Annotated in this window: 47 protein-coding genes and 1 pseudogene (1 of these 48 only partly in view); 19 read left to right on the forward strand and 29 right to left on the reverse strand. The window is 71.8% G+C overall.

Going from position 1 to position 56,396, the window contains the following annotated elements:
• Window positions 1-167 precede the first annotated feature (167 nt).
• Window positions 168-1,430 (reverse strand): putative Na+/H+ antiporter, encoded by a 1,263-nt coding sequence (locus tag AC1MLT_RS05730; protein ID WP_481034302.1) that lies wholly within the window; start codon window positions 1,428-1,430, stop codon window positions 168-170.
• Window positions 1,431-1,626: 196 nt separating this feature from the next.
• On the opposite strand from AC1MLT_RS05730, the gene AC1MLT_RS05735 reads away from it, so the two are divergent.
• Window positions 1,627-2,910 carry an ATP-binding protein gene (locus AC1MLT_RS05735; protein WP_481034303.1) on the forward strand — a complete coding sequence of 428 codons (1,284 nt, stop codon included), beginning with the start codon at window positions 1,627-1,629 and terminating at the stop codon, window positions 2,908-2,910.
• Complete coding sequence (locus tag AC1MLT_RS05740; RefSeq protein WP_481034304.1) at window positions 2,901-4,082, forward strand: response regulator; 1,182 nt, start codon at window positions 2,901-2,903, stop codon at window positions 4,080-4,082. Before AC1MLT_RS05735 ends, AC1MLT_RS05740 begins: the two co-directional genes overlap by 10 nt.
• 33 nt (window positions 4,083-4,115) lie before the next feature.
• On the opposite strand, the gene AC1MLT_RS05745 is transcribed toward AC1MLT_RS05740, so the two are convergent.
• The 17 genes from AC1MLT_RS05745 to atzF form a co-directional block, all read right to left on the reverse strand.
• The gene (locus AC1MLT_RS05745) at window positions 4,116-5,207 is read right to left on the reverse strand and encodes an acyltransferase family protein (RefSeq protein ID WP_481034305.1); all 1,092 of its coding nucleotides are present in this window, start codon (window positions 5,205-5,207) and stop codon (window positions 4,116-4,118) included.
• Between the two features lie 224 nt (window positions 5,208-5,431).
• Complete coding sequence (locus AC1MLT_RS05750; RefSeq protein WP_481034306.1) at window positions 5,432-6,547, reverse strand: potassium channel family protein; 1,116 nt, start codon at window positions 6,545-6,547, stop codon at window positions 5,432-5,434.
• 6 nt (window positions 6,548-6,553) lie between these two features.
• On the reverse strand, window positions 6,554-7,279 hold the full coding sequence (locus tag AC1MLT_RS05755) for a GntR family transcriptional regulator (protein WP_481034308.1): 726 nt from the start codon (window positions 7,277-7,279) through the stop codon (window positions 6,554-6,556).
• Window positions 7,280-7,289: 10 nt separating this feature from the next.
• Window positions 7,290-7,955, reverse strand: a complete 666-nt coding sequence (locus AC1MLT_RS05760) for a cysteine hydrolase family protein (protein ID WP_481034310.1) — start codon at window positions 7,953-7,955, stop codon at window positions 7,290-7,292.
• A 117-nt stretch (window positions 7,956-8,072) separates the two neighbouring features.
• Entirely contained in the window at window positions 8,073-9,662 is a 1,590-nt protein-coding gene (locus AC1MLT_RS05765) for an ABC transporter ATP-binding protein (protein ID WP_481034312.1), read from the reverse strand.
• Between the two features lie 16 nt (window positions 9,663-9,678).
• On the reverse strand, window positions 9,679-10,362 hold the full coding sequence (gene biuH, locus AC1MLT_RS05770) for a biuret amidohydrolase (protein WP_481034314.1): 684 nt from the start codon (window positions 10,360-10,362) through the stop codon (window positions 9,679-9,681).
• Entirely contained in the window at window positions 10,359-11,444 is a 1,086-nt protein-coding gene (locus tag AC1MLT_RS05775) for a formamidase (RefSeq protein WP_481034316.1), read from the reverse strand. The genes biuH and AC1MLT_RS05775 overlap by 4 nt, the downstream gene beginning before the upstream one ends.
• Before the next feature lie 13 nt (window positions 11,445-11,457).
• Window positions 11,458-12,378, reverse strand: a complete 921-nt coding sequence (locus tag AC1MLT_RS05780; RefSeq protein WP_481034318.1) for an ABC transporter permease — start codon at window positions 12,376-12,378, stop codon at window positions 11,458-11,460.
• Window positions 12,375-13,436, reverse strand: coding sequence for an ABC transporter permease (locus AC1MLT_RS05785; protein ID WP_481034320.1), 1,062 nt, complete (start codon window positions 13,434-13,436; stop codon window positions 12,375-12,377). Before AC1MLT_RS05785 ends, AC1MLT_RS05780 begins: the two co-directional genes overlap by 4 nt.
• An 11-nt stretch (window positions 13,437-13,447) precedes the next feature.
• Complete coding sequence (locus AC1MLT_RS05790; protein ID WP_481034322.1) at window positions 13,448-14,557, reverse strand: BMP family ABC transporter substrate-binding protein; 1,110 nt, start codon at window positions 14,555-14,557, stop codon at window positions 13,448-13,450.
• Between the two features lie 106 nt (window positions 14,558-14,663).
• Window positions 14,664-15,056: an oxalurate catabolism protein HpxZ gene (gene hpxZ / locus AC1MLT_RS05795; protein ID WP_481034323.1), complete on the reverse strand. Its 393-nt coding sequence runs from the start codon at window positions 15,054-15,056 to the stop codon at window positions 14,664-14,666.
• Between the two features lie 54 nt (window positions 15,057-15,110).
• On the reverse strand, window positions 15,111-16,547 hold the full coding sequence (locus tag AC1MLT_RS05800; RefSeq protein ID WP_481034325.1) for an AtzE family amidohydrolase: 1,437 nt from the start codon (window positions 16,545-16,547) through the stop codon (window positions 15,111-15,113).
• Window positions 16,544-16,786 carry a DUF4089 domain-containing protein gene (locus tag AC1MLT_RS05805; RefSeq protein WP_481034326.1) on the reverse strand — a complete coding sequence of 81 codons (243 nt, stop codon included), beginning with the start codon at window positions 16,784-16,786 and terminating at the stop codon, window positions 16,544-16,546. The genes AC1MLT_RS05800 and AC1MLT_RS05805 overlap by 4 nt, the downstream gene beginning before the upstream one ends.
• Window positions 16,783-17,604, reverse strand: coding sequence for an ABC transporter ATP-binding protein (locus AC1MLT_RS05810; RefSeq protein ID WP_481034327.1), 822 nt, complete (start codon window positions 17,602-17,604; stop codon window positions 16,783-16,785). Before AC1MLT_RS05810 ends, AC1MLT_RS05805 begins: the two co-directional genes overlap by 4 nt.
• Window positions 17,601-18,431 carry an ABC transporter permease gene (locus AC1MLT_RS05815; protein ID WP_481034329.1) on the reverse strand — a complete coding sequence of 277 codons (831 nt, stop codon included), beginning with the start codon at window positions 18,429-18,431 and terminating at the stop codon, window positions 17,601-17,603. The genes AC1MLT_RS05810 and AC1MLT_RS05815 overlap by 4 nt, the downstream gene beginning before the upstream one ends.
• Window positions 18,432-18,564: 133 nt before the next feature.
• A complete protein-coding gene (locus tag AC1MLT_RS05820) occupies window positions 18,565-19,596 on the reverse strand; it encodes an ABC transporter substrate-binding protein (RefSeq protein ID WP_481034330.1) in 1,032 nt (343 codons plus the stop codon).
• 80 nt (window positions 19,597-19,676) lie between these two features.
• On the reverse strand, window positions 19,677-21,410 hold the full coding sequence (atzF, locus tag AC1MLT_RS05825; RefSeq protein WP_481034332.1) for an allophanate hydrolase: 1,734 nt from the start codon (window positions 21,408-21,410) through the stop codon (window positions 19,677-19,679).
• A gap of 121 nt (window positions 21,411-21,531) precedes the next feature.
• On the opposite strand from atzF, the gene AC1MLT_RS05830 reads away from it, so the two are divergent.
• The 4 genes from AC1MLT_RS05830 to AC1MLT_RS05845 all read left to right on the forward strand — a co-directional run bounded on the left by AC1MLT_RS05830 (window position 21,532) and on the right by AC1MLT_RS05845 (window position 26,017).
• Entirely contained in the window at window positions 21,532-22,008 is a 477-nt protein-coding gene (locus tag AC1MLT_RS05830) for a GFA family protein (protein WP_481034334.1), read from the forward strand.
• A 198-nt stretch (window positions 22,009-22,206) separates the two neighbouring features.
• Window positions 22,207-23,079, forward strand: coding sequence for a glucose 1-dehydrogenase (locus tag AC1MLT_RS05835; protein WP_481034335.1), 873 nt, complete (start codon window positions 22,207-22,209; stop codon window positions 23,077-23,079).
• 17 nt (window positions 23,080-23,096) lie between these two features.
• Window positions 23,097-24,473 carry an alpha/beta fold hydrolase gene (locus AC1MLT_RS05840; RefSeq protein WP_481034336.1) on the forward strand — a complete coding sequence of 459 codons (1,377 nt, stop codon included), beginning with the start codon at window positions 23,097-23,099 and terminating at the stop codon, window positions 24,471-24,473.
• A complete protein-coding gene (locus tag AC1MLT_RS05845; protein ID WP_481034337.1) occupies window positions 24,470-26,017 on the forward strand; it encodes a GMC family oxidoreductase in 1,548 nt (515 codons plus the stop codon). Before AC1MLT_RS05840 ends, AC1MLT_RS05845 begins: the two co-directional genes overlap by 4 nt.
• Before the next feature lie 61 nt (window positions 26,018-26,078).
• Here AC1MLT_RS05845 and AC1MLT_RS05850 read toward each other — a convergent pair whose 3' ends face one another.
• Entirely contained in the window at window positions 26,079-26,906 is an 828-nt protein-coding gene (locus tag AC1MLT_RS05850; protein ID WP_481034338.1) for a transporter substrate-binding domain-containing protein, read from the reverse strand.
• 121 nt (window positions 26,907-27,027) lie between these two features.
• On the opposite strand from AC1MLT_RS05850, the gene AC1MLT_RS05855 reads away from it, so the two are divergent.
• From AC1MLT_RS05855 to AC1MLT_RS05865, 3 genes are all read left to right on the forward strand, one after another.
• The gene (locus AC1MLT_RS05855) at window positions 27,028-28,002 is read left to right on the forward strand and encodes a LysR substrate-binding domain-containing protein (RefSeq protein ID WP_481034339.1); all 975 of its coding nucleotides are present in this window, start codon (window positions 27,028-27,030) and stop codon (window positions 28,000-28,002) included.
• A gap of 96 nt (window positions 28,003-28,098) precedes the next feature.
• On the forward strand, window positions 28,099-28,671 hold the full coding sequence (locus AC1MLT_RS05860; RefSeq protein WP_481034341.1) for a carboxymuconolactone decarboxylase family protein: 573 nt from the start codon (window positions 28,099-28,101) through the stop codon (window positions 28,669-28,671).
• Window positions 28,668-29,522 carry an amidohydrolase family protein gene (locus tag AC1MLT_RS05865; protein ID WP_481034343.1) on the forward strand — a complete coding sequence of 285 codons (855 nt, stop codon included), beginning with the start codon at window positions 28,668-28,670 and terminating at the stop codon, window positions 29,520-29,522. Before AC1MLT_RS05860 ends, AC1MLT_RS05865 begins: the two co-directional genes overlap by 4 nt.
• Window positions 29,523-29,543: 21 nt before the next feature.
• Here AC1MLT_RS05865 and AC1MLT_RS05870 read toward each other — a convergent pair whose 3' ends face one another.
• On the reverse strand, window positions 29,544-30,329 hold the full coding sequence (locus tag AC1MLT_RS05870) for an IclR family transcriptional regulator (protein WP_481034344.1): 786 nt from the start codon (window positions 30,327-30,329) through the stop codon (window positions 29,544-29,546).
• Window positions 30,330-30,537: 208 nt separating this feature from the next.
• On the opposite strand from AC1MLT_RS05870, the gene AC1MLT_RS05875 reads away from it, so the two are divergent.
• Genes AC1MLT_RS05875 through AC1MLT_RS05890 form a run of 4 tightly spaced genes read left to right on the forward strand, consistent with a single transcriptional unit; the run spans window position 30,538 to window position 34,434 of the window.
• Complete coding sequence (locus AC1MLT_RS05875; RefSeq protein ID WP_481034345.1) at window positions 30,538-31,500, forward strand: MBL fold metallo-hydrolase; 963 nt, start codon at window positions 30,538-30,540, stop codon at window positions 31,498-31,500.
• Between the two features lie 17 nt (window positions 31,501-31,517).
• Window positions 31,518-33,206 carry an FAD-dependent oxidoreductase gene (locus AC1MLT_RS05880; RefSeq protein ID WP_481034346.1) on the forward strand — a complete coding sequence of 563 codons (1,689 nt, stop codon included), beginning with the start codon at window positions 31,518-31,520 and terminating at the stop codon, window positions 33,204-33,206.
• Window positions 33,207-33,216: 10 nt separating this feature from the next.
• The gene (locus tag AC1MLT_RS05885; protein ID WP_481034348.1) at window positions 33,217-33,423 is read left to right on the forward strand and encodes a DUF2783 domain-containing protein; all 207 of its coding nucleotides are present in this window, start codon (window positions 33,217-33,219) and stop codon (window positions 33,421-33,423) included.
• A 45-nt stretch (window positions 33,424-33,468) separates the two neighbouring features.
• The gene (locus AC1MLT_RS05890) at window positions 33,469-34,434 is read left to right on the forward strand and encodes a Bug family tripartite tricarboxylate transporter substrate binding protein (RefSeq protein ID WP_481034350.1); all 966 of its coding nucleotides are present in this window, start codon (window positions 33,469-33,471) and stop codon (window positions 34,432-34,434) included.
• An 85-nt stretch (window positions 34,435-34,519) separates the two neighbouring features.
• Here the strand turns inward: AC1MLT_RS05890 and AC1MLT_RS05895 are convergent, their stop codons facing one another.
• The 3 genes from AC1MLT_RS05895 to AC1MLT_RS05905 form a co-directional block, all read right to left on the reverse strand.
• Window positions 34,520-35,131: a peptidase associated/transthyretin-like domain-containing protein gene (locus AC1MLT_RS05895; RefSeq protein WP_481034351.1), complete on the reverse strand. Its 612-nt coding sequence runs from the start codon at window positions 35,129-35,131 to the stop codon at window positions 34,520-34,522.
• A 20-nt stretch (window positions 35,132-35,151) separates the two neighbouring features.
• Window positions 35,152-35,844 (reverse strand): protocatechuate 3,4-dioxygenase subunit beta, encoded by a 693-nt coding sequence (pcaH, locus tag AC1MLT_RS05900; protein WP_481034352.1) that lies wholly within the window; start codon window positions 35,842-35,844, stop codon window positions 35,152-35,154.
• 128 nt (window positions 35,845-35,972) lie between these two features.
• Entirely contained in the window at window positions 35,973-37,202 is a 1,230-nt protein-coding gene (locus AC1MLT_RS05905; RefSeq protein WP_481034354.1) for an acyl-CoA dehydrogenase family protein, read from the reverse strand.
• A 162-nt stretch (window positions 37,203-37,364) separates the two neighbouring features.
• On the opposite strand from AC1MLT_RS05905, the gene AC1MLT_RS05910 reads away from it, so the two are divergent.
• The 4 genes from AC1MLT_RS05910 (at window position 37,365) to AC1MLT_RS05925 (ending at window position 41,219) form a co-directional block, all read left to right on the forward strand.
• Entirely contained in the window at window positions 37,365-37,790 is a 426-nt protein-coding gene (locus tag AC1MLT_RS05910; RefSeq protein WP_481034355.1) for a DUF2845 domain-containing protein, read from the forward strand.
• A 107-nt stretch (window positions 37,791-37,897) separates the two neighbouring features.
• Window positions 37,898-39,091 (forward strand): serine hydrolase, encoded by a 1,194-nt coding sequence (locus AC1MLT_RS05915; protein ID WP_481034356.1) that lies wholly within the window; start codon window positions 37,898-37,900, stop codon window positions 39,089-39,091.
• Entirely contained in the window at window positions 39,030-40,091 is a 1,062-nt protein-coding gene (locus tag AC1MLT_RS05920) for a serine hydrolase (protein WP_481034357.1), read from the forward strand. Before AC1MLT_RS05915 ends, AC1MLT_RS05920 begins: the two co-directional genes overlap by 62 nt.
• A gap of 132 nt (window positions 40,092-40,223) precedes the next feature.
• Window positions 40,224-41,219, forward strand: a complete 996-nt coding sequence (locus tag AC1MLT_RS05925) for a formylglycine-generating enzyme family protein (protein ID WP_481034914.1) — start codon at window positions 40,224-40,226, stop codon at window positions 41,217-41,219.
• Window positions 41,220-41,253: 34 nt separating this feature from the next.
• Here AC1MLT_RS05925 and AC1MLT_RS05930 read toward each other — a convergent pair whose 3' ends face one another.
• Complete coding sequence (locus tag AC1MLT_RS05930) at window positions 41,254-42,003, reverse strand: helix-turn-helix transcriptional regulator (protein WP_481034358.1); 750 nt, start codon at window positions 42,001-42,003, stop codon at window positions 41,254-41,256.
• Window positions 42,004-42,188: 185 nt separating this feature from the next.
• On the opposite strand from AC1MLT_RS05930, the gene AC1MLT_RS05935 reads away from it, so the two are divergent.
• Window positions 42,189-42,833, forward strand: coding sequence for a response regulator (locus tag AC1MLT_RS05935; protein WP_481034360.1), 645 nt, complete (start codon window positions 42,189-42,191; stop codon window positions 42,831-42,833).
• Between the two features lie 595 nt (window positions 42,834-43,428).
• A pseudogene (locus tag AC1MLT_RS05940) lies at window positions 43,429-44,517 on the forward strand (ATP-binding response regulator); the annotation flags it as partial.
• A gap of 16 nt (window positions 44,518-44,533) precedes the next feature.
• Here AC1MLT_RS05940 and AC1MLT_RS05945 read toward each other — a convergent pair.
• The 5 genes from AC1MLT_RS05945 to AC1MLT_RS05965 form a co-directional block, all read right to left on the reverse strand.
• Complete coding sequence (locus AC1MLT_RS05945; RefSeq protein WP_481034362.1) at window positions 44,534-46,417, reverse strand: alkaline phosphatase D family protein; 1,884 nt, start codon at window positions 46,415-46,417, stop codon at window positions 44,534-44,536.
• 20 nt (window positions 46,418-46,437) lie between these two features.
• Complete coding sequence (locus tag AC1MLT_RS05950; protein ID WP_481034363.1) at window positions 46,438-50,670, reverse strand: alpha/beta fold hydrolase; 4,233 nt, start codon at window positions 50,668-50,670, stop codon at window positions 46,438-46,440.
• A 120-nt stretch (window positions 50,671-50,790) separates the two neighbouring features.
• Window positions 50,791-51,738 (reverse strand): hypothetical protein, encoded by a 948-nt coding sequence (locus AC1MLT_RS05955; protein ID WP_481034364.1) that lies wholly within the window; start codon window positions 51,736-51,738, stop codon window positions 50,791-50,793.
• Between the two features lie 60 nt (window positions 51,739-51,798).
• Complete coding sequence (locus tag AC1MLT_RS05960; protein WP_481034366.1) at window positions 51,799-55,194, reverse strand: error-prone DNA polymerase; 3,396 nt, start codon at window positions 55,192-55,194, stop codon at window positions 51,799-51,801.
• Window positions 55,187-56,396, reverse strand: partial view of a Y-family DNA polymerase gene (locus AC1MLT_RS05965; RefSeq protein ID WP_481034368.1) — the 3' portion only. Its footprint extends 242 nt past the window's final position; 1,210 of the gene's 1,452 nt are visible here — the last part of the coding sequence; its start codon lies beyond the right edge, outside the window; its stop codon occupies window positions 55,187-55,189. Before AC1MLT_RS05965 ends, AC1MLT_RS05960 begins: the two co-directional genes overlap by 8 nt.

Raw genomic sequence — 56,396 nt, forward strand, 5'->3', positions numbered from 1 at the left:
GTCGCGACAATGGCTTGCGAGATAATCCCAAAGTGGTATTGACGTCCTGAACGCGCTTTGCGCACGCCGTCTTAAGCACTACTCACAGTGGCCATTCACAGCGAGCGACCGTTCACGGCCACCCTTCCGGAACCCCGGCATCGCACGCCGCGGTTCACCCGCTTCCGCTAGAGCAACAGGAAGGCGGCCGCCGCGACGAGCGTCGGTCCCAGGGCCCCCAGCAGCAGCCCGCCGGCGCCGATCGTCTCGTCGGCGAAACCGCGCTTGAGCAGCGCCACGCCGGCCGGATTGGGCGCGTTGGCGATCACGGTCAGTCCGCCCCCGGCCACGGCGCCCGCCACCAGCATGTACTTGGAGGCATCGGGGATGCCGACGATCAGCGAGCCGAGATAGGTCAATGCCGCGTTGTCCGTGATGGCGGTGAGACCGAGCGCACCGACGAACAGCGCCAGGGGCGCCAGCGCCGAGACGATCGGCTGCAGCCACCACTGCTGCATGCCGCCCAGCACGACCAGGCCTGCGAGGAAGAAGCCGACCAGCAGGGCCTCCTTCAGGATCAGCGGACTCTGATGACGTTCATAGGCCTGCGTGAAGCCGAGGAACATCAGGAACAGGCCGAGGAACACCACCGGATGATGGGCGAACAGCACCACGCCCGCGAGCAGGCCGAGATGCACCACGACCACCGACAGCGGCACGCGGGCCTCCTCGGGCAGCTCGTCGTTGCCCACGGGCGCGGGCCGCAGGTGCGTGCGCAGGACATAGGTGGCGACGGTGGCGTTCACCAGCACCGCGATGGCCGCCTTCCAGCCGAAATTGGCGAGCATGAAGGCGCTGTCCCATTGCCAGGTGGTCGCCACCATCAGCACCGGCGGCGCGGCATACGAGGTCAATGTTCCGCCGATCGAGACGTTGACGAACAGCACGCCCAGCGCCAGGTACTTGACGCGCTCGGGCACCTGCGGGCGGAAGATCTGCGAGGCCAGCATGAGGGCGGCGATGGTCATGGCGGCGGGCTCGGTGATCAGCGAGCCCAGCAGCGGCACCGCCGCCAGGCCGAGCCAGGCGGTGGCCAGCGGCGTGCGGACCGGCATCCAGCGCGCCACGGCGTTGACCAGCGACATCACGGTGCGCAGCACGGGGCGCGAGGCCGCGATCACCATCACCACGAAGACGAACAGCGGCTCGGTGTAGTTGCGCGACTCGGCATAGTCGAGCGCCGCGCCGCCGCCGGAGACCAGCGCCATGACGAGCACCAGCACGATGGCCCAGAAGCCGAACACGACCTCGACCTCGCCGAGCAGGTGGAACAGGCCGGCATGGCGCGGATGACGATGGGAGAGGCGTTCGAACTGCTTGGCGCCGAAGGTGTGCAGCAGGGCGATCGCGAAGAGAGCGGCGGCGATCCACTGGATCGGGGTGTCTGACATGGGATTCCTAGGTCGTGACGAAGCCGCGCGGCGGCCCGACCTGCGCGAATCCTGATGCACCCGACATGACGTGCACCACCCGGCACGCAGTGTACCGGCCCGCCGCGGCGCGAACCGCATCGGCCGCCGGGCCACCGACGTCGCCGGCGTGGACATCGGCACCTCCCCATAATCGCTTCCTTTGCCCGGCGGGACCATGCAGCGATTGAGCGAGGAACTGGGGAAACTCTCGAAGGCCGAGATCGAGACGCTCTTCAAGCAGATCCTGGACGCCGTGCCCGACATGGTGCTGCTGAAGGCGCCGGGCTCGCGCCTGGTCTGGGCCAATGCCGCCTTCCGCGCCGCCTATGGCATGTCGAAGGAGCATTTCCAGCACGTCGTCGACAGCCCCTACTACCGCGCCGAATACACCCGCCAGTACGTCGAGGCCGATGCCAGCGTCTTCAACGAGCACCAGACGATCGTCATCCCCAGCGAACCGCTGACGCGCGCCGATGGCGAGGTGCTGCGGGTGCACACGACCAAGTCGCCGATCTACGACGAACAGGGCCGGGCCGTGCTGCTGGTGGCGGTCTGCCACGACCTGGCCGAGCGCCATCGGCTGGAGGCGCAGCTGCGGCTGGCCGACCGCATGGCGTCGGTCGGCACGCTGGCCGCCGGCATCGCGCACGAGATCAACACGCCGATCCAGTTCGTCAACGACAGCGTGCATTTCCTGCGGCAGGCCGCCGACGACCTGCTCGACTGCCTGGGTCATGTCGAGACCCTGCGCCACCGTCTGGGCGACGCCACGGCGGCGCCCGGCCTGGACGCCGCCGCGAGCGCGCTCGTGGAGAGCGCCGACACCATCGACCTGGCCGATCTCGCCGAGCACATCCCCAAGGCCTTCGCGCGCTGCCAGGACGGCCTCGACCGCGTCAGCGCGATCGTGAAGGCGATGCGGGTGTTCGCGCATCCGGGCAACGACGTCATGGCGCCCTCCGACCTCAACCAGGCGATCCAGAGCACCCTGACGATCGCGCGCAACGAATACCGCTTCGTCGCCGACCTGGCCACCGCGTTCGGCGAGCTGCCGCCGGTCCACTGCCTCATCGGCGACATCAACCAGGTGGTGCTCAACCTGATCGTCAACTCCGCCCATTCGATCGCCCAGAGGAACGCTGGCAGCGAGCGCCGGGGCCTGATCGACATCCGCACCCGCTGCGACGCGACGCATGCCTTCGTCACCATCGCCGACGACGGCATCGGCATCGCGCCGGAGATCGCCCCGCGCGTCTTCGAGATGTTCTTCACCACCAAGGAGGTCGGCAAGGGCACCGGCCAGGGCCTGGCGATGGCGTGGTCGGTGATCACGGAGAAGCATGGCGGCGCGATCGGCTTCGAGAACAACGCGCGCGGCGGCGCGACCTTCACGATCCGGCTGCCCATCGCCGGCAGATGCGCGCCCTGCGCGCCCGACGGGACCCGCCCATGCCCCTGAACCCACCACCCAAGCCGCACATCCTGTGCGTCGACGACGAACCCCAGGTCCTGGAGTCGCTCAAGCTCAACCTGCGCCGCGCGCACACCGTCTCGACCGCCACCGGCGGTGCCGAGGCCCTGGCCCTGCTCGACCAGGCGAGCGACATCGCCGTGATCGTCTCCGACATGCGGATGCCTGGGATGAACGGCGCCGCCTTCCTGGCCCAGGCGCGCCACAAGGCGCCCGATGCCGTTCGCATGCTGCTGACCGGCCAGTCCGACCTCGACGCCGCGATCACGGCCGTGAACGACGGCCAGGTCTTCCGCTTCCTGAGCAAGCCCTGCGCGCCGGCGCAGCTGCTCGACGCGGTCGCCGCCGCCGTGACGCAGCACCGGCTGCTCACCTCCGAGCGGGTGCTGCTGCAGCAGACGCTGCACGGCAGCATCCAGGCGCTGACGGAGATGCTGGCGATGGTCAATCCGATCGCCTTCGGCCGCTCGGTGCGGATCCGCAAGCTGGCCAGCGAGCTGGCCACGCGGCTCCAGTTGGGCGAGCGCTGGCAGCTGGAGGTGGCGGCGATGCTGTCGCAGATCGGCCACGTCACCCTGCCCGCCCAGGTGGCCGAGAAGGCCTACTACGGCCTGCCGCTGTCGGCCGACGAGGACCGCCTGATCCAGGGCCTGCCGGCCCTGGTGGAGAAGCTGCTGGCCCACATCCCGCGACTCGAGACGGTGCTGGCCATCCTGCGCAATCATCCCCTGGGCCACGATGGCGTGCCCGACACGCGAGGCCTCGGCGCCGCGGAAGCGCTGGTCGCCCGCCAGGGCGCGGGCGTGCTGCGGGTCGCCATCGACTGCGACATCCTGGAGTCGGCCGACAACGGCACGGCGTTCGATGCCGTCCTGCGCACGCTGCGCGGGCGCACCGGCACCTATGCGCCGCACGTGCTCGACGCCCTGGAGGCCCTGCGCGGCACCAAGGCCACGGCCGACATCCAGAAGCTGGCGCTGCGCGAGCTGAGCGTGGGCATGGTGTTCGCCGAGGACGTCAAGACGCCGGGCGGCGTGCTGCTGGTCGCGCGGGGCTACCAGATCACGGAACGCGTGCTCGACCGCATCCGCGAGTTCTCCCCGGCCGGTGGCTCGCAGGTCCGCTGGGCCGTCTTCCGGGCCGGCCCCGGAGCGGATTGAACCGGCGCCGGGTCCGCCGGTCGCGACCCGCGCTCAGGCGTTGACCTTGGCCAGCGTGGCTGCTTCGCCCGCGCAACGCCGCGTCAGCCAGCGCCGGACCGGTTCGTCGATCCTGCGCAGGGCGATCCACGCCAGCCACAGGCACCCGGCCATGGCGACGCCGATGGCGAGGCCGTACTGCCAGGCCGGCGCGTCCAGGCGCCGCAGGCTTCCCATGACCATCCGCACGACCGGATAGTGCAGCATGTACAGCGGATAGGAGATCGCACCCAGCCAGATCGCCAGGGGGCGCAGGCGAACCGTCGGCGCGACCGACGCGGCCAGCAGCAGCAGCCCCGGCAGCAGGACCAGCACCGCGCCGACCTCGTAGAACCAGATGAACGGCTGCGGCACCGGCAGACTCAGGACGACGACCAGCAGCCCGGCGAGGCCGGCGCAGCGCGCGCCGGAGGCCGACTGCCGCCGCGGTCGGCGCGCTCGCAGCCGATGGAGCAGGATGCCGAGACTGAACGGATAGGCCACGCGGATCATGCCGGCGGCCAGGAGCGCGCCGATGCCGCCATCCATGACCCCGGGACCCGCCACGCCATGCGCCACGATGGCGGCCCCCGTCGCCACCACCACCACCATGAGCAGCCGGTCGCCCAGGCGCAGCAGCCATGGAAGCGCCAGCAGGGCGATGGATTCGAACAACAGCGACCATTGCGGGACATTGATCGGCCACGCGTCGGCCTGGGCGCCCAGGAGGAAAGGCGATGGCAGCAGCAGCAGATTGGTCAGCATGGCATAGAGCAGGTTCATGACCTCCTGGCGCTCGCTGCCTCCCAGGATCAGCTTGATCAGCAGGCTCGCCGTGCCGATGGCCAGACCGAGCACCAGCATCGGATAGAGCCGGATGGCGCGACCCAGGTAGAAGCGCCGCAACATCGGACGACCGCTCGCCAGCATGCCGCCATAGGCGTGCGTCAGGACGAATCCGCTCAGGCAGAAGAAGAAGTCGACCGCCAGATGCGCATGGGGGACGATGCCCGCCTCCCAGCCCAGCGGCGAGAGGAAATGCATCAGCATGACGACGATGGCCGCCACGCCCCGCAATCCATCCAGGAATTCATAGCGACGATCCATGTCCGACGTCCGATGCCGATGAGAGTGTGTGAATGCCCGTGGTCATGCGGATCGGCACAGGAAGGTCATCGATCCGGACGTCGGCGCCGCCGCCTGGATCCCAGGATTCGCAGGGCCTCCAGCGTAGTCAGGCCGCATGCGGACGGCCTTCGTTCCAGTCCTAAAGCGAAGCCAAATTGATTCAACTTGTTCCGCCCTCGGGGCGGACGCCGCGGCCCCGGCCCTCAGTCCTGGGGCTCGTCCTCGCCGGTCAGGCGCGCCATGACGTCGCCCGGCCCGCGCGCCACGGGCGCGCCACGCCATGCCGGCAGGGGCAGCAGCAGGTAGGTCGCCAGTCCGCGCAGGTGCGGACGGTAGGTGCGCCGCAACCGGGCCAGGCGCCCCACCGTGGCGGCGTCGGCCCGCCAGCCCGGCGCGATCCCGTCCAGCACCGTCTCCAGCGGCTTCACGTCGTCCTCCTCCAATGCCTGCGTGGCCGCCTCCGGGGTGGCGGGCGCGGCCACTTCCAGCGATCCGGCCACCACGCGCAAGGCCCGGCGGGCGGCGCCGAAGGTCGCCGCGGCCTGGGGCGGGCCGCCGCGTTCGTCGCCGGCGATCAGCAGCGCGCAGACATCCATCAGCACGGCCAGCGCCGCCAGCCAGGAATGGCCCTCGTGCTGCGAGCGATAGAACGCCAGCATCGGATAGGCCGCGTGGCTCTCGACCAGGTCGGCGGCCCAGAGCTCCCAGTCGCGCAGCCATTGCGCCAGCGCGTCGGCATCGTCCACCAGCGCATGCCACGCCAGCAGGTCGGCCACGGTGGGCGGCGTGCCGGCGCGCGCGGCCAGCTCCACCAGCTGGTAGTCGCGGCGCGAGAAATGCTGGTAGAGCACCGGCAGGTAGGAGATCGTCAGTGCGATGAAGCCGAAGCCGGTGCCGGCCTCGACGACGACCAGCAGGCGCCCCGCCGCGTGGTGCGGCACGACATCGCCATAGCCGAGCGTGAAGAAGGCGTCCCCGCTCACGCCCATGGCCTGGGTCAGCGTCATCGCGGGATCACCGCCCAGCAGCGCCTGCAGGGCCCAGTGCAGCAGGCCGAAGCCGAACATCAGCAGGATCGCCCAGGCGCTGAAGAGCGCGACCATCGACAGCGGCCCGAAGACGCCGGCGAAATCCTCGCGCCGCCGCCCCGGCCGCAGCCGGCGCGCGATCCAGGACCAGGCGGCCCAGGCGGCCTCGAAGAACATGCGGTTGATGCGCCAGCGACGCCGCACCGGGCGCGGCAGCAGCACCACCTCGAAGGCATCGAGCAGGGTCAGCGTGACGAGCACCAGCCCGACGAGCGTGGCCAGGTAGGGCATGCCCGCTCAGGCGCCCTGGCCGCCGCGTCGTGCCATGTGCATCTGGTGCAGGGTGATCTTGCGCACCTCGGCCTGGCTGGTCTCGATGTGCGCGCGCAGCAGCATGGCCGCCTGGTCGCCGCGATGGGCGCGCACGGCGCGCAGGATCTTGGCATGCTCGTCGTAGGTGGCCTCGATGCGCGGCTGCTGCGTGAAGTCGAGCCGGCGGATGATGCGGATGCGCTCGGTGACCTCGCGGTGCACGCGCGCCATCTCGGCATTGCCGGCGGCGGCGACCAGCGCGCAGTGGAAGGCCTCGTCCCATTGCGCCACCCGCGCGGCATCGGCGCTGCGCCGCGCGATGGGCACCAGCCAGATCGCGGCCAGGCCGTCGAGCGCGGCATGGTCGATGCGGCGGTCGGTCTCGCACAGGCGGTGCACGGCGGTGGTCTCGAGCACCATGCGCAGGTCGTAGAACTGCTCGAACTGGTCGAAGTCGAACGGCAGCACGCGCCAGCCGCTGCGGAACAGCACCTCGACGAAGCCCTCCTGCTGCAGCTTGAACAGGGCCTGGCGCACCGGCGTGCGCGACACGCCCAATCGTTCGCTGAGCTCGTTCTCGGTGAAGCGGTCGCCCGGCACCAGCTTGAACTCGGCGATGTCGCGCTTGAGCTGCGCATGCACCTCGTCGGCGCGCGTGCGGAACACGGCGGTCTCGACCGGGGCGGGGGAAAGGGGGGCGAGCGCGGACACGGCAGCGATGTTAGCCCCGCAGGGCCGTCATCAACGCCGCGCCGGTGGCGGTCCAGCCGACGATCGCGCCCTGGGCCCGGACCATCTCCAGCGTCGCCGCCTTGAAGGCGGGGAAATAGCTCTCGGTGCAGTCCTCCAGCAGCAGCCCCTCGTAGCCCCGGTCGTTGGCCTCGCGCATGCTGGTCTGCACGCAGACCTCGGTGGTCACGCCGCCGAACAGCAGGTGCGTGATGCCGCGTTCCCGCAATCGCTGGTCCAGGCCGGTGGCGTGGAACATGCCCTTGCCCGGCTTGTCGACCACCAGCTCGCCTTCGATGGGCGCCAGGGCGTCGATGATCGCGCTGCCGGGTTCGCCGCGCACCAGGATGCGGCCCATCGGCCCGACGTCGCCGATGCGCAGGCTCGGCCGCCCGCGCGCGCGCTTGGCCGGCGGGCAGTCCGAGAGATCGGGCAGGTGCGCCTCGCGCGTGTGCACCACCCAGCCGCCCGCGGCGCGCCAGGCCTCCAGCACGGCCCGCGTCGCCGGCACGATCGCCTGCAGCAGCGACACGTCGTTGCCCAGCGATTCCCCGAACCCCCCCGGCTCGACGAAGTCGCGCTGCATGTCGATCAGCACCAGCGCCGTGCGCGCCAGCTCGAACTCATAGGGAAACGGCAAGGCGTCGTCGATGCGCATGGGAGAGCTTTCAGAAATCGAGGTAGGACGCGCGAGGCGAGGCGCAGGTCGGTTCCACGGCCGCCGCCCTCACCCCCACCCTCTCCCGGAGGGAGAGGGAGCCAGACAGGCGCGCCATCAATGGCCACCGCCCATATGGGCGCCCAGGACGTGGCGCTCGGCCGTGGCGGCGGGCGTCTCGAACACCACCCGCCCCTCGCTCATCACCACGATCCGATCGGACAGCGCCAGCAGTTCGTCCAGGTCCTCGCTGACCAGCAGCACGGCCCCGCCCTGCTCGCGCACCTGCACCAGGCGCGCGTGGATCTCGGCCACGGCGGCGAAGTCGAGGCCGAACACCGGATTGGCGGCGATCAGCACGTCGATGTCGCCAGCCAGCTCGCGCGCCAGCACGGCGCGCTGCACGTTGCCGCCCGACAGGCTGCGGATCGGCGCGCCCTCGCCCTGCGTCTTGATGCCGTAGTCGGCGATCCAGGCCCGCGCGCGGCTGCGCCAGGCCGGGAAGTTCAGCAGCCCGCCACGCGCCAGGGGCGCCTGGTCGAAGTCGCGCAGGGCCATGTTCTCGGCCACGCTGAGATCGCCGACGCAGGCGTTGCGCAGGGGCTCCTCGGGCAGGCTGCGCACCTTCAGCTCGCGGTTCTCGCGCCGGCTGGCCGCATAGGGACGACCACGCACCGTCACGCGACCCGACAGGCGCGGGCGCTGGCCGACCAGCGCCTCGACCAGCTCGCGCTGGCCGTTGCCCGAGACGCCGGCCACGCCCAGGATCTCGCCGGCGCGCACCGCGAGGCTCAGGTCGTGCACCGCCAATGTGCCTCGGTCGCCCATCGCCTGCAGGCGGTCGATCGCCAGCGCGACCGGCGCATCGGCGGAGGTCGGCCGGCGGGCCGGCGCGACGGCATCGGGCGTCTCCGGCGCCATGTCGCCATCCGCCCCCTGGCCCATCATCGCCGCGGCCAGCTGCGCCGGAGCGGTCGCGGCGACGCGCCCGTGATGCACCGCGCGGCCGCGCCGCAGCACCGTCACGCCGTCGGCATAGGCCATCACCTCGCGGAACTTGTGCGTGATGATGAGCACGGTGCACAAGCCGCCGCGCGCGATGTCGCGCACGTGGCCGAGCACCTCGTCGGCCTCCTGCGGCGTCAGCACCGAGGTCGGCTCGTCCAGGATCAGCAGGCGCGGGCGCAGGTAGAGCTGCTTGAGCAGTTCCAGCTTCTGCTTCTCGCCGGCCGCCAGCGAGGCCGGCGTGACATCGAGGTCGAGCCGGAACGGCGTGGTCGACAGGAAGGCCTCGAGCTCGGCGCGCTGGGCCCGCCAGTCGATCACCGCCGGCGTGCGGCCGCCGGCCAGCAGCAGGTTCTCGGCCACCGTCATGCCCGGCGCCAGCGTGAAATGCTGGTAGACCATGCCGATGCCCAGGGCGCGGGCGACGATCGGGTTGGCGATGTCCTGCTCGCGGCCGTCGATCAGGATGCTGCCCTCCTCGGCGCGCTGGAAGCCGGCGACGCACTTCACCAGCGTGCTCTTGCCGGCGCCGTTCTCGCCCAGCAGCGCATGCACCGAGCCGGGCTCGACCCGCATCGTCACGTCGTCCATGGCGGTGAAGGCGCCGAAGCGCTTGGTCAGCCGGTAGGTGTCGAGCGCGAGCGCGCCGGTGCCGGCGGGCAAGGCGCCGATGGGGGTGGCGGTGCTGGCGGCGGTGTTCATGGCGGCTCCGGATGGATCACAGCGCGTCGAGCAGCGCGGCCGACTCGGCATGCGCGCCGAAGACGCCGCCCTGCATGGTGATCATCTTCAATGCCGCCAGGTGGTTGCCGTGGTCGGTGGCGGCGGTGCAATCGGACAGCAGCAGGCATTCGAAGCCGCGGTCGTTGGCGTCGCGCATGGTGGTGTGCACGCAGACATCGGTGGTGATGCCGGCGAGGACCAGGTTCGTGATGCCGCGCGTGCGCAGCACCAGTTCGAGGTCGGTGGCGTAGAACGAGCCCTTGCCGGGCTTGTCGATCACCACCTCGCCCGGCAGCGGCGCCAGGGCCGGGATGATCTCCCAGCCCGGCTCGCCGCGCACCAGGATGCGCCCGCAGGGCCCGTCGTCGCCGATGCCCACGCCGCCGGCGCCGATGCGGCGCGAACGCCAGCGCTTGTTGGCCGGCAGGTCGGCCAGGTCGGGGCGGTGGCCCTCGCGCGTGTGGATCACGTGATAGCCCCGCTCGCGCATGCGCGCCATGACGCGGGCGATCGGCGCGATCGGCGCCTGCACCAGCGACAGGTCGTAGCCCATCACGTCGACATAGCCGCCGACGCCGCAGAAGTCGGTCTGCATGTCGATGACGACCAGGGCGGTGTTGTCCGGGCGCAGGTCGCCGTCGTAGGGCCAGGCGTAGGGCCGGGCGTCGACGGTGGTCATGACCGCAGCGCCCGGCGATGGGCCGAGTCGGGCGCCTCCGGCACGTCGGGCACGCTGCGCGGCACCTGCGGCACCAGCGGGTGGGTGCCGGCGCCGCCATAGGCGCGCAGCGGCGCCGCGAAGCCGCACGAGGTGCCGTCCACCACCTTCACCTGGTCGCTCCAGGGCAGCCGGTACTGGCCGGCGGCCATGTCGCGCATGTAGGTGTAGGGGAAGTCCTGCGCCCCGCCCTTCACCGCCACGTAGCCGCGGTGGTAGAGCTGGTAGATGTTGTTCTCCACGCCCCAGCCGGTGCGGGCCTCGCGCACCAGGTCGGGCCGCAGCTCGCAGGTGATGATCTCGTCGACGCGGCCGCCGCCCTCGACCATCACGGTGCCGTCGAAGTTGCAGAACATGCCCTCGCCCATCGAGTCGAAGCTGCCGTCGCTGCCGCACATGCACACGCTGGCGGTGTAGGCCAGGTTGCAGAAGGCGTTGGCCTGGTTGGTGATGCGCCAGGCGTGGCGGATGGGCGCCGTGTAGCCGGCGGTGCGCAGGATGATCTCGGCGCCCTTGTAGGCGGCCTCGCGGGCCATCTCGGGCAGCATGCCGTCGTGGCAGATGAGGAGCGCGAGCCTGCTGCCGTTGGGGCCGTCGCACACCGGCACGCCCAGGTTGCCCGGCTCCCAGGGCTCCACCGGCACCCACGGATGCATCTTGCGGTAGTAGAGCCGGATGGCGCCGGTGTCGTCGATGATCAGTCCGCTGTTGTACGGATTGCCACCGGGATTGGCCTCCATGAGGGAGAAGCAGCCCCAGATCAGGTTGTCGATGCAGGCCTGGCGGAAGGCCGCGACCTCCGGGCCGTCGAGCGTGCACATGATCTCCGGCGCGGTGTCCATCGACAGGCCGTGCAGCGAATACTCCGGGAACACCACCAGGTCCATGGTGCCCTGGTTGCGCCGCGCCTTGGCCACCAGCTCGACGATGCGCCGCGTCTGCGCGGCCAGGTCGTCGGGGGTGCGCACCACCGGCAGCTGCAGCTGCACCAGGCCGACGACGACGCCGTGCGCCGATTTGTTCAAACCACCCAATCCGCTCATGGAAGATGTCCTTCTATCGATTCGAGGAGAGTTCACCCGGGCTGCCGGTCGCGACGCTGCCCGGCCGGCAGGTGAACATCAGGATCACCAGCGTGAGCACGTAGGGCACCGTGTTGAACAGGTGATAGCCCCAGCCCACGCCGATGGATTGCAGCGCGGGGCCGATCGCCCCCGCGCCGCCGAAGAGGAAGGCCGCGCCGACGCAGCGCAGCGGACTCCAGCGCGCGAAGATCACCAGCGCCACCGCGATCAGGCCCTGGCCGCTGGAGATGCCCTCGTTCCAGCTGCCCGGGTAGAACAAGGTCAGCGACGCGCCGCCGAGCCCGGCGATGAAGCCGCCGGCCGTCGTCGCCGCGATGCGGATGCCGGAGACCGAATAGCCCAGGGCCCGCGTGGCATGGGCCGAATCGCCCGCCAGCCGCACCAGCAGCCCGGCGCGGGTGCGCGCGAAGGCCCAGGCCATGAACACCGCCAGCACGAGCCCGATGGGCACCAGCGCGTTGAGCTGCAGGGCCGAGCGCACCACCGGGTCGTCGCTCCAGAAGCCCAGCGGCACCGCCGGCAGCTGCGGCGCCTGCGGCTGGATCAGCGGCTTGCCCAGGTAGAACGCCAGGCCGGTGCCGAACAGCATCAGCGCGATGCCGGTGGCGACGTCGTTGACGCGCTCGAGCGAGCACAGCAGGCCGTGCAGCAGCGCCAGGGCGGCGCCGGCGCCGGCGCCGATCAGCACGCCCAGCCAGGCCGAGTCGGTCAGGTAGGCGCCGCCGAAGGCCGCCATCGCCGACAGCACCAGCACGCCCTCCAGCCCCAGGTTGATGCGGCCGGACTTCTCCGTCAGGCACTCGCCCAGGCTCACGAACAGGAACGGCGCGCCCACGCGCAACGCGCCGCCGACGATGCCGGCGACCAGCGCGACCCACTGGTCGGCGCTCATGGCCGGGCCTCCCCGATGCGGGCGCGGGTGCCGAAGAGGCGGCGCCAGTCGATCAGGCGCAGGCCCTCGCTGGCCAGGATCAGCACGAAGGCGATGCCCTGGAGCACCAGCACCGAGGCGTCGGGCAGGCCCAGGCGCCGCTGCAGCAGGCTGCCGGCGGCGCCGAAGCCGCCGAACAGGATCGCCACCGGCACGATCGCCAGCGGGTTGTGGCGGGCGATGAACGACACCAGGATGCCGGCATAGCCATAGCCGGCGATCAGCGAGGCATTGGCGTTGGTGTGCACCGCCGCCACCTCGACCGCGCCGGCCACGCCGGCGCAGGCGCCCCCCACCCCGCAGGCCGCCAGGATCAGCCGCGTCGCCGGCAGGCCCACCAGCTGCGCCGCGCGCGGATTGCCGCCGACCACGCGGATCGAGAAGCCCGAGGCCGTCAGCCGCAGCCACAGTCCCAGGCCGATGCAGGCGACGACGCCGATCGCCAGTCCCCAGTGGATGTCCGAGCCGCCGATGCCGCCGATGCGCAGGCCCTCGGACAGCGCATGGGTCGACGGTTTGTTGAGGCTGGCCGGATCGCGCAGCGGCCCCTCCACCAGGTGCTTGAAGATGCCGATGGCGATGTAGGCCAGGAGCAGGCTGCTGATGGTCTCGTTGATGCCGCGGTACTGGCGCAGCCAGCCCGCCAGCATGACCCACAGGCCACCCGTCACCGCGCCCGCCAGGCACACCGCCACCGTGCCGGCGGTGTTGTCCGGCAGGGTCAGGGCATAGGGCAGCGCCGCGCCGGCCAGCGCGCCGAGCACCAGCGCGCCCTCCCCGCCGATCACGACCAGGCCGGCGCGCGCCGGGATCGCCACGCACAATGCCGTCAGCATCAGCGGCGCCGCGCGCTGCAGCGTGTTCTGCCAGGAGAACCAGCTGCCGAAGGCGCCGGTGAACAGCGTCGTCCAGACGTCCAGCGGATCGACCCCCGCCAGCGCCCCCAGCAGCCCGAACAGCAGCAGCGCCGCCGCGATGGCGAACACCGGCAGGCCGATCTCTCTCAGCGCGGAAGGCATGGTCCTTGCGCTCAGATCGAACCGAGGACGCCCTCGACGAGGTAGTTGGTCTTCTCGAGTTCGATGTCGGTCTGCTTCAGGGTCTTGCCCGAGGCGATGATCTCCTTGCCCTTGTTGTCCTTGAGCGGGCCCTTGAAGATGTCGAAGCCGCCCGCCACCATCTGCGCCTTGATGCCGTCGGCCTGCTTCTTCGCGGCATCGGTCACGGCGGGGCCGTAGGGCGACATCTTCACGTAGCCCTCCTTCAGGCCGCCGCGCAGGAAGTTCGGATGCGGCTTGCCGGACTGGGCCGCCTCGATGGCGGTCCTGTAGGCGGTGAGCCAGTTCCACTCGGCGCCGGTCAGGTAGGCCTGCGGCGCCAGCTTGGCCTGGCTGGCGTGGTAGCCGCAGACCATCTTGCCGCGCTTGGCGGCGGTCTCGACCACCACCTTGGGGCCGTCGACGTGCATGGTGAAGACATCGCAGCCCTGGTCGGCCAGGCTGTTGGTGGCCTCGGCCTCCTTCACGGCCATCGACCAGTCGCCGGTGAAGATCACGCTGCAGGTGATGTTGGGCTTGACCGAGCGCGCGCCCAGCGTGAAGGCGTTGATGTTGCGCAGCACCTGCGGGATCGGCTTGGCGGCGACGAAGGCGATCTTGTTGCTCTTGGTCATGTGCGCGGCGACCACGCCGTTCAGGAACTGGCACTCGTCGATGTAGCCGAAGAAGCTGCCCGCGTTCTTGGGCATGCCTTCGCTCCACAGACCGCCGCAATGCGAGAAGCGCACATCGGGGTTCTTGGGCGCCACGGCCAGGATGTGCGGATCGAAATAGCCGAACGAGGTCGGGAACAGCAGCTTGGCGCCGTCCTGCTGGATCATGCCGGTCATGGCCTTCTGCACGGCGGCGGTCTCGGGCACGTTCTCCTCCTCGACCACCTTGATGCCGGGCATCTTCTTGATCTCGGCGGCCGCCTGGGCATGGGCCTGGTTGTAGCCGTAGTCGTCGCGCGGACCGACATAGATCACGCCGACGGTCAGCGGCTTCTGCGCCTGAGCCAGGGCGTTCCAGCCGCCCAGCGTGCCGGCGACGCCGAGCGCGGCGAGGGATTTGAGGGAGTCGCGACGATGGATCGGGTTCATGGGAAAGCTCCGTCGAGGAAGGATGGGTGAAGGGCGGACGACGCGGCGGCGAGGGCCTGCTTCGTCTTGGATACAAGTCGGGATGCAAATACCGTGCCCATCCGCTTCAGTCCAGCAGGCTGACGTGGGCCGCCACCACGCGCCAACCTTGTGCGGTGCGCAACCAGGTCTGGCTCTGGCGCCCCGTTCTGGCGCCGCCCTCGCGCCGGAACTCGCAGTTGGCGGTGGCGAAGTCATGGCCATAGGTGGTGATGACGGTGCGCAGCAGTTCGCGCATCAGGCCCTGCGACGAGCGGCCTGCGCGGAAGGCCTGGATCTCCCGCGCGCCATAGAGGTTCTCGGTGGCGCCATAGCGCAGCGTGTGCGGGCTGTCCCAGAACAGTTCGTCGAGCACCTCGACCTTGTTGTGGACCAGCGCGTCCTCGTAGCGCGCGAAGGCGGCGGCGACCTCGGCCACGACGTCGGGCCGGTTGATCTGGGGATGCGTGTCGATGTCCATGTCGGATCTCGCTGTCGATGAAGGATGAAGGGAGAACGGGGAAACGGGGGCGCCTCAGGCCAGTGCGGCGACCGGCGCGCGCACGACATCCGCCGCCTCCAGCGCCGCCGCCACGCGCAGCGCCAGGTCCTCGCGCCAGGGCGCCGCGACCACCTGCACGCCGATCGGCAGGCTGGCATGCGCGCCCCAGACCGGCACGCCGCACACCGGCAGGCCGATGCACGAGAACGGCTGCGTCAGCACGCCCATGTTGGGGCGCACCGGCAGGCGCTGCGCGCCGAGGTCGAACCATTCCGCGCCCACCGGCGTGGCGGCGCACGGGGTCGAGGCGGCCAGCAGGATGTCGAAGTGCTCGAACAGGCGCGCCACCTCCTCGGCATAGCGGCGCCGCACGCGCTGGGCCCGCGCGACCCAGGCCGCCGGGATCAGCGCGCCGGCCAGGAAGCGGTCGCGCGACAGCGGCTCGAAGTCCTGCGGCCGGCGCCGCAGGTCGTCCAGGTGCAGGGCCGCGCCCTCGGCATTGGTGACCAGGAAGGCGGCCGCGCGGCCGGCCTCGACCAGGGGCAGCTCGACGCGCCGCCGCGCGCCGAGCGCCTCGGCCACGCGATCGACGGCGGCCAGGGCCTCCGGCAGCGCGCGTTCGCGGAAGTAGCCATCCAGCACGCCGATGCGCAGGCCGCCGGCGCCGCGGCCGAGCTCGGCCAGGGTGGGCGCGACGGCGCGCTGCGCGCAGCCCGGATCGCCCGGCGCGCCGGCCGCCTCCGGTCCCTGCAAGGCGTCGTAGATCCGCGCCAGGTCGCGCGCCGAGCGGGCGAACGGCCCCAGGTGATCCAGGCTGGAGACGAACGGATAGCTGCCGGTGCGCGGCAGCCGCCCGAAGGTCGGCTTGAGGCCGAAGACGCCGCACAGCGACGCCGGCACGCGGATCGAGCCATTGGTGTCCGAGCCCAGTGTCAGCGCCACCTGCCCGGCCGCCACCGCCGCGCCCGAGCCGCCCGAGGAGCCGCCGGCGATGCGCGATGGATCGTGCGGGTTGCGGCACGGACCGAAGTGGCTGTTCTCGGTCGTGAAGCCATAGGCGTATTCGTCCATGTTGAGCGCGCCGACCAGCACCGCGCCGGCCTGCTCCAGCCGGCGCACCAGCACCGCATCGGCGGTGGCGGGGGCGCTCTCGCGCTCGATCCTCGAGCCGGCCAGGGTCGGCAGTCCGGCGACGTCGAACAGGTTCTTGACCGCGAACGGCACGCCCAGCAAGGGCAGCTCGCGCGTGCGCTCGGCGTGGCCCGAGGCCAGCGAGGCATCGACCTGGCCGGCGCGGCGCAGCGCGCGCTCGCGCAGCACGTCGGTGAAGGCGTTGATGCGGCCATCGGTGGCGGCGATGCGCGCCAGGCTGGCCGTCGCCAGCGCGGTGGCGGTGACGGCGCCGCCGCGCACGGCCTCGGCCATGGCGGTGGCGTCCCGCAGCAGCAATCCGGTGGCGGCGTCGCTCATCGCGCGTCCTCTGACGACATCGACGACATCGATGACATCGACGACATCGACGACATCGGCGTGAACACCACGATCGGCTCGACATGGGCCTCGAGCGGCACCGCCTCCACCAGTGCCGCGAACTCGGCGGCCAGCGCGAAGAAGCGCAGCACGCCGGGTCGGTGCTCGGGGTCGAGCGGCAGGCCGAGCGCGATGGCGGCGGCGTCGACGTAGGTCTCGGTCTGGTCGGGCGTCATCATTTCCTCACTTCACGCTGGAAGATCTCCAGGCTGCGTTTCTTCATGGCGACGAAGCTGTCGGCGCTGAGCGTCTCCAGCGTGCGTGGCCGGGCATCGCGGTAGTCGAGGATCTCGGCCACCCGGGTCGGCCGCTTGGTCAGCAGCAGCACCTGGTCGGCCAGGTACACCGCCTCCTCCAGGTCGTGCGAGACCAGCAGCATGGTGGTGCCGGTCTGCATGAACACCTCCTGCAGCTTCTCGCGGATGAACAGCGTCATCTCGAAGTCGAGGGCGGAGAACGGCTCGTCGAGGAACAGCACCTCCGGCCGGGGCGCCAGCGCCCGCATGATCGAGGCGGTCTGCTGCTGGCCGCCGGAGAGCTCGTACGGATAGCGCCGCAGGTCGAACTTGACGTCGAACGAGGCCACCAGCTCCTCCATGCGGCGATCGACCTCGGCCTTGCCACGCCCTTCGAGCAGCAGCGGATAGGCGATGTTGTCGATGGTGCGCATCCACGGGAACAGCGCCTCGCGGTAGTTCTGGAACACGTAGCCGATCCGGGTGTCCTTGAGCGACTTGCCATCGAACAGGATCTCGCCGGCGTCGACGGGGATCAGCCCGGCGATCATGTTGATCAGGGTCGACTTGCCGCAACCGTTGGGCCCGAAGACCGAGACGATCTTGTGCTTCGGGATGTCGAGGTCGAAGTTCTCGTACAGCGGCCAGCCGGCGAAGTGCTTGGTCAGGCCGCGGATGGTGATGTGCGTGCCGGCCGGGCCGGGCCGGAACGCCGGCGGGGGCACGTCGGCATACACCACGCCATTGACGACCGCGCTCATCGTCCGCTCCAGTGCACGATGCGGCGCTCGGCGACCAGGAACAGGATGTTGAGCGCATAGCCCAGCGCCCCGGCCGCCAGGATGGCGGCGTACATGCTCTTGACGTTGAGCACCTGCTGCGCGTTGATGATGCGGTTGCCCAGCCCGGCGTCCGAGCCGATGAACATCTCGGCCACGATGACGATCACCAGCGCCATCGACACCGCCGAGCGCAGGCCGACGAAGCTCGGCTGCAGGCTCTCCCAGATCAGCACGTCCTTGAACACCCGCCAGCGCGAGGCGCCCATCACCCGCGCCGCCATGACGCGCTGCTTGCGCGCGTTGATGACGCCATAGGCACTGTTGAAGATCACGATCAGGAAGGCGCCGAAGGCCGCGATGGCGACCTTGTTGACATCCGAGACGCCGAAGATCAGCAGGAACAGCGGGATCAGCGCCGACGAGGGCGTGGAGCGGAAGAAGTCGATCAGGAACTCGACGCTGCGGTAGAGGCGCTCGTTGCTGCCCAGCAGCACGCCCAGCGGCACGCCGATCACCGCCGCGATCAGGAAGGCCTGCACCGTGCGCCAGACCGTGACCGCGAAATCCGTCAGCAGCGGACCGCCGGCCAGGCCGGTGACCAGTGCGACCAATGTGTCGGCCGGCGTCGGCAGCAGGATCGGCTTGATGAAGCCGAGCCGCACCACCAGGTCCCAGACGATGAACAGCACGATCGGGCCGATGAAGGGCAGGAGTCGGTCGTGCAACGGGGGACGGGGCGCGGCGTCGACGGCGCCCGGGGCGGGGGGTGCCCAGGGCTTCGCACCCGTGGCGGTGGCCTCAGCCATGTCGACGCCCCTGCCGACGGGGCCCGTTCGGAGATACCGTGGGACCGGCTTCGCCGGGCCACCGGTATCGCCCCCGGCAGGGGGTTGGCGAAGCGACACGCAGTGCGCGCAGACTGGGGGCGAGCTTCATTTTTCAGGCCTTGTAGAGCAGCGTGTCCACGGCGACCTTCTTGTCGAAGATGCCCTTCTCCGTGAACAGGTCGTAGAACTTCTGGAAGTAGGCGATGTCGCTCGGCTTGAACTCGTTGTGCAGCATGTACGAGGCCAGCGGCACCTCGGCCGTGAGCGCGCCCTCGATGGCGGTGTAGCCCTTCATGTACTGCCGGGCCTCGGCCGGCTGCGCGCGCACCAGCTCCACGCCGCGCGTGTAGGCGGCGATGTACTTCTTCGCGGCGTCGGGATTCTTCTTGATGAATTCGGTCGTCAGGCTGGCCGCGCCGCCATGCCACGGCGCCATCGGATCGCCCAGGATGTACCGGGCGACGACACCGGCCTCGATCACGCGCGTGGTGCCGTTCATGCGGCCGACCGTGCCGGTGGGCTCCAGCGTGTAGCAGGCGTCGACCTGGCCCGCGACCAGCGCCGCCACGTGCTGGCCGATCGGCAGCTCGCTGACCGTCGCGCCGGTGGCGCCGGCGCGCTCCAGCATGGTCTTGCACAAGGTCACGTTCTGGATGCCGGGACCGGAGGCGACCCGCTTGCCCTTCAGGTCGGCCACGCTCTTGAACGGGCCCTCCTTGGCGGTGATGAACTCGTCGAGCACGAACTTGGCATTGCTCGGGTTGGTGCAGAAGATCTTGAACAGGCCCGGTTGCGCGATCTCGCCGATGGCCAGGTTGGCCGAGCCGGTGCCATTGGCGCTGCCATCGGAGCGGCCGGCCAGCATCGCCTCCATCACCTGCTGCGCGCCGGCGAACTTGAGCGGCTCGACATCCAGGCCGGCTTCCTTGAAGTAGCCCTTCTCGACGGCGGCGAAGAACGGCAGTCCGGCCGCCACCGGCCAGTAGCCGATGCGCAGGCGGGGCCTGGCCTGGGCCCGCACGAGCCCCGGCGCGGCGAGCGCGACCAGGGCGCCGGCACCAGCGGCGACGCCGGTGCGCAGCACGCGGCGGCGCGTCGGCGCGAGGGACGCGGGCGAAACGATGGAGGGAGTGCGGGAGGCCATGGATGCGGTTCCTTGGGGTGGGGGATGGAAAGACCGGGGTCGCGGTCGGGAACGGTGTCGGGAGCGGATGCGCCGCGCCTTCAGGCGGGCGTCGCCCGGCGTGATTCGATGTAGCGGCGCCAGCCGCCGTGGTGCGTGATGTCCTCGGCGCCCTCGAGCGCCAGCGACTCGCAGACGAAGCCCTGCACGCTGCTGCCGTCCTCCAGCGTCAGGGTGCCGATGCCCAGCGGCGCCGGGATCAGGGCGACGAAGGAGCCATAGGCCGCCATCGGCATCTCCCAGACCTCGACCACCAGCGCGGCGCCCTCGCCCGCCGGCACGCGCACCATGCCGGGCTTGGGCGGCACGGTGCCGGGCAGCGCGTAGAGCCGGTAGTGCGGCGCGCTGCGCGTCTCGCGCAGGCGCACGGCGCCGCGCTCGGTGAGCTGGCCGTTGAGCGGCATGCCCGAGAGATGGGCGCCGACCACCGCCACCCGCATCGTCGGCACGTCGCCGAAGGCCGGCACCGGCAGCGCCGCCGCCGCGGGCATCGCCGCGCCCGTCGCGCCCAGGGTCAGGCCGCTGGCGTGATGCAGCCGCTGGCCGAGTCCGGCGAGCTGCCAGTCGCTGCCGCACGGGCCGATCAGCGTGACGCCGAACGGCAGGCCATCGGCGCGCAGGCACGTCGGCACCGACAGCGCGGCGTAGTCGAGCAGGTTGACGAAGTTGGTGTAGGCGCCCAGGTTGCGGTTCTGCGCCACCGGATCGGCGCACATGGCCTCGATGGTCACGTGCGTCGGCGCCGTCGGCACCACCAGCACGTCGATGTCGCGCCACATCGGCGCAACGCGCTGCGCCAGCGCGCGCAGTCGGATCTGCGCATCGACGAGATCGGCGGCGCCATAGCGCCGGCCCTGCGCCAGGATGCCGCGCACCGGCTCGATCACCGCCGCCTCGTGGGCATCGAAGAAATCGCGCACGGCGGCATAGCGCTCGGCCACCAGCGCGCTGTCGTAGAGCAGCGCCGCGATCTCGGCCAGCGGCGCGTAGTCGATCGCCACGCGGGTCGCGCCCAATGCCTCCAGCTGCGCGAGCGACCGTTCGAAGGCGGCGGCCGAATCGGCATCGCCGAAGAATTCGAGCGTCGCGGGCACGCCCACGCGCGGCCGCATCGGCAAGGGCGCGGTCGCCAGGGGCAGGTCGCGCGAATAGGGGTCGAGCATGTCGGGGCCCAGCGCCACCGCCAGCACGCGCGCGGCCAGCTCGACGGTGCGCGCGAAGATCGACACGCAGTCCACGCTCTGCGCCGCCGGCACCACGCCACGCGCGCTGATCAGGCCCCGGCTGGGCTTCAGGCCGACGATGTTGTTGAGGCCGGCGGGCACGCGGCCGGAGCCGGCGGTGTCGGTGCCCAGCGCGAAGTCGACCTCCCCGGTGGCGACCACCCGCGCCGAGCCGGCGCTGGAGCCGCCCGACACATAGCGCGCGTCGAAGGCATTGGGCACCGCGCCATAGGGCGAGCGCGTGCCGTTGAGGCCGCAGGCGAACTGGTCGAGGTTGGTCTTGCCCACCAGCACCGCGCCGGCGGCGAGCAATCGCGCCACCACCGTGGCGTGCGTCGCCGCGTCGTAGGCGAATTCGGGGCAGGCGGCGGTGGTCGGCCAGCCGGCGACGTCGATGTTGTCCTTGACCGCGAAGCGCAGGCCGGCGAGCGGGCCGTCGGCGGCGGCCGCCGCATCGGCCAGCGGCGGATCGATGCGCGCGATCCAGGCGGCGGCGGGATCGGCGGCGGGCGCCGGGGCGTGGGGGGTCGTGTCGTCGTCGTGCACCATCATCAAGCATCCTGTCTTGTGTACATGACGAGATGCAAGTGGCGTGCCAACGAGCGTCGGCACCGGACTAGACTGAGCCGACCGGCCCGGGCGCCGGCCACCCTCCGACCCGAAGGCATCGCACATGAACCCGAACAGCCCCGATCGCGCAGTCCTGCTCCACGCGGCCTGCCATTGCACGACGGTGCGCTTCACCGTCCGCTTCGCCGACGGCCTGGGCGCGGCACGGCGCTGCAACTGCTCCTACTGCCGCATGCGGGGCGCGGTGGTGCTGTCGGCCGACCTGGCGGACATCGCGGTGCTGCAGGGCGAGGAAGCGCTCACGCTCTACCAGTTCAACACCGGCGAGGCCCGGCACTACTTCTGCGGCCGCTGCGGCATCTACACCTTCCACCAGCGCCGCTCGATGCCGCACCAGTATGGCGTCAACGCGGCCTGCCTCGAGGGCCTCAGTCCGTTCGACTTCCAGGACGTGCCCGTGATGGAGGGGCGCTCGCATCCGAAGGACCGCGCCGACGGCCGCCCGGTGGTCGCCGGCTGGCTGCGCTACCGCGACGAGGTGCCCGGCACCGAGGCGCCGCGCGCCGCCCCGGCACCCTGAGACGGCGCCCGCTCTCCTGCCGGCAGCGCCGGCTCCCGCTCGCCAATGAGCGCAAAACTACAGCCCGACAAGCCGCCAGCGCACAGGCGATCCAGCACCCGGCATCGAGATTGCCCGTCTCGCGCGGGGCTGCAGCGGCACGCCCCGGCTCCCCTCTTCCAAAGCTTCCAAGCAACCTCGAGCCTCCTGGAGTCCCCCATGTCCGATTCGCAGAACAGCCCCCGTCCCGAACCCCCCTTCGACACCCCCGCGCAGGCCTACCCGGGCGACACCGCCCACATGGCGCCGCGTCCCGACCATGGCGAGGAGAGCTATCGCGGCTCCGGCCGCCTCGCCGGCAAGGTGGCCATCATCACCGGCGCCGACAGCGGCATCGGCCGGGCCGTGGCCATCGCCTATGCCCGCGAGGGCGCCGATCTGCTGCTGACCTACCTGGACGAGCACGACGACGCCGCCGAGACCGCGCGCTGGGTCGAGCGGGCCGGCCGCAAGGCCGTGGTGCTGGCGGCCGACCTGTCGCGGCGCGAGGCCGCGCGCGAGATCGTCGACAAGGCGGTCGAGGCCTTCGGCCGCATCGACGTGCTGGTGAACAACGCCGCCTACCAGAAGTGCGCCGATTCGATCGACGAGATCTCCGAGGACGACTGGGAGCACCACTTCGCGGTCAACGTGCACGCCATGTTCTATCTGGTCAAGGCCTCCGTGCCGCACATGAAGCCCGGCGGCGCCATCGTCAACACGGCCTCCATGAATGCCAAGATGCCGGTGCCGCGCCAGATCGCCTACTCCGGCACCAAGGCCGCCATCACCAACATCACGGCCAACCTGGCGCGCCTGCTGGCCGACAAGCAGATCCGCGTCAACGCGGTGCTGCCCGGCCCGATCTGGACCCCCCTGATCCCGGCCACCATGAACGAGGAGGAAGTCTCCAAGTTCGGCAGCCAGGTGCCGATGAAGCGGCCCGGGCAGCCGGTGGAGGTGGCGCCGCCCTTCGTCATGCTGGCCTCCGACGAGGGCAGCTACATGTCGGGCACCATGATCGCCGTCACCGGCGGCGCCGGCCTGCTGTGAGCGAACGGACATCATCGATGAACGATCGACCCGTGCTCTTCATGCTGCATGCGCTGGGCGGCAGCGCGCGCGCCTGGGATGGCGTCGCCGCGGCGCTGGGCGAGGACTTCGAGGTCGTCGCGATCGACCTGCCGGGCTTCGGCGACGCGCATCGGATGGCCGATGCGCGGGTCGTCGACATGGCCGACCAGGTCTGCGCCGTGGTGCGCATGCATGGCGCCGCCCGCTGGCTGCTGGTCGGCCACAGCATGGGCGGCAAGATCGCGTCGATCGTCGCCGCGCGCGCCCTGGCCGGCGAGCCAGGCCTGTTCGGTCTCGCCGGCGTGGTGCTGCTGGCCGCCTCCCCGCCCTCGCCTGAACCCATGGACGAGGCACGGCGCCGGACCATGATCGGCTGGGCCACGTCGGGGCCACTGGATGCCGCCGCCGCCCGCACCTTCGTCGACGACAACGTCGGCGCGGCGCTGCCCGCCGGGGTCGACCGCCAGGCCCTGGACGACCTGCGCCGCGCCGCGCCCCACGCCTGGCTCTCCTGGCTCGAGCGCGGCAGCCTGGAGGACTGGTCGGGCGAAGTCGGCACGCTCGACGTGCCGGCGCTGATCGTCGCCGGCGGCGCCGATGGCGACCTGGGCGAGGACGGCCAGCGCGCCACCAATGCGCGGGTCTATCCGCGCGCCCGCATCGCGGTCGAGGAAGGCGCCGGCCACCTGCTGCCGCTGGAGCGCCCGCGCGAGATCGCCGGACGCATCGCGCGCTTCTGGCACGAGACCGCCGGCACCGGTCCGGCGGTGCCGGCCGACTTCGCGCGCCTGATCGCCTCTGCCCGCGTGAGCCGCCGATTGCGCGCCACGCTGGCGCTGCGGGCCCTGGCCGACGCCGCCGACTACGCGCCGGCCGTGCTATCGCCCACGCAACTGCGCACGCTGCGCGCCGTGGCCGGGCGCATCGTGCCGCAGACCGGCCCGACGCTCGACCTCGCCGCGCGCCTCGACGCCCAGCTCGCGGCGGGCGGTGGCGACGGCTGGCGCTTCGCCGACCTGCCGCCGGACCGCCAGGCCCATGCCCTGGCGCTGGACGCCCTGGCCGGCTTCGAGACCGGGTCCGGCGACGAGCAGCATGCGCGCCTGACCGAATTGGCCGAGGGCCGGTTCACCGGCGCGGCCCTGTCGGCATCGCAGATGAAGCAGTGGTTCGAGGACCTGGGCGCCGACCTGGTGCGCCTCTGGCTGGCGCATCCCGCGACCATGGCGCGCATCGGCTTCGATGGCTTCGCCAATGGCGGCGATGGCACGCGCAAGCAGGGCTTCGAGCGGCTCGGAGCCGACGAGCGCGAAGCCTGGGAACCGCTGATCGTGGTGGAACCGCTGGCGCCCCGGATGGAGGTGGCGCGATGAACCTCGATGCGATGCAACGCCACGACGACGGCTCGGTTGTCGATGCGGTGGTGGTGGGCACGGGCGCCGGTGGCGCGCCGCTGCTGGCGATGCTGGCCGCGCGCGGCCTGCGGGTGGTGGCGCTGGAGGCCGGACGGCACTGGGAGTCCGGCGAGCACATCGCCGACGAGACCGAGGGCACGGACATCAACTGGATGGAGGAGCGCCTGAGCGGCGGCGCCACCCCGACCGCCTTCGGCGCCAACAACAGCGGCATCGGCGTCGGCGGCTCGACCCTGCACTGGGGCGCCTTCACGCCACGCCCCGACCCACGCGACCTGCGGCTGCGCACCCTGACGGGCGTCGGGCACGACTGGCCGATCGGCCATGCCGAGCTGACCGGCTACATCGAGCGCGTCGAGCGCTTCATCGGCGTCTCCGGTCCGGCCCACTACCCCTGGGACCCGGAACGCCGCTATCCGCTGCCGCCGGCGCGGCGCAACGCCTCGGCCGACATGATGGCGCGCGGCTGCGCCGCGCTCGGCATCCGGACCGCCGACGCGCCGGCGGCGCTGGCCTCGCGCGACTGGCAGCAGGAAGGCGCCGGCCTGCGCCAGGCCTGCGTCAACTGCGGCTCCTGCCATCAAGGCTGCCGCAATGCCTCCAAGGCCAGCATGGACCTGACCTACCTGCCCCTGGCGGTGTCGCATGGCGCCGAGATCCGGGCCGGCTGTCGGGTCCATGGCATCGAGCGCGATGCCTCCGGCCGGGTCACCGCCGTGGTCTACCGGCAGCGCGGCGTCGACCGCCGCCAGCGTTGCGCGGCGCTGTTCCTGTGCGCCGGCGGCGTCGAGACGCCCCGGCTGCTGCTGCACACCGGCCTGGCCAATGGCAGCGGCCAGGTCGGCCGCAACTTCCTGGCCCATGGCGCGACCCAGGTCTGGGGTCGCTTCGACACCGAGATGCGCGGCTATCGCGGCTATCCGTCCTCGCTCATCACCGAGGACACCGTGCGTCCGGCGGATGCCGACTTCGCCGGCGGCTACCTGATCCAGAGCCTGGGCGTCATGCCCGCCACGCTGGCGACCTCGATGGTGCGCGGCGCCGGCCTGTGGGGCCAGGCCCTGGTGGACGCGGTCGACGACTACCGGTTCATGGCCGGCGTCGGCATCAATGCCGAATGCCTGCCGGCCGAGGGCAACCGGCTGGAACTGTCGGACGAGCTCGATGCCTTCGGCATGCCCAAGGCGGTCGTCAGCTTCAGCGCCGGCGACAACGAGAAGGCGATCGAGCGGCATGCGATCGATGTCATGCGGCGCATCGTCGAGGCCGCCGGGGCGACCGAGACGCGGGTGCTGGCGCGCACCGCGCACACCATCGGCACCTGCCGCATGGGCACCGACGCAAACGACGCGGTGGTCGATGCCGATGGCCGCAGCTTCGACATCGACAACCTCTGGGTCTGCGACAACTCGGTGTTCCCGAGCGCCCTGATCGCCAATCCGGCGCTGACCATCATGGCGCTCTCGCTGCGCACGGCCGAGCGCTTCATGGCCGCCGCCTGAGCGCGGCCATCCGCCCGCGCCGCGCCGCCCGTCGCAAGACGGCGCGGCGCGGTACCGGGCCTCATTTCAGCCAGCGGTCCATCACCGGCTGGAACTCCCCGCCGGCGCGCGCCAGGTGCAGCCACTGATCGACATAGGCCTTGAAGGCGACATCGTCGCGCGGCAGCATCCAGGCCATCTCGCCGTACTGCAAGGGCCGGTCGGGGTTGATGGCGCACAGGCCGGGCTTGAGCTTCTGCTGCGTGATGGCCTCGGCCGATTCGGTGACGAAGACATCGGCGCGACCGGCCAGGATCTCGTCGAAGATGGTCACGTTCTCGCCATGCAGGGTCAGGCGGGCGCGCTTGAAGTTGGCGCGCGCGAAGCGCTCGTTGCTGCCGCCCGGATTGAAGATCACGCGCGTGGCGGGCTGGTCGATGGCGGCCACGCTCTGGTACCTGGCGACATCGGCGCAGCGCGCGATGGGCGTCTTGCCATTGACCATGTAGGGCGTGCTGAAGAAGGCGCGCTTCTGCCGCTCGGTCGTCACCGACACGCCGCCGACGGCGATGTCGCACTTCCCGGCCGCCAGGTCGGGCAGGAGATTCGCCCAGGTGGTCTTGATCCACTGCGGCCTGGCGCCCAGGCTGGCGGCGAACCGGGTCATGAGATCGACGTCGATGCCCTCGTAGCCGCCATCGGCGAGCTGGAAACTGAAGGGACGGTAGTCGCCCGGGGTGCAGATGCGCAGCGCGGCGGCGGCCTGGACGGCATCGAGGCGCGAGGCCGTGGCCTGGGTCGGCGCGGCGCTCGACGCGACATCCGCCGTCGGCGGCGGCATGGCGCAGCCGGCGAGCGCGGCGAGGGAGGCGGTGGCGAGGATGGAACGGATGGATGGCGCGACGCGCATGGACGGGACTCCTGAAGGGATGAGGGCAACACGGGGCCGGAAGCGAGCCCGCATTCTGGCCGCGCGCCGCGCGCCGCGCCTGCATCGCACAATGGCGGCATCCCCGTTCTTTCCCACCACCATGCCAGCCAGCAAAGCCACCCAGATCCGGCTCGATGTCGCGTCCGATCTGCAGAAGTGGCGCGCCTTCCTCGCCATCGCCGAGCTCGGCAGCCTGACGCGCGCGGCCTTGTTCCTCGACAGCAACCAGTCGCTGCTCAGCCGCCACCTCAACGCGCTGGAGCGCGATTGCAAGGCGCGCCTGTTCAACCGCACCGGGCGCGGCGTCGCGCTGTCGGACGTCGGCGAGCGCATCCTGCCGCTGGTGAGGTCGCTGCTGGCCGATGCCGAGCAGCTGGAGCTGGAGATCCGTGGCGACGCGCGCGAGCCGGCCGGACGCGTGACCATCGGCTCGCTGCCCTCGATCACCAATCCGATGGTCGGGCGGCTGTTCCACCAGCTGCGCGAGCGTCATCCGGGCATCCGGCTGAAGGTGCTCGAGGGCTCCAGCGGCCAGGTCGAGGAATGGCTGGCCGACGCCCGCGTCGACATCGCCATCCTCTATCGCTATGGCAGCGCGCAGCCGGAGCACGAGCAGGTGCTGGCCACCGTCGACAGCTACCTGATCGGCCCCGGCGGCGACCGCCTCACCGCCGCGCCGGAGGTGCCGTTTGGCGCGCTGCACGAGCTGCCCTTCATCCTGCCGAGCGCGCCCAACGGCCTGCGCACGGCGCTCGACGCGATGGCGCGGCAGGAGCGCATCACGCTGGAGCCGGCGATCGAGGCCGATTCGCTGCCGCTGATGCGCGCGCTGGTGGCCGAGGCCCGGCTCTACACCGTGCTGCCGCTGCATGCCGTCTGGACCGAGCAGCGCGAGGGCCGGCTGCAGGCCGCGCGCATCGTCTCGCCGGCGCTGCAGCGCAATGTCTCGATGGCGCTGGCGCGGACCAAGGGCCCGGGCCGCGCGGTCGCGGCGGTGGCCGCCGAGATGGTCGCGATCGTCGAGGACAGCGCGCGCACCGGCATGTGGAACGCCGCCCTGGCCGCGCGCGCATAGCAGCGTTGCGCCGGCCGGCGCCACAGGCGCCGCGAGGGCGACTACGCTCGGTCGGCTCCCCTGCTTTCCCGACGACCCCGACCGGAACACCCCCGCATGCCGCGCATCCCCCTCTTCCCCCACGACACCATGGACGACGCCCAGCGCGCCGTGCTCGAGCGCATCGTCTCGGGCCCGCGCGGGCGCATCCAGGGCCCGCTGCGCGCCGCGCTGCACAACCCCGAGCTGGCCGACCGCTGGCAGGCGCTGGGCGCGCTGCTGCGCTATGGCACCACGCTGCCGCCGCGCCTGTCGGAGCTGGCGATCCTGGTCACCGGCCGCGCCTGCCGCTCGCCCTTCGAGTGGTACGCGCATCGTGCCGAGGCCGAGCGCGCCGGCATCGAGGCGCCGATCATCGAGGCCCTGCTGGCGCAGGCCGAGCCACCGGGCCTGACGGCGCAGGAGCTGGCGCTCTACCACTACGCGGCCGAGCTCAACCGCGAGCGCTCGGTCCGCGATGCCACCTACGCCACGGCGCTGGCGCAGCTGGGCGCGCGCGCGATCGTCGAGCTGACGGCACTGATCGGCTACTACACGATGGTCGCGATGACGCTCAACTGCCACGAGATCCCGCTGCCCGAGGGCGTCGAGCCGGCATTCCCGCTGCCCCAGCACGCCATCGCGCCATGAGCACCGCATCGCCCTCCACCGCATCGCCCGCGCGACCGGCACCGGCCGGCGGCTGGGATTGCCACGCGCACCTGTTCGGTCCCTACGACCGCTTTCCGCTCGCCGCCGACCGCAGCTACACCCCGCCCGAGGCCGTGCTGGCGCAGTACGGCATGCTGCTGGCCCGGCTGGGCCTGGACCATGGCGTGCTGGTGCATCCGAGCGCCTATGGCCGTGATCATTCGCTGCTGCTGCACGCGCTGGCCACCCATGCCGGGCTGCGTGGCGTGGTCGTCGCGCAGGCCGGCGACGACGCGCCGGACTTCCGCGACCTGCGCGCGCGCGGCGTGCGCGGCGCGCGCTTCAGCCATCGCAGCGGCGCCGGCGGCAACTTCGCCGGCAGCGCCTCCTTCGACGACCTGCGCGCGCTGGCACCGGCGCTGGCCGATGCCGGCATCCATGCCGAGCTGTGGACCGACTGCCGCGCCCTGCCCGCCATCGCCGACGACCTGCTCGGGTTGCCGGTGCCGGTCGTGATCGACCACATGGGCGGCTTCGACGTCGATGCCGGCATCGACGATCCGGGCTTCCGCGCGCTGCTCGACCTGCTGGAGAGCGGGCGCGTCTGGGTCAAGCTGTGCGCCTATCGCAACCTGCTGGGCCATCCCGACCCGGAGGCCGGCCGGCCGTTCCAGCGCCGCATGACCGAAGCCCATCCCGAGCATCTGGTGTGGGGCAGCGACTGGCCGCACCTGCGCGTCTCGCCCGCGCCCGATGCCGCGCATCTGCTGGCGATGTTCGAGGACTGGTGCGGCGATGCCCGGCTCGTCGAGCGCATCCTGCGCGTGAATCCCGCCACGCTGTACGGCTGAGCGCGCGCCGGCCCCGGCGGTTCAGCGGGGACGCCAGCCGAGGCGGTTCGAGACCTCCGCGGCCGCTTCGCGGACGGCCGTCGCGATGTCGGAATCCCAGGCGGCCGAAAAACGATCCTGGTGACCCAGGGCCGTGATGACGATCGCGGGCTCGCCCTCGTGGTCGAAGGCCGGCGCGCTGAACGCGTTGACACCCGGGACGGGCCGGCCTTCGGCTCGCGTCACGCCGTGCTCGCGCAGTTCGGCGACGGCGTCGCGCAGCGCATCGGAATGGCCTTTGAAGACCAGCGTCCGCGGATCGCCCGAATCACCCAGCGCGAGCGCCGTGGTCTTCTCGACGCGGCCGGGCGGCAGCGCGCCGGCGAATGCGCGGCCGGTGGCCGTGCCCAGGATGGACATCACGGTGCCCGAGCGCATGGCGACGTGCAGCGCCTCGCGCGCCTCGATCATCCGGATGATGGTCGGCCCGAGGTTGCCCCAAACCGCCAGCGCGACCGCGTGCCCCGACGCCGCGGCGAGTCGCTGCGCCACGGGCCAGGCGGCCCGCACCGGGTCGAGCTGGTGCAGGCACGTCAGGCCCAGCTGAAGCGCCGCCGGACCCAGCGCGTAGTGGCCGGTATCCGACTGCTGCTCGATCAGGCCGAGCTTGCCGAAGCTCACCAGGTACGGATGCGCCCGGGAAGCCGGCAGGTCCGACCGGCTGGAGAGGTCGCGCAACGACAGCGGCGTGGGGCTGTTGGCCAACGCCAGCAGCAGGCGCCCTCCCACCTCGATCGACTGCACGGCACGCTGCTCTTTGTCCTGCATGGTCATCTTCCTGAATGTTCTCCAAGTCTAGTTTGCACGGGGCTAAGTACTTTGCCATTCACAAACTTCGATTCGGATCCGCTGGCGCCTGAACACGTATCAGGGAAAATACCGAGTTAGTTCTGCGCAAATCAGTTTGCCCAATACAAACTCAATGCGCACAATGCAAACACGTTTGTCAGAAACAAAACTTCTTTGCAGGAACGACATGAGCGCCACCAGGAAATTCGCCAGCCAAGCCGACCTCGAGGAAAAGCAGGTCACCTTCAGCCAGATCTCCGAGCACGCCTGGGCCTACACCGCGGAAGGCGATCCCAACACCGGCATCGTCATCGGCGACGACGCGGTGCTGGTGGCCGACACCCAGGCCACCCCGGCCATGGCGGCCGACGTGATCCGCCGCATCCGCGAGGTCACCGACAAACCCATCCGGTATGTCGTGCTGACGCACTACCACGCGGTGCGCGTGCTGGGCGCCAGCGCCTTCGGTGCCGAGCACATCCTGGCCAGCCAGGACACGCACGACCTGATCGTCGAGCGTGGCGAGTTCGACAAGGCCAGCGAGATCGGCCGCTTCCCGCGCCTGTTTCGCAATGTCGAGTCCGTGCCGCCGGGACTGACCTGGCCCACCATGACCTTCACCGGCCGGATGACGCTGTGGCTCGGCAAGCTCGAAGTGCAGCTGATCCAGCTCGGCCGTGGCCACACCAAGGGCGACACCGTGGTCTGGCTGCCGCAGGAACGCGCGATGCTCTCGGGCGACCTGGTCGAGTTCGGTGCCACGCCCTATGCCGGCGACGCCTACTTCAAGGACTGGCCGCAGACGCTGGACAACCTCATGGCGCTCGACCCGGCCGTGGTGGTGCCGGGGCGCGGTGCCGCCCTGACAACGCCCGAGCAGGTGGCCCGGGGCGTGGGCGAGACGCGCGCCTTCATCTCCGATGTCCATGCCAACGTCCAGCGGGGCGTGGCCGCAGGCAAGGACCTGAACGCCGTCTACAGAGACACGATCGAGGCCATGCGGCCGAAGTATGGCCACTGGGTGATCTTCGACCATTGCATGCCCTTCGACGTCACGCGCTGCTACGACGAAGTGACCCGGTACCCCGACCCCCGCATCTGGACCGCCGAGCGCGACGTCGAGATGTGGAAAGCGCTCGAAGGTCAGTGAACTCCACGGCGGACACCATGCAAGCCAATGAACCTTCCTCGCCCGGGGAGACGGCGGTCGACTACCAGAAGCTGGTGTTCGACCATGTGCGCCATGCCGATCAGGACGCATCGCCGCCCGCGCGGCGCCCGGTGGTGGTCGTGGGCGCCGGTCCGGTCGGGCTGGCGCTCGCCATCGACCTGGCGCAGCGCGGCGTGCCGGTGGTGCTGCTGGACGACGACTGCACGCTGTCGACCGGCTCGCGCGCCATCTGCTTCGCCAAGCGCACGCTGGAGATCTTCGACCGGCTCGGCTGCGGCGACCGCATGGTCGACAAGGGCGTCTCCTGGAACGTGGGCCGCGTCTTCTTCCGGGACGAGGAGATCTACAGCTTCGACCTGCTGCCCGAAGCCGGCCACGCGCGGCCGGCCTTCATCAACCTGCAGCAGTATTACGTCGAAGGCTTCCTTGCCGAGCGCGCCGCGCAGCTGCCCCTGATCGATCTGCGCTGGCGGAGCCGCGTGACCCGGGTGGTCCAGCGGGCCGACCACGTCAGGCTGACGGTGGAGACGCCCGACGGCCCCTACGAACTCGATGCCGACCACGTCGCGGCGTGCGACGGCGGCCGCTCCGCCATGCGCCGTCTGCTGGGCCTGGAGAGCAAGGGCCGCCAATTCAAGGACCGCTTCCTGATCGCCGACGTGAAGATGAGGCTGGACCGCCCGGCGGAACGCTGGTTCTGGTTCGACCCGGTGTTCCATCGCAACCAGAGCGTGCTGCTCCACATGCAGCCGGACAACGTCTGGCGCATCGACTTCCAGCTCGGCTGGGACGCCGACCCCGAGGAAGAGAAGAAACCCGAGCGGATCATTCCCCGCGTCAAGGCGTTGCTGGGCGACGACGTGCCCTTCGATCTGGAATGGGCGAGCGTCTACACCTTCTCCTGCCTGCGCATGGACTGCTTCCGCCACGGCCGCGTGTGCTTCGCCGGGGACTCGGCGCACGGGGTGTCGCCCTTCGGCGCGCGCGGCGCCAACTCGGGCGTGCAGGACGCCGAGAACCTGGCGTGGAAGCTCGCCGCCGTCGTCCACGGCCACGCGCCCGATGCGCTGCTGGATACCTATGGTCAGGAGCGCGGGTACGCTGCCGACGAGAACATCCTGAACTCGACACGCGCCACCGACTTCATCACGCCCAAGAGCGAGGTCAGTCGGCTGTTCCGCGACGCCGTGCTCGAACTGGCCAAGCAACACGGTTTCGCGCGGGCGCTGGTGAACAGCGGCCGACTCTCCGTGCCGGCGACATTGCGCGGTTCGCCGCTCAACACGGCCGATGCCGATGCTTTCGAGGGTGCGATGGTGCCCGGTGCCGTGGCGGCCGACGCGCCGGTGGCGCTGGCCGACGGATCGGCCGACTGGCTGCTGGCGCAGAGCCATCCGACGGGCTTCACGGCGGTGGTCTTCGGCACCGGCGAAGCAGCGGACGACGCGAGGCGCGCGATCTCGGCCGCCGCCAGCACCGTCGGCGTGCCGGTGGCGACCGTGCGCATCCCGCTGGACGACGCGCACGCGCTGGCCGCCCGGCGCTACGACGGCCGCGACGGGATGGCCTATCTGTTGCGGCCCGACCAGCACGTCTGTGCCCGCTGGCGCCGGGCCGAAGCCGGCGCCGTCGCCGCGGCCCTGCGCCGCGCGCTCGCCATCGATGTCGACACCCCCATTGCCTGAAGGACCCGCCATGTCGTCATCCGCCTCGGCGCACCTCGTGACCGCGCCCAATTTCGCGTCGCCCGACGATTTCTACGAGGCCCTGATCGAGGCCCACCAAGGTCTGTCCACCGAGGAGAGCCATGCCTTCAATGCGCGGCTCGTCCTGGTACTGGCCAACCACATCGGATCGCTTCCCGTACTGCGCGAAGCATTCCGGGCCGCCGCGCGCGGCTGAGCTCCCGCATACCCCCTGCCCCCATCACAACGACGGAGACATTCCATGATTCGGTTCTGCCTCGCTGGCTTCGCCGGCATCGCCCTGGTCACCACCAGCCTTTTCGCCGCCGCGCAGGACGCCAAGCCCATCGAGTGGGTGGTCGGGTACGCCGCGGGCGGCGGTTCCGACTCGGTGGCGCGGGCCACGGCCGAGACGATGTCCAGGAACCTGGAGCGTCCGATCGTCATCACCAACAAGCCCGGCGCGGCGACCAACATCGCCGCCGATTACGTCGCGCGTTCGAAGGACTACGGCAGTGTCGTGCTGACCGCCGATTTCGCGACGCTGGCGGTCAATCCCTTCCTGTTCTCCAAGCTCAGCTACAGCGCCGAGAAGGACCTGGCCTCCGTCGGCATGCTGGCGCGCTTTCCGCTGGTGCTGGTGGTCGGTCCGCAGGTACCGGCGAAGAGCCTCAAGGAATTCATGGCCTGGGCCAAGGCGCAGCCCGGCGGCGTCAACTACGCCTCGGCCGGCGCGGGCAGCCCGCATCACCTGGCCGGCGAGCTGCTGCGTGAGAAGACCGGCATTCCCATGACGCACGTCGCCTACCGGGGCGCGGCGCCGGCGATGCAGGACATCCTGGGCGGCTCGGTGCCCTTCATGCTGGTCGACACCGCCAGCGGCAACCAGTTCGTGCTCGCCGGCAAGGTCCGGGCGATCGGCGTGGCCAGCGCCCAGCGCGTCGCCTCGCTGCCCGACGTGCCGACGCTGGCCGAACAGGGCCTGGCGGATTTCGAGGCCTACGCCTGGCAGGGCCTGTCGGTGCCGCGCGGCACGCCGCCCGAGACCGTGACCCGACTCAACAAGGCGCTCGTCGACGCCTTGAACTCGACCGCCGTCAAGGCGCGCTTTCTCGCGCTCGGCGTCGAAGGCCTGCCGGGCAGCACCGCCGACATGGACCGCTACGTCAAGGACGAACGCGAGCGCTGGGGCCGACTCATCAAGGCAAACCGCATCCAGGTCGATTGAGGCGCCCGGCGCCCCGCGCCCCGGCGGCCGGCCTCGATCCGCACGGCTTCGTCACCCTCCCCCGTGCGCCATGGCGGTGCGGTGCTCAGCGATAGTCGAAGAAGACGGTCTCGTCCGGTCCCTGGGTGCGCAGCGTCCAGGCATGGCGGCCCCCGCCCAGCGACGTGGCCACGAGCGTGGCGCGGCGCTCGGGTGGCACGGCGGCCAGCAGGTCGCCCTCCGGCGCCAGGAACACCGCCGTGCAGTGGTGGCGCGTCAATCCGAGGCCGAACAGCGTGACGAAGGCGGCCGGCTGGCCCGGCGCCGGCGCCGGCACGCGGAAGCCGAAGCGTCCGCCGGGACCGTTGGGCACGCGCCGGAAGCCGGGCGCGGGATGGCCGGCGGCCGCCTCGGCCTCGACGGCCTGCGGCACCCAGGCCTCGATCAGCCAGGCCGGCAGCGGCGCGCCGGTGCCGTCCTCGACGCCACCCTCGATCCACAGGTCGCCGGTGCCGACGACGGTGTCCAGCACGCCGGCACCGGCATCGGCGACGGCAGCGGGACCATCCCCGGCGGACGTGCCGGCCCAGGCGAAGGCATCGTGGAAGAACGGACCGATGGTGTGGCCGGGCGTGGCCGCGCCGATGGTCGTCGGCACGACCTCGGCGGTGGCGGATGTTGATGCTGATGATTCGACGGTGTCGCGGGGGGTCGTCATGGCGGGCCTCGGCGTCGCGTTCACAGGCCGAACGGCGTGGCGCCACGGCCGCGCAGCACGATGTCGTGGACATAGCCCAGCGCCTCGTCGGCGATGGTCTCCTCCATGCTGAAGCGCGACACCAACGCGCGGCGCGCGGCCTCGTCGGGGATGGTGTTGATGATGGCGTCGTACGGGATCAGCGGATCGTCCGGGAAATACATCTGCGTCACCAGACGCTGCGCATGCACGTTGCCGAACAGCGAGAAGTGGATGTGCGCCGGCCGCCAGGCATTGGCGTGGTTGTTCCAGGGATAGGCGCCCGGACGGATGGTGATGAAGCGGTAGCGGCCGTCGTCGTCGGTCAGGGTGCGGCCCTCGCCGCTGAAGTTGGGGTCGAGCGGCGCGCGATGCTGGTCGTTGGCATGGGTGTAGCGCCCGGCGGCATTGCACTGCCAGATCTCGATCAGCGAACGCCGCACCGGCCGCCCGTCCTCGTCGAGCACGCGGCCGGTGACGACGATGCGCTGGCCGAGCGGTTCGTCCCGGCCCCGGTTGGTGAGGTCGCACGCGCCCGGCGGCACGGCATCCGGGCCAAAGCGCACGCCGGCGCCGGTGGCCGCCTCGCAGGCGACCGCGATGGGCGGGTGGCGCGGTCCGCGCCGCAGCGTGGACCCATAGGCGGGGTCGATGGCGGCGGGTTGCCGCGATTCGGGGATGGGATCGAATCTCACGGTGTCTCCTGGCGGCGGCGCGCCACGGCGGGCACGCTCTTTCTGGGTCGGTCCTCCGGGTCGGTCTTCCCGGCCCTCCAGTCTGCCGCCGGCACCCGATCGCGCCATCCGGGCGCCGGGCATAGCTGCTATGAGGAAACGCGCATGCCCTTGGCGAGTTCGAGCTTGGCGATGGCGTTGCGGTGCACCTCGTCCGGGCCGTCGACGATGCGCACCGTGCGCTGGTGCGCATAGGCCTCGGCCAGCCAGAAGTCCTGGCTGACGCCGGCCGCGCCATGCGCCTGGATCGCCCAGTCCACCACCTTGCACGACATGTTGGGCGCGACCACCTTGATCATGGCGATCTCGGCGCGCGCTTCCTTGTTGCCCACGGTGTCCATCTTGTGGGCGGCGTTCAGCGTCAGCAGCCGGGCCTGGTCGATCAGGCAGCGCGACTCGGCGATGCGCTCGTGCCAGATCGACTGCTCCGACAGCGGCCGGCCGAAGGCGACGCGCGCGCGCAGGCGATCGCACATCATCTCCAGTGCCCGCTCGGCGGCGCCGATGGAGCGCATGCAGTGGTGGATGCGACCCGGGCCGAGCCGGCCCTGCGCGATCTCGAAGCCGCGGCCCTCGCCCAGCAGGATGTTGGAGGCCGGCACGCGCACGTCCTCCAGCAGCACCTCCATGTGGCCATGCGGCGCGTCGTCGTAGCCGAACACGCCGAGATGGCGCACCACCGTCACGCCGGGGGTGTCGCGCGGCACCAGCACCATCGACTGCTGGGCATGGCGCGGCGCGTTGACATCGGTCTTGCCCATGACGATGAAGATCTTGCAGCGCGGGCTGCCGGCGCCCGACGAATACCACTTGCGCCCGTTGATGACGTATTCGTCGCCCTCGCGCCGGATGGTGCACTGGATGTTGGTGGCGTCCGAGGACGCCACGGCCGGCTCCGTCATGAGGAAGCCGGAGCGGATCTCGCCGGCCAGCAGCGGATCGAGCCACTGCTTCTTGTGCGCCTCGGTGCCATAGCGCTCGATGGTCTCCATGTTGCCGGTGTCGGGCGCCGAGCAGTTGAAGACCTCGCCCGACCACGACACGCGCCCCATGACCTCGCACAGCGGCGCGTAGTCGAGGTTGGAGATGCCGGGCACGCCCGCGTACTCGTGCGGCAGGAACATGTTCCACAGGCCGGCCTCGCGCGCCAGCGGCTTGAGCTCCTCGATCAGCGGCACGACCTGCCAGGGATCGCCCTGGCGGCGGAACGCATCCATCTCGGCGTTGTAGCGCGCCTCGTTGGGATAGATGTGCTGGTCGAAGAAGGCGTTGAGGCGCTGCAGCAGTTCGGTCGTCTTGGCGGAGGTCTCGGCAAACATGGCTTGTCCTTTGTCGTCGGGGGGCCGCGCCACTGGACGGGTCGCGCACCGCGGATGATTACAACGCCACGCACCGTGGCGGCGCCGTCGCCGGAGTGACGGACGTCGCGGCCGACCGTCGCCCAGGCGACGCCGGGACGGCCCGCGTGCGAGACTGGCGGCATGCATCGTTCCCATGGCTTCCCGCGTCGCCTGCCCTGGCATCGCATCGACATGGCGGCTGGCGTGCGTCGACTTTCCCTGCGTTGCGCCTTGCTCTGCGTCGTCGCGACCGCGCTGCATCCGCAGGCGGCGGGCGCCCAGTCGCTCCAGTGCGCGGGCAACCTGGTCGGCATCGGCGAGTCCCGCGCCTCGCTGCTGCAGAAGTGCGGCGAACCCATCGCCAGGGAACTCCTGTGCAGACCCGTGGCACCGCAGGAGCGGCTCGTCGCCACGCCGGGCGGTGGCTGGCTGCGGATCCCCTTCGTGCCCCCCTGCATCCCGATGGAGGAATGGACCTACCACCGGGGCGAGGGGAATTTCCTCGGCATCGTCCGCTTCGCCAATGGCGTGGTCGAGTCGGTGCGCGACGGCGAGCGCATGCGCTAGGACCGCACCCACCGCGCATCACGGCACGGTCGGGCAGCCCTCAAAGGCCGTACGCCCCGCATGCCTTCGCGCCCCATCCCGGTGCCCCGGGTCGCTACAGTGACGGCATGCGCTTTCGATGCACGCCGATCCCGCTTCCTTCCCGTGTCGGCTTCCTTCCCGCCCTGGCCTGCGCGATCACCCTGAGCCTCGCCGCACCGGCGCCGGTCGCGGCCCAGACCCGGCCTCCGGGCCCGGGCGATCGAGCGAGCGAAGCGCCCTGGCAGACGCGCCTGCGCGCCGACCTGGCGCAGGCCGATCCGCAGGGCGCCGTCGGCGTCCACGTGCGCGACCTCGACACCGGAGCGACCGTCTCGCGGCATCTCGATCAGCCCTGGTACCTGGCCTCGATGGTCAAGGTGCCGGTCGCCATCGCGGTGATGCGCGGCATCGACGCCGGCGACTTCAGGCTCGACACGCCGCTGACGGTGCGCGCCTCGGACTATGTCGATGGCGCCGGACCGACCAGCCGGCAGCCGGTGGGCAAGGCGCTGAGCATCCGCTACCTGCTCGACCAGATGATCATCCAGAGCGACAACATGGCCACCGACATGCTGATCGACCTGGTGGGCGCGGCCGAGGTCAATGCGCTGATGGCCACGCTGGTGCCCGATGGCTTCCGGCGCATCACCACGCTGGGCGAGGTGCGGCGCCAGATCTACGGCCACCTCGCGCCGCACGCCGAGCGCCTGAGCGGCCGCGACCTGATCCTGCTGAACCGCCAGCGCGCCGACGGCGCCCGGCTGCGCCTGCTGTCGCAGCTGCTGGAGACGCCGGTCGAGCAGTTCCGCCTGCCCACGCTCGACGCCGCGTACGACGCCTACTACGCCGGCGGACTCAACACCGGCCGCCTCGACGCCTATGGCCAGCTTCTGGCCCTGCTGGCGGATGGCCGGCTGATGTCGCCGCAGTCGACCGCCCACCTGCTCAAGGTGATGACGCGCGTGGCGACCGGCACTTACCGCATCAAGGCCGGCCTGCCGTCCGACGTCGGTTTTGCCCACAAGACCGGCACGCAGCGCCGCCGCATCTGCGACGCTGGACTGATCCGGGCGGCGGACACCGAAGCCGCGCGCGAACGCCGCGTCGTCGTCGTGGCGTGCGTGCGCGACGTGCTGCCGCTCGAACGCGCCGAGGCGATGCTGATGCAGGTCGGCGCCGCGCTCTGCAGGTCCGGTCTCGTCACTCAGGGGGTTCCCGATGCTTCGTCTTGCCAAGCTGCTGCGCCGGCTCGTCTTCCTGCTGCCGCTGTGGAGCGCTAGCGCCGCCTGGAGCGCCGACTGGGACGACGCGCTGGGCCGGGAGATCGACCGCATCGATCGCGAGACGCCCGGCCAGCTCGGCGTCTACGTCAAGCGCCTCGCCGATGGCAGCGCCTATTCGCATGGCGCCGACCGTTTCTGGTACCTGGGCTCGACCGTCAAGGTGCCGATCGCCATCGCGGTGCTGCGCCGCGTCGACGAGGGCCAGCTCAAGCTCACGGATCGCGTCACGCTGCAGGCCGGCGACAAGATCGAGGCCGGTCCGCTGGTGTGGCAGCGCGATGGCCGCAGCTTCACCATCGACGAGCTGCTGCCGCGCATGCTGCGCGACAGCGACAACACCGGCGCCAACATGCTGATGCGCACCGCTGGCGAGGAGCGCGTGACGGCGCTGGCGAAGGCGGCCATGGGCGCGGCCAACGTCGAGCGCATCACCACCCTGGCCCAGGTGCGCTACGACGTCTATGCCGAGATCCATCCGCGCGCGCGCACCCTGAGCAACGACCAGCTGGTGCGCATCGCCTCGGCGCCGATGGGGCCGCAGCGGGTCGAGGCGGTGCGCCGCGCGCTGAACCTGAAACCGGCCGAGCTGCAGGTCAGGACCATGGAGCAGGCCTACGAGCGCTACTACGCCCGCCGGCTGAACGCGGCCACCCTCGAAGGCTATGGCGCGATGCTGGAGAAGCTGGTGCGCGGCCAGCTGCTGTCGCCGGCCGGCACGCGGCGGATGTTCAGCGACATGAAGCTCGGCATCCCCACCAACTACCGGCTGCAGGCCGGCCTGCCACGCGACCTGCCCTTCATCCACAAGACCGGCACCCAGCACCGCACGGCCTGCCATGCCGGCGTCATCGAGCCGGAGAACGGCGGCGCCGAGGCCATCGTCGTCGTCACCTGCGCCGCCGATGTCGACGAGCAGAAGGAGGCCGGCCGGATCTTCGAGCGCGTCGGCCAGGCCCTCACCCGCACCCTGCTGGCCGAGCGCGGCGCCCGCCGCTGAACGCCGCGCGCGCGGGCACGGAGCCGGCGCGCCGGTTGCGAAAAGTTCGCAATGCAGCGATCGAACCGGTCCTAGCATGACCGGATGTCCACCATCGCCCACGTTTCGACGACCATCCATGGCCCGCGCCGGATGCTCGCCCTCTCCTTCGTCCTGGCACTGGGCGCCTGCGCCGGGCGACCGCCGGGCACCCCCGACATCCTCGAGAACTCGCTGGGCATGAGGTTCGTCCGCGTGCCGGCCGGCGAGTTCGACATGGGCGGCGACGAGACATCCGCGCGACTGCATGCCGCCTATCCGGATGCCGAACCCCAGCGCCTGACCGACCTCGCCGACGAGGCACCCGTGCATCGCGTGCGCATCGGCCGGGCCTTCTACCTGGGCCAGCACGAGGTCACCGTCGGGCAGTTCCGGGCCTATCTGGCGGCCTCGGGCCGCGTGCCCGAATCGCAGGCCGATGGCACCGGCGGCTATGGCTACGACCCCGCCCACGATCCGGCCAGGTCGCCCCGGGGCGATGCCTTCGCGGGCCGCGACCCGCGCTATTCGTGGCGCCACGTCGGTTTCGCGCAGGACGACGACCACCCCGTCCTCAACGTGACCTGGAACGACGCCGTCGCCATAGCCCGCTGGCTGTCGGAGCGGGAACACGCCGTCTACCGGCTGCCGACCGAAGCGGAATGGGAATACGCCTGCCGCGCCGGCGGCACCACCCGTTATCCGGGCACCGACGATCCGCATTCCCTGACGGCCATCGGCAACACCTTCGACCGGGACGCCGCCGCGTACTGGCCGGCCTGGCGCGATCGCGCGCTCGCAGGCAGCGACGGCCATGCCTTCACCGCGCCCGTCGGGCGTTTCGCGCCCAATGCCTTCGGCCTCCACGACATGGTCGGCAATGCCTGGGAATGGACCGCCGACTGGTATGGCGAGACCTATTACGCCCACTCCCCGATGGTCGATCCGACCGGCCCCGCCGAGGGCGAGGTCAAGGTGCGCCGTGGCGGCTCCTGGCACACCTGGGCGCTGTACGCGCGCTGCAGCTACCGCAACTGGAACAGCCCCGACACCCGGTACACCCTGGTCGGCATGCGCCTGCTGCGCGAGATCGGCACCGAGGGGCGTTGACGTCCGGGCCGGGCGCTCGGCCGCGTCCTGCGTCCTAGAAGGCGCTGGGCATCGGCGGCAGCTGCGCCACGCGCTGGACCAGGTCGCGGATGCTGGCCGAGTGGGTCTTCAGGCGGATGTTGGCGATCTGCGTGCGCACCGTCGACAGCGCCACGCCCTGGCGGGTGGCGATCTCGGCGGGCGGATGGCCCAGGCACAGGCCCATCAGCACATGCACCTCGGCGCTGCTCAGGCCATGGTCGCGCGCGAAGCCCTGCGCCGACAGTTCCGAGCAGATCGCGCGGCGCGACATCATCACCAGCACGCCACCGGAGGTCGCCGCCGCGCCGGCGCCGCCCTCCCCCTCCTCCTCGTCGTCGCCGGTCCCGGGCATGGGCACGATCGCCACCACGAGGCCGTGCGTCTCGCCGCCGATGGTCAGCATGCGGCGCAGGCCGCAGGCCGACGCGGCCTGGATGGCCAGCCGCAGCGACTGCTGGTCGCGCGGATCGTCGGCCACCAGCGCTCCGTCGGTGACGCGCAGCCCCGGCTGCTGGGCCAGGTGGGTCCGCGCCGCCCGGTTGGCATGCAGCAGTCGCTGCGCGTCGTCCACCAGCATCACGCCATAGTCGATCTGGTCGAGCATCAGCGCCAGGCAGCCATCCGCGATGGCGACGCCGTGGCGCGGCGGCATGCCGTTCCAGCGCTGCAGCACGGGCCGCTCCACGGACATCGGCGGCACCGGCGGCACCGGCTGGCGCGCATAGGTGATGGACGACCGGGTAGCGATCGGATCGAATTTCATGGAAAACACCTCGGCGAACGGAAGTGCAACTAAGGTATTCTTTTTATGAACTCCGTTACATCACCTAAAAGGGTGAAACACACCTTGTATTTCTCTCCACACGAGGGTCCCGATGCTCCGCCGGACGGAGGAAGGCAGCCTGGCGACGGCGCGCTAGAGTGGGTCTTTGGCATCGGGGTGGCGGCATGAGAGTGTTGATGGTGGACGATCACGTGATGGTTCTGCAGGGCCTGCGCAACCTGCTGAAGGTGCTGATGAACGACCTGGACATCGACATGGCCCACACCCTGGGCACGGCCCTGACCCTGGCCACCGGGACGCGCTACGACCTGGTGCTGCTCGACTGGAACCTGGAGGACCTGCAGGGCGACGAGGCGATCCGGCGCCTGCGCGACGTCGGTTGCGCGGCCCGCATCGTGATCCTCTCGGGCGAGAGCAAGCCATCCCTGATCCACCTGGCGCTGGAATGCGGCGCCGCCGGCTTCATCCCCAAGCGCTACAGCTCGGAAGCCATGGTCGGCGCCCTGGAGGTGGTGCTCGATGGCGGCATCTTCCTGCCGTCGGACCTCCCCGGCGGCCATGGCGGCGGCAGTGGCGCCACCCATGCCCTGATCGAGGCCGAGCAGCGCATCGGCGAGCTGACGCCGCGCCAGATCGACGTCTATCGCGCGGCGGCGCGCGGCCTGCCCAACAAGCTGATCGGACGCGAACTCGGCATCGCCGAATCCACCGTCAAGACCCACCTGCAGGCGGTCTACGCGGTGCTGGGCGTGCGCAACCGCACCGAGGCGGCGTGGCAGGCCTCGCGCGAAGGCATCCGCATTGGCTGAGGCGGGCGCCGGCGGCACCCTGGAGGAGCGCATCGCGCACGCGCACCTGCGTCTGGTGCAGAAACAGCTCGGCCGCCTGCCGCTGGCCTACCTGCTGATCGATGTCTTCGTCGCCTGGCTGCTCGTGCGCGCGGGCCTGCCCTGGGTCGGTCCGCTGTGGCTGGTGATGCTGCTGCCGATGCAGGTCTGGCGCTGGCGCTACGTGCGCCGGATCATCGCCGCGCCCCCGGCCGACCCGGCCCGCGCGTTGCGCATCCTGGGCCTGATGCTGGCGCTGCTGGGCCTGATGCGCGGCGCGCTGGTGCTGCCGATGTTCTCGCAGCCGCTGCATGCCGAGCACTACATGTTCACCATGATCTACCTGGGCATGCTGGCGGGCACCGGCGCCTCGGTGGCCGGCCAGGTCCGGCCCTTCGTGACCTGGGCCGTGCTGGCCCCGGGCGCGCTGGCCGGCGCCTGGGTGCTGCAGGGCGACATCGACGGGTTGTGGCTGGGAGCGCTGATCGTGTCGCTGGTCACCGTGCTCACCGGCCACGTGCGCGACCAGGGACGCGGCCTGCGGGACTACGTCGAGCTGGCGCGCGACCACGAGGTGATGGCCGAATCGCTGCGCGTGGCGCGCGACCAGTCGGAGGCGGCGAGCCTGTCGAAGACGCGCTTCTTCGCCGCCGCCAGCCACGACCTGCGCCAGCCGCTGCATGCGCTGTCGATCAATGCCACCACCCTGGAGCTGCTGGCGCGCCGCCAGACCGATCCCCGCATCCGCGAGCTCAGCCAGAGCATCTATCGCGCGCTCGACCAGAGCAACGGCCTGCTCGACAGCCTGCTGGACATCTCCAACCTCGATGCCGACGCCATCCGCCCGGAACTCGCCGACACCGACCTCGCCGCCCTCCTGGCCAGCATCCGCGAGGGCTTCGCGGCCCTGGCGGCGCAGAAGGGACTGACATTGCGGCTCGACCTGCGCGCGCCGCACGCCACCGCCTGGACCGATGCCGACCTGCTGCGGCGCGTGCTCAACAACCTGGTGGGCAACGCCCTGAAGTTCAGCAGCGCCGGCTGCGTGACGCTGACCCTGGAGTCCGGTCGCACGCCGGCGCATGGCGAGGTCGCGATGGTGTCGGTCAGCGACGAGGGCCCCGGGATCGCCCCCGACGAGCAGGAGCGGATCTTCGAGGAGTTCTACCAGATCGGCAACGCCTCGCGCGACCGCAGCAAGGGGCTCGGCCTGGGCCTGTCGATCGTGCGCCGCACCGTCGCCCTGCTGGGCGCCGACCTGCAGCTCCACAGCGTGCCGGGCCGGGGCACGCGCATCCGGCTGCTGCTGCCGCCGGGCCAGGCACTGCCGGCGGATGTCGCGGCCGCCGACCCGTGCGCGCAGGACGACCGCGTGGAGCCGCTGCCGGGCCTGCGGGTGCTGGTGATCGACGACGAGACCGAGATCCTGCACTCCCTGCAGGGCCTGCTGGCCGAGCTCGGCTGCGAGGCGCATTGCGTGCGGGACGGCGCCGCGGCGCAGGCCGTGCTGGCGACCGGCTTCGTGCCCGAGGTGCTGCTGGTGGACCATCGCCTGCGCGAGGAACACGGCACCGAGGTGATCGAGCGGCTGCGCCAGCGGCTGGGCCCGGTGCCGGCGGTGCTGGTGACCGGCGACACCCAGCCCTCCCTCATCCAGCTGGCCCGCGCCGCCGGCCACCGGGTCATCCACAAGCCGGTGCAGGGCCATCTGCTGACCCGGGCGCTGCGCGAGGCGCGGGCCGGGGCGCCCCTTGGCCGGCCGCCCGACGATCCGCCGGCGACACCGTCGACAACGGTGGCGGCGACAGCGCCAGGCTGAGCGCGACCGACGCATCGCGCGCGCGATCGAACTCGACATCCAGCCGCCAGCCGCCCGCTGCCGCCTCGGCCAGCGCCAGCACGGCGAAGCCATCGCCCGGCACCCAGTGCGACACCGAGACCTCGCAGACATACCAGGCCCCGGGAGCGCGGGGGTCCTCGAAGCACCAGCGGTCCGGAGCGGCGAACTCCTCGGGCACGGAATTGGCGAACGGGTAAGGCGCGTACAGGCCCGAGCTGTGGATCGAATGCAGCGCCACCGTCCGCGTGGCGGCCAGGTCGGTGAGGGTGATGCGCGTCACGCTCGACAGGTGCTCGTCGCCGGAGAGGAACACCAGGTCGGAGCGTCCCGCGCGCCAGATCGCGGCCAGCAGCGCGTGCAGGCAGCGCGGGTAGCCGTCCCAGGCATCGGAGTGCAGGCCGCCGCGCGCGCTGCGCGCGCTGATGCGGCGCCGGGGCAGCAGCATCGAGGGCGAGACGACGAAGGCCGGCCGGTCGCGCGGGCGCCGCAGCCAGGCATGCAGCGCCCGCTCCTGGCGCGCCGACATGAGGCGCGGCGCGTCGAGCCCGAGCGGATCGACCGCGGCCCGCCGGGCCTGACGCTCGGAGCGGGTGTCGGCCAGGAAGAACCCGATGCCGCGCTGCTCATGGCGATGCCATTGGGAGGGGCGTGCCCGGTCGCGCTGCCAGCGCCCATAGGCCGCCAGGCCGGCCCGGCGCAACGCCGCGTTCAGCTCGGCATCCCGCGGCGCCGCCGTCGGCGGCAGCCGGGCCCAGTTGTCGTCGATCTCGTGGTCGTCGAGCATCATCCGGCTGGGCACCAGGCCCAGCACGCTCTGCGCGCCGGCGCTGCCCAGCCAGTTGCGATAGGGCATGCGCAGCCAGTCGCCATCGATGCCGTCGATGTCGTCGCCGGGCGTCGCGACGGGCACCGCGCCGGCGCGCGGATCGAACAGCCCGGCGGTCTCGTCCACGTAGACCTGGTCGCCCGCCAGCACCAGCAGCCCCGGGCGCGCGGGATCGCCGAAGCGGCGCAGGCGCTTTCCCAGGCGCAGCATGGAGGCATCGGCCGGACCGGGCGGCCCGGCCGGCACGTCGTCGCGCGGGGCCGGCGTGGCATCCGTCAGGCCGGCCGGGTACTGGCAGCTGCCGAGCGCGAAGACCAGCGGCGGCGGCGGGCCGTCCCGCGTGGCGCCCGGCGCCAGGGGCCGGTCGGCCGGATCGAGATGGACCACGCCGCGCCGCCAGCTCGCGTTCTCGCCGATGCTCGCCGCCTCGAGCGCGCGCCAGACGTCGTTCCAGGCGCGCGGATCGTCCGCGTCCATGGGCGCCAGCGGCGTCCGGTCGGCCTCCTGCGGATCGCGCTGCCAGAACAGCAGCAGCACCAGCGCCAGCGAATGCGCGCCCGCCACGCGATCCCATTCGGCCGGCGAATGGCGCGTGACGATCGGCCCGGCCGATGGCTCATCGCGCAGCACCACGTGGGGTTCCAGCAGGGTCCGCAGAGCGGTCGCGCCGGCCGCGGCGGCGGCGGCGAACGCCGTCACGTCGAGGTCGAGCCGCAGGCTGCCGTCGCTCTGCGGCCGCAATGGCAGCACCGCCAGGCCGAGCGGCCGGCCGCGCCCGCCCTCGCTGGCCGCGTGCAGGCAGACCCGGCCATGCTCCAGCCACAGGCGCACGCCCAGCGATGGCGTGACGGCATACAGGCGGGTGCCGGGAGGACGCTTCGCGTCGCGGGTGCGGGTCATGCCATCGGCTCCGGGTCGGATCATGGTTGCGCCAGGAACCCGCTGATCTGCCGCAGCGTCGCACGGGTCGCTTCGGCATCGCCGATCAGCGAGTCCTGGTGGCCGAGCGTCCCGGGCGTCAGCAGCTGCGAATCGAAGCTGCCGTGCGGGCCGCAATGGCGCGTGAGCAGTTCGTCGAGCAGCGCCTTGGAGCCGGCATCGACCAGGCCGTTGGCCGGCGCGTGCAGGCTCAGCATCGGGAAGTCCAGGCGCTCGCGCAGCCGCTGCGGATCGACGAAGCGGTTGAAGCCGTGGCGGTCGGTGATCAGCCGGTAGCGCGCGAAGTGCATCACCTGCGACACCGTGTCGACATTGAAGGGGCCGAAGAAATCGTCGATGCACGCCAGGGTGGCCTCGCTCATGTGCGCGAGATTGAGCACCCGCCCGAACAGGGCGTCGATGCGATGCCGCGTGCCGACCCATGGCAGGCGCCGGCCCGGTGGCCAGGCCGGGTTCTCGCGCCCGAACTCGCCCGCCGGATACGGCAATGCCGCCAGCACGCGGTCGAGCAGCTCGTCGACCAGGCCATCGTCGGGGCCGGGACGAAAGCGATAGTCGCGCCCGGCGAGGAACTGCTTGACATAGCGCATCAGGTAGGCGCGCGCGACATTGGCCGGCGCCAGCAGCAGCGCCGGCCCGACCTGCGACATCACCAGGCGCCGGATGCGGCCGCGCGGCGATGTCCCGGCGCCGCGCCGCGCGGGATCGCCCTCCCACAGCGCGCGGCGCAGATCCTCGTGACGGGCCGTGCGCGCCGGGCCGCCCGTCGTGTCGCCGAGCAGGCCCATCATCAGCATCGCCGAGCCCATGCAGTGGGCCACGATGTCGATGCGCTCGACGCCGGTGGCGCGGCAGACGTGGTCGACCGCCAGCGGGATGTCCTCGTAGCCCATGTCCTCGAAGGCCCATGGCAGGCCGGCCGTCGCCGGCAGGCCGCAGCTCGAGCGCAGGTCCAGGATCCAGACGTCGCGCGCCGGCTCGCCCGTCAGGTGCCGCATCAGGCCGGGTTCCAGGGTCGGATGCGCGAAGGTGGTGCCGCTGGCGCTGTAGCCGTGGATCAGCAGCACCGGCGGCAGGCCGGCGGCCGGAACGTCCGGGCGATAGCGCGTGAGGCGGATCAGGACCGGCAGCGTCCGGCCGGCCGCATCGACATGCCGCGCCACCAGCAGCTCGACCACCCGCGGCACCGGCGCCCCGGGCACCTCGCCCGGCAGGCGGCGCGGCACGCGTGGGGTCGGATCGTCGGGCTTGCGGAAGCTCCACAGGTGACCGTCGACCAGGATGCGCGTCGTGTAGGCCGCGAAGCGCGCCAGGTCCAGCAAGGCCGTGGGCTGGTCCTGCTGGTCGACCACGCGCAGCAGCGGCACGCCCACCGACGCCAGGTACGGCAGGTGCAGCGCCAGTCGGGGCCGCGCCAGCCGGCCGCGCCGGTCCCGCGCCAGGCCCGGGAAGTCCTCCAGCGTCAGTTCCATGAGCTGGGTGAGCGGATTGGCGTCGCGCGCGTAGCCCAGCTGCTTGACGCCACGAAACCGCAGGTCGCCGGCCAGCTGCAGCGCCAGTGGCCCGGTCGCGCCCTCGATGGTCAGGTCGTAGTCCAGCCGCCGCACCGCGCCGGCGCGGCTGGCGAGCGCCACGATGCGGCCGACCTGCTGGCGCAGCCAGGCCCAGCCGCGCCGGGTGCGACGCACCGGGACGGCCTCCCCCGCCACGGCCGGCGACGCGGACGTCGCCGCAGTCGCGGATGTCGCGGGCAGCTCGGGCATCGCCGGTGCCGGCGGACTCGCCAGCCACGTCAGCAGGCGCTGCGTCAGGTCGCGCAGGCCCCGGTTGGGCAGCCAGGCGCGCAGCCCGCGCCAGACGCGCTGCCAGCCGGTGCTCGGCGCCCGCGCGAACAGGTCGATGTGGCCGGCGAGTCCGGAGCGCAGCACGATCCGTCCGGGCGCCGGCTCGTCGTCGTCGCCAGCCAGCGGATCGATTTCGTAGACGCGCAGCTGGCAACGCGGCGCGTCCAGGGTCACCCGGCGCGGGCCCGTGGGGCTCATCAGGTCGCGCAGCAGGGTCGGCCGCGAATTCAGCGTCAGCTCGATCCAGCGGGCCTGCCCGTCCGCGAAGGTGGCCATGCCCCGCAGACGCTCGACCAGCTCGATGGCGGTGGGCCGCGCCGGTGCCGCCGCCGATACCGGCGCGCGGAACATCGGACGCACGCGCGATGGCGGCTCGGATGGCTCGGCCGGCTCGGCCGGCGGGCCGATCCCCCAGTGCCGGCGCAGGCCGCGCGCGGCCCGGTGGGCCAATGTGGCGATGGTCAGGGCCGGATTGACGCCCAGCGAGGTCGGCACGATGGCGCCATCGAGCACCGCCAGGCCCTCGTGCAGGCGCGGCATGCCGGGCGTCGCGCCGGCCGCGCCCGGTGCGGGATCGAAGACCCGTCCGAGGTGGTCGACCACGCCATCGATCACGCTGTCGCCCATGGCGCAGCCGCCCAGTGGATGCACCGTGAACAGCGGCCCCAGCGGCAGCCCCAGGTCCTCGCGCATGCCGTCGGGCAAGGCCTTCCAGAGCGGATTGGGCAGCACCCGCTCGATCTCCGGCGACGCGCGGGCGAGCCGCTCCAGGGCCTCCTGCTGGGTGCCGAGCGCAGCCAGGTCCCGCAGTCGCGGCCAGTCGATCCGCAGGCCGCCGTCGCCCTCGCGATCGACATCGGCACCGGCACCGGCCGCCGAGGGCACCAGCTCGAGGCGGCCATCGGCAGCGTCGTGGCCGATCAGCGCCACCGGCAGCATGCGCTCCAGGCGCGCCGGATCGACCGCCTGCGGATCGGATGCGGCGGCGCGATGCGGCGCGCCATCGCATCGCTCCAGATCGTGCAATGTGGCGGCGGTGGCGAAGGTCTCGCCGAAGACGTGGCGCAGCGCACCGGGCACCGCCAGGTCCTGGATCACGCAACGCTCGGGAGCGTCGCGGCGGTCGATCATGGCGGTGATGGTCGGGCCGATGCGCCGGGTCCCGGCGGCGGCCGATGCGTCCTCATCGGCGACGGCGCCGTCCCGGGCATCCCGCCCCTGGACCGAGGCCAGCATGTCGCCATTGGTCGAGAAGCGATGGCCGAGCAGGTCCGACAGCGGCAGGCCGGCGCGCCGCGAGCGCAGCAGGATCTCGGTCGATCCCAGGGCGCCGGCGGCCAGCACCACCCGGCGCGCGCGCAGCCGGAAGGGCCGGCCCTGGCGCAGGCGCAGCTGCGCATCGGTGTGCTGCACGATCACCACCCAGCCCTCGGGCTCGGTCTCGGCCTCCGCCGGCGCACCGGCGGGTGGTGGCGGCCGTTCCAGCCGCAGCACCGTGGCGCCGGTGTGGAGCGCCACGCCGGGGACGTGGCAGGCCTGCGCCAGCAGTCCGACGTCGAGCGAGATCTTGGCATTCTGGTTGCAGCCCGTGGCGCAGTCGCCGCAGCCGACGCAGGCCGACAGGGGCACGCCGGCCACCGTGCGCGTGCCGGGCCGCAAGGCCACCGTCAGGGGCACCGGCCGCGCCGCGCCGTCGATGCGACCCAGGGCCGCCGTCTTGTCCAGCCCGGCGGACGCGGTGCCGGCGACGGTGTTGGGCGCGGCCGCCGTGCCGGCGCCCAGCCAGCCGCCGACGGTGTCGTAGTCGCAGGCGCGCAATGGATCGGCGCGCAATGCGCTTGGCCAGGGCGATGCGTCCATCACGTCGTCGGCCGGCCGCAGCATGACGCCGGCATTGATCAGCGAGCCGCCGCCGACGCCATTGGCCAGCAGCACCGAGACATCGCCGCCCAGGCGCAGGTCGAACAGGCCGAGCGGCCGGCCCCGCGGTGCGGTCCGGCCCGGCGTGCTGAAGCGCACGTGGCCCGCCAGGTCGGCGAAGCGGGACGGGAAGGCGCCCTGGAGATATTCGGCGCCGCGCTCCAGGATGCAGATCGAGAGCGGCCGGCCGATGCCATCGGCGGTCTCGACCCGGCTGCCCGCGAACTCGCGCGCCGTGAGCGCCGCGCCATAGCCGCTGCCGACGATCACCAGGTCGACATCGTGCCCGGTGCCAACCGGCGCGGCCACGCCGGCGACCCCGGCATCCATGTGCGGGAAACGCTCGACCAGGGCCTCGAGTCCCTGCCCCAACCAGGCGACGTCCGTGGCGGGCCGGCCGGGCGTGGCGTCTTCAGCAGTGGGTGGCGGTTCGGTGTCGGCAGGATTCACGAGGCGTCGGAGCCGGCATCGGGCGGTGGCGGGACGCGTCGATTGTGGTCGGGCGGACCGGCCGCCGCCATCGTCCTTCCTGGGGATGCGGCATGCCGCCGCCCGGGTTAGGGCACCGGCCTAGCCCAGGACGTGCAGTGCCTCTTCCTCTTCGTCCAGCGACCGCAGGATGCCCTGCGCGTCGTCGTCGAAACCCCGCACCGGCTGCGCCTTGGCCAGCGCCATCCAGGTGCCGAAGGGCATGCGCGGCAAGGTCCGGTGCACGGCGGCGCGCGCCACCACCAGGCGGCCGGCCTCCAGCATGAGCACGCCGCACTCGGCCGGGATCTCGTCGGGCGAGCCGATCGGGCGGTCGCGTGCGTCGCGCCCGAGCACGTACCAGCACTCGCCGCCCAGGTCGAGGTAGGCGGCGCGCTTGTCGGGCTTGCGCAGGTCGGCGATCAGGTCGGCGCGGCGCACCTTGATCTCGTGCACGACCGGCTGGGCATAGGCCTCGACGCTCGTGTTGCGGATCGAGAAGACATCCGGGCGCGCCATGCACCAGCGCGGCGGCTCGCCCTCGTTCTTCGGCGGCAGGCGCGCGCGCAGGCCGAGTCCGCGCCAGGCGATGCGGCCGGCGCGCGTCATCTCGCGCGCCACCTGCTCGACCAGCGCCTCGTGCGCCGACAGCGCCGCGCGGTTGACCACCAGGCTGCTGGCGATGTGGGCGATGCCGCGATCGGTGACGCGCAGGGTCTCGTGCCCGAGCGCCGACTGGCGGCGCTCCAGCAGGCCGGCGGCGAGCAGGTCGATCTCGATGGTGTCGCAGCACGGCCAGCCGGCCGAGCGATGGACGTCGCGCAGGCGCCGCGCGTGGATGCGGCCCAGGTTGAGCGCGCCGGGCGGTGGCTCGACCACCGGCGGGGCACCGCCGGGATCGGTCACCGGCGGTCCGCCGGGCGACGGATCGCCCTCGGGGGGCGGCGCGGGAAACGGGGGCGGCGTGATCGGCGGCACGGGAATCGGCACCGGCGGGCTCACGGGAATGTCGGCGCTGTCGCGCCGCAGGCAGGTGGCTGTCGAGGACATGGGGTACAGGTTAACGAGAAGACGATGCATCGTCGAGATCAGGGAATTGGGCTTGCGAGGTCAATGGAAATCGCGGCTGCGCGGATGGTCGGCTAGCCGCCCCAGCCAGGGCGTCAGGTCCCTGAAGCCATGGGCGAGCAGATGGCGCACCCGGCCGCCGGTCTCGATGTCGCGCTGCCAGACGCCCCGCACGGCCAGCAGCCTGGCCTTGAGCAGCGGCTCGCGCTGGGCCTCCACCAGGTCCCGCCAGACGATCACGTTGACGATCCCGGTCTCGTCCTCCAGCGACACGAACAGGGTGCCATGCGCGGTCTGCGGCCGCTGGCGCATGGTGACGATGCCGCAGGCGCGCACCACCTGGCCGTGCGGCAGCCGGTCGAGCTCCTGCGCGCTCAGGAGCCGCAGACGCGCCATGCGCGGGCGCAGCAGCGCGAGCGGATGGCGCCGCAGCGTGAGGCCGAGCGCGGCATAGTCGCCGACGATCTCCTCGCCCTCGGAAGCCGCCGGCAGGGCCAGCGCCGCTTCGTGGATCGGCACGCCGGCGAGCAGGCCCGGCGGCGCGCGGCGATGCGCGGTGGCCTCCCAGACCTGCTGGCGCCGGTGGCCCGCGAGCGTCGCCAGCGCGTCGGCGGCGGCCAGCGCCGCCATGTCGCCGCCGTCGAGCCCGGCGCGCAGGGCCAGGTCCTCGACATCGGCGAAGGGCGCCGTGGCGCGCGCCTCCAGCAGCCGACGCGCGCCCGCCTCGCTCAGCGAGGCGATGCGCCGCAATCCCAGGCGCACGGCCGGATGGCCGCCCGCCCCCGGCCGCGCGGCCGGCTCCAGCGTGCTGTCGAGGCCGCTGGCCGTGACATCCACCGGCCGCACCTCGACATCGTGGCGCCGCGCGTCCTGCACCAGCTGCGAGGCCGAGTAGAAGCCCATCGGCTGGGCGTCGAGCAGGGCCGCCAGGAAGCAGGCCGGCTCGTGGTGCTTGAGCCAGCAGCTCGCCGACACCAGCAGGGCGAAGCTGGCCGCGTGGCTCTCCGGGAAGCCGTACTCGCCGAAGCCCTCGATCTGCTTGAAGACCGATTCGGCGAAGACGCGGTCGTAGCCGTTGCCGACCATGCCCTCGACCAGCTCGTCGCGAAAGACGTCGACGCCGCCGGCGCGCTTCCAGGCCGCCATCGCGCGCCGCAGGCGGTCGGCCCGGTCGGGCGAGAAACCCGCCGCGATCATGGCGATCTGCATCACCTGCTCCTGGAAGATCGGCACGCCCAGGGTGCGCGCCAGCGCCGGCCCGAGCGCCGGATAGGGGTCGTCGATCGGCTGGCCGCGGCGCAGCTTCTCGCGGTTGCGCAGGTAGGGATGCACCATGCCGCCCTGGATCGGCCCCGGCCGCACGATGGCCACCTCGATCACCAGGTCGTAGTAGCAGCGCGGGCGCAGGCGCGGCAGCATCGACATCTGGGCGCGGCTCTCGATCTGGAACACGCCGACGGTGTCGGCGCGGCAGATCATGTCGTAGACGTCCGGGTCGTCGGCCGGGATCAGGTGCATCTCGAGCGCCGTGCCGCGCCAGGCGTTGGTGAAGTCGATGGCGCGGCGGATGGCGCTCAGCATGCCCAGGGCCAGCACGTCGACCTTGAGCATGCCCATGGCCTCGAGGTCGTCCTTCTCCCACTGGATCACCGAGCGGTCCTTCATCGAGGCCTTCTCGACCGGCACCAGCCGCGTGAGCCGGGTCTGCGTCAGCACGAAGCCGCCGACATGCTGGCTCAGGTGGCGCGGCGTGTCCTTGAGCTGCCGCGCGAGCGCGAGCCACTGGCGGATGCGCGCCGGCCGCTCGCGCACGCCGACGCGCGCCATGGCCTCCTCGATGCGCTCGTCCAGGATGGCGGCATCGAACCAGTGGTGGTCGCGCGCGAAGTCGTCGATCAGCCGGGCATCCACGGCCAGGGCCCGGCCGACGTCGCGCAGGGCGCTGCGCGAGCGGTAGCGGATCACGACCGCGGCGATGGCGGCGCGGTCGCGGCCGTACTTGGCATAGATGTACTGGATCACCTCCTCGCGGCGCTGGTGCTCGAAGTCGACGTCGATGTCGGGCGGCTCGCGGCGCTCGCGGCTGAGGAAGCGCTCGAACAGCAGGTGCCCCTTGGCCGGATCGATGGCGGTGATGCCCAGGCAGTAGCACACCGCCGAATTGGCCGACGAGCCCCGGCCCTGGCACAGGATGCGCCTCGACCGCGCGAAGCGCACGATGTCCTCGACGGTGAGGAAGAACATCTCGTACTTCATCTCGATGATCAACGCCAGCTCGTGCCGCACCTGGTCGCACACCCGCGCCGGGATGCCATCGGCGTGGCGCTCCGGCGGATAGCGTTCGAGCGCGCCCTCCCAGGTCTTGCGCGTCAGGGTCTGCGCCGGGGTCTCGCCGCCGCCGATCAGCTCGCGCGGGTACTGGTAGTGGTCGCGCAGCCGGTCGGGATCGAAATGGCAGCGCCGCGCCACCTCCAGGGTGTGGGCCAGCAGCTCGGCCGGATAGAGCCGGCGCAGCCGCTCGCGCGGGCGCAGGTGGCGCTCGGCATTGGCATGCAGGGCGAAGCCGCAGGCCGCGACCGGCCGGTCCAGGCGGATGGCGGTGACGACGTCCTGCAGCGGCTTGCGCTCGCGCGCGTGCATGTGGATGTCGCCGGCCGCCACCAGCGGCACGCCGGTCGCCGCGCCGGCCTCCTCCAGGGTCATCAGCCAGAGGTCGTCGTCGGCTTCGTCGAACAGCTCGACGGCGATCCACAGGTGTTCGCCATACAGCCCGCGCGCCGCCTCGACGTCGGCGCGCAGCCGCGCGGCATCGACCATCGCGCCCGGTTCGCGCCGGGGCACGAACAGGATCTCGCAATGGCGCAGCGAGGCGGGATCGCCCGCCTCGCTCCCGCCGCCCTCCTCGCCCTCCCCGTCCGGCATGCCGGCGTCCCGGGCCGGGTCCGGCCAGCGCACCCGGTAGTCGCCCTTGGGAGCCTCGGTGGTGCGCGCGGCGGTGATGAATTCGCACAGCCGGCCCCAGCCCTCCATGTCGTGCGCCAGCGCGACCAGCGTGAAGCGCTCGAAGCGGAACTCGCTGCCGTAGAGCAGGCGGAAGTCGGCATTGCGCCAGGCCTTGGGCGCCTCCGGATGGCGCTCCTCCCATTCGTCGAGCGCCCGCAGGTGATCGCGCAGACCGACGTGGGCGCGCACGATGCCGGCGACCGAGCATTCGTCGGTGATGGCCAGCACGCGGTAGTCGAGCTGCCAGGCGCGCGTCACCAGGTCCTCGGGACTGGAGGCGCCGCGCTGGAAGCTGAAGTGGGTCAGGCAATGCAGCTCGGCATAGTCGGGCGGCACGGCATCGGCGGGAATGGCGACATCGGCCACGGGCGTGGGCACCACCCGCAGGCGGGGCGCGCGCCGGGCGCGCAGCTGCTTGTCGGTGAGCTCAGGCATAGAGGCCCTGCAGGAACCAGCGCGCGTCGTCCGCCACGCCGCCGCCGGGCTGCCGCTCGAGGAACACCCAGACCAGGCCGGCACCCGGGCTGTGGGCGATGTAGTAGTCGCGCAGGGTCGGCGCGGGCGTGGCGCCGGCATCGTCCTCGTCGCTCCACCAGCCGGTCTCCAGCTTCTGCGGCCCGGCCAGCCGGCGCAGGCGTCCCTGGTAGCAGGGCTGGCCGTCGAGCACCTCCAGCCGCAAGGGCTCGGGCAGCAGCCAGGCCGGCCACAGGCCCGCGGCGGGCAGGATCGCGGACCGCCGCGCCGCCGCCTCCGCCGCGCCCGCCGGCGCTTGCGGCGCTGGCGGCGCTGGCGGCGACCGGGGCTCCTGCGATGCGCGCAACGCCGGCTGCCAGTGCTGCATGCGCTCGGGGCGATGGTCGGCGCGCATCACCGGCACCACCACCTGCTGCGCGCCCAGCCGCGCGCTCAGGCGCTCGACGAGTTCGTGCAGGCGGTCGCCCGGCCGGTTGTCCTCGGGCAGGAAGCTGATGCTGGCGCCGGCGCAGGGCGAGGTGTCGAGCGATCGCAGCCACAGCCAGCTCGCGGGCGCGGCGAGCGTCGTCAGGGCCAGGCGCTCGCCCATCAGCCGGCGCAGGTGGACGATGTCCTGCGTGGCCTCGGCGGTGCGCACGACGATGGCCTGGTGCGGCGGCAGCTCGACACCCTCGCGGCGCCGCCGGTCGAGCGTCCACTGCAGCTCGATCGCGCGCACGCCGCGCTGGCGCGACCGCAGCCAGACCTGCAGCGCGCCGAGCAGCCGCTGCGCGGCCCACATCAGTTCGGGCGCGGTCTCGGCCAGGGCGGGCAATTCGAGCTTCTGCTCGAAGGCCTCGGGCAGCGTCAGCCAGGCATGGCGCTCCGGCCGCAGGCCCCAGGCGACGTCGAGCGCCTCGCGCAGCCCGGGGCCGAAACGCCGCGACAGGCCGGCGCGCGGCAGCGCCGCCACGTCGCCCCAGGTGGTGCAGCCCATGCGCGCGAGCAGGTCGAGCCGGTCGCGCGCCGCCGTCAGCGTGTGCAGCGGCAGGGCCGCGGGGATGTCGGCCGGTGGCTGGCGCCCGCTGGCGAACAGGCGCAGGCGCGCCAATGCGATCGGCGCGGTGGCGCCCAGGACCTTCTGCAGCCGGTGCAGCGGCACCGGGTTGGAGGCGTCGAGCTGG

It is taken from the genome of Variovorax sp. PEI5, from assembly GCF_056679935.1.

Excerpts from the sequence above, each read along its gene's own strand:
- AC1MLT_RS05730 (WP_481034302.1), bottom strand. The coding sequence starts at position 1,430 with ATGTCAGACACCCCGATCCAGTGGATCGCCGCCGCTCTCTTCGCGATC.
- AC1MLT_RS05735 (WP_481034303.1), top strand. The coding sequence starts at position 1,627 with ATGCAGCGATTGAGCGAGGAACTGGGGAAACTCTCGAAGGCCGAGATC.
- AC1MLT_RS05740 (WP_481034304.1), top strand. The coding sequence starts at position 2,901 with ATGCCCCTGAACCCACCACCCAAGCCGCACATCCTGTGCGTCGACGAC.
- AC1MLT_RS05745 (WP_481034305.1), bottom strand. The coding sequence starts at position 5,207 with ATGGATCGTCGCTATGAATTCCTGGATGGATTGCGGGGCGTGGCGGCC.
- AC1MLT_RS05750 (WP_481034306.1), bottom strand. The coding sequence starts at position 6,547 with ATGCCCTACCTGGCCACGCTCGTCGGGCTGGTGCTCGTCACGCTGACC.
- AC1MLT_RS05760 (WP_481034310.1), bottom strand. The coding sequence starts at position 7,955 with ATGCGCATCGACGACGCCTTGCCGTTTCCCTATGAGTTCGAGCTGGCG.
- AC1MLT_RS05765 (WP_481034312.1), bottom strand. The coding sequence starts at position 9,662 with ATGAACACCGCCGCCAGCACCGCCACCCCCATCGGCGCCTTGCCCGCC.
- biuH (WP_481034314.1), bottom strand. The coding sequence starts at position 10,362 with ATGACCACCGTCGACGCCCGGCCCTACGCCTGGCCCTACGACGGCGAC.
- AC1MLT_RS05775 (WP_481034316.1), bottom strand. The coding sequence starts at position 11,444 with ATGAGCGGATTGGGTGGTTTGAACAAATCGGCGCACGGCGTCGTCGTC.
- AC1MLT_RS05780 (WP_481034318.1), bottom strand. The coding sequence starts at position 12,378 with ATGAGCGCCGACCAGTGGGTCGCGCTGGTCGCCGGCATCGTCGGCGGC.
- AC1MLT_RS05785 (WP_481034320.1), bottom strand. The coding sequence starts at position 13,436 with ATGCCTTCCGCGCTGAGAGAGATCGGCCTGCCGGTGTTCGCCATCGCG.
- AC1MLT_RS05790 (WP_481034322.1), bottom strand. The coding sequence starts at position 14,557 with ATGAACCCGATCCATCGTCGCGACTCCCTCAAATCCCTCGCCGCGCTC.
- hpxZ (WP_481034323.1), bottom strand. The coding sequence starts at position 15,056 with ATGGACATCGACACGCATCCCCAGATCAACCGGCCCGACGTCGTGGCC.
- AC1MLT_RS05800 (WP_481034325.1), bottom strand. The coding sequence starts at position 16,547 with ATGAGCGACGCCGCCACCGGATTGCTGCTGCGGGACGCCACCGCCATG.
- AC1MLT_RS05805 (WP_481034326.1), bottom strand. The coding sequence starts at position 16,786 with ATGATGACGCCCGACCAGACCGAGACCTACGTCGACGCCGCCGCCATC.
- AC1MLT_RS05810 (WP_481034327.1), bottom strand. The coding sequence starts at position 17,604 with ATGAGCGCGGTCGTCAATGGCGTGGTGTATGCCGACGTGCCCCCGCCG.
- AC1MLT_RS05815 (WP_481034329.1), bottom strand. The coding sequence starts at position 18,431 with ATGGCTGAGGCCACCGCCACGGGTGCGAAGCCCTGGGCACCCCCCGCC.
- AC1MLT_RS05820 (WP_481034330.1), bottom strand. The coding sequence starts at position 19,596 with ATGGCCTCCCGCACTCCCTCCATCGTTTCGCCCGCGTCCCTCGCGCCG.
- atzF (WP_481034332.1), bottom strand. The coding sequence starts at position 21,410 with ATGATGGTGCACGACGACGACACGACCCCCCACGCCCCGGCGCCCGCC.
- AC1MLT_RS05830 (WP_481034334.1), top strand. The coding sequence starts at position 21,532 with ATGAACCCGAACAGCCCCGATCGCGCAGTCCTGCTCCACGCGGCCTGC.
- AC1MLT_RS05835 (WP_481034335.1), top strand. The coding sequence starts at position 22,207 with ATGTCCGATTCGCAGAACAGCCCCCGTCCCGAACCCCCCTTCGACACC.
- AC1MLT_RS05840 (WP_481034336.1), top strand. The coding sequence starts at position 23,097 with ATGAACGATCGACCCGTGCTCTTCATGCTGCATGCGCTGGGCGGCAGC.
- AC1MLT_RS05845 (WP_481034337.1), top strand. The coding sequence starts at position 24,470 with ATGAACCTCGATGCGATGCAACGCCACGACGACGGCTCGGTTGTCGAT.
- AC1MLT_RS05850 (WP_481034338.1), bottom strand. The coding sequence starts at position 26,906 with ATGCGCGTCGCGCCATCCATCCGTTCCATCCTCGCCACCGCCTCCCTC.
- AC1MLT_RS05855 (WP_481034339.1), top strand. The coding sequence starts at position 27,028 with ATGCCAGCCAGCAAAGCCACCCAGATCCGGCTCGATGTCGCGTCCGAT.
- AC1MLT_RS05860 (WP_481034341.1), top strand. The coding sequence starts at position 28,099 with ATGCCGCGCATCCCCCTCTTCCCCCACGACACCATGGACGACGCCCAG.
- AC1MLT_RS05865 (WP_481034343.1), top strand. The coding sequence starts at position 28,668 with ATGAGCACCGCATCGCCCTCCACCGCATCGCCCGCGCGACCGGCACCG.
- AC1MLT_RS05870 (WP_481034344.1), bottom strand. The coding sequence starts at position 30,329 with ATGCAGGACAAAGAGCAGCGTGCCGTGCAGTCGATCGAGGTGGGAGGG.
- AC1MLT_RS05875 (WP_481034345.1), top strand. The coding sequence starts at position 30,538 with ATGAGCGCCACCAGGAAATTCGCCAGCCAAGCCGACCTCGAGGAAAAG.
- AC1MLT_RS05880 (WP_481034346.1), top strand. The coding sequence starts at position 31,518 with ATGCAAGCCAATGAACCTTCCTCGCCCGGGGAGACGGCGGTCGACTAC.
- AC1MLT_RS05885 (WP_481034348.1), top strand. The coding sequence starts at position 33,217 with ATGTCGTCATCCGCCTCGGCGCACCTCGTGACCGCGCCCAATTTCGCG.
- AC1MLT_RS05890 (WP_481034350.1), top strand. The coding sequence starts at position 33,469 with ATGATTCGGTTCTGCCTCGCTGGCTTCGCCGGCATCGCCCTGGTCACC.
- AC1MLT_RS05895 (WP_481034351.1), bottom strand. The coding sequence starts at position 35,131 with ATGACGACCCCCCGCGACACCGTCGAATCATCAGCATCAACATCCGCC.
- AC1MLT_RS05905 (WP_481034354.1), bottom strand. The coding sequence starts at position 37,202 with ATGTTTGCCGAGACCTCCGCCAAGACGACCGAACTGCTGCAGCGCCTC.
- AC1MLT_RS05910 (WP_481034355.1), top strand. The coding sequence starts at position 37,365 with ATGCATCGTTCCCATGGCTTCCCGCGTCGCCTGCCCTGGCATCGCATC.
- AC1MLT_RS05915 (WP_481034356.1), top strand. The coding sequence starts at position 37,898 with ATGCGCTTTCGATGCACGCCGATCCCGCTTCCTTCCCGTGTCGGCTTC.
- AC1MLT_RS05920 (WP_481034357.1), top strand. The coding sequence starts at position 39,030 with ATGCTTCGTCTTGCCAAGCTGCTGCGCCGGCTCGTCTTCCTGCTGCCG.
- AC1MLT_RS05925 (WP_481034914.1), top strand. The coding sequence starts at position 40,224 with ATGCTCGCCCTCTCCTTCGTCCTGGCACTGGGCGCCTGCGCCGGGCGA.
- AC1MLT_RS05930 (WP_481034358.1), bottom strand. The coding sequence starts at position 42,003 with ATGAAATTCGATCCGATCGCTACCCGGTCGTCCATCACCTATGCGCGC.
- AC1MLT_RS05935 (WP_481034360.1), top strand. The coding sequence starts at position 42,189 with ATGAGAGTGTTGATGGTGGACGATCACGTGATGGTTCTGCAGGGCCTG.
- AC1MLT_RS05945 (WP_481034362.1), bottom strand. The coding sequence starts at position 46,417 with ATGACCCGCACCCGCGACGCGAAGCGTCCTCCCGGCACCCGCCTGTAT.
- AC1MLT_RS05955 (WP_481034364.1), bottom strand. The coding sequence starts at position 51,738 with ATGTCCTCGACAGCCACCTGCCTGCGGCGCGACAGCGCCGACATTCCC.
- AC1MLT_RS05960 (WP_481034366.1), bottom strand. The coding sequence starts at position 55,194 with ATGCCTGAGCTCACCGACAAGCAGCTGCGCGCCCGGCGCGCGCCCCGC.